The sequence below is a fragment of the Verticiella sediminum genome (genome assembly GCF_007558815.1).
Taxonomy (GTDB): Bacteria; Pseudomonadota; Gammaproteobacteria; order Burkholderiales; family Burkholderiaceae_B; genus Verticiella; species Verticiella sediminum.
Window position 1 is genome coordinate 1 of the sequence record NZ_VLTJ01000012.1, and the last position, 56,256, is coordinate 56,256.

49 protein-coding genes and 2 pseudogenes are annotated in these 56,256 nt (G+C 67.8%); 36 read left to right on the forward strand and 15 right to left on the reverse strand.

Annotated elements, in window-relative coordinates; translation table 11 throughout:
• From FOZ76_RS07600 to FOZ76_RS07620, 5 genes and pseudogenes are all read left to right on the forward strand, one after another.
• Positions 1–615: pseudogene (locus FOZ76_RS07600) on the forward strand (aconitate hydratase); the annotation flags it as partial.
• Positions 612–1,976, forward strand: a complete 1,365-nt coding sequence (locus FOZ76_RS07605; RefSeq protein ID WP_143947548.1) for a dihydroorotase — start codon at positions 612–614, stop codon at positions 1,974–1,976. The pseudogene FOZ76_RS07600 and the gene FOZ76_RS07605, both read left to right, overlap by 4 nt.
• A 23-nt stretch (positions 1,977–1,999) precedes the next feature.
• Positions 2,000–2,725, forward strand: coding sequence for an isochorismatase family protein (locus tag FOZ76_RS07610; RefSeq protein ID WP_143947549.1), 726 nt, complete (start codon positions 2,000–2,002; stop codon positions 2,723–2,725).
• A 6-nt stretch (positions 2,726–2,731) separates the two neighbouring features.
• Entirely contained in the window at positions 2,732–3,727 is a 996-nt protein-coding gene (locus tag FOZ76_RS07615; RefSeq protein WP_143947550.1) for a CobW family GTP-binding protein, read from the forward strand.
• Between the two features lie 51 nt (positions 3,728–3,778).
• Positions 3,779–5,329, forward strand: coding sequence for an aldehyde dehydrogenase (locus FOZ76_RS07620; RefSeq protein ID WP_143947551.1), 1,551 nt, complete (start codon positions 3,779–3,781; stop codon positions 5,327–5,329).
• On the opposite strand, the gene FOZ76_RS28145 is transcribed toward FOZ76_RS07620, so the two are convergent.
• On the reverse strand, positions 5,326–5,454 hold the full coding sequence (locus FOZ76_RS28145) for a hypothetical protein (RefSeq protein WP_281282963.1): 129 nt from the start codon (positions 5,452–5,454) through the stop codon (positions 5,326–5,328). The genes FOZ76_RS07620 and FOZ76_RS28145 overlap by 4 nt on opposite strands.
• Positions 5,455–5,511: 57 nt before the next feature.
• Here FOZ76_RS28145 and FOZ76_RS07625 point away from each other — a divergent pair, with 57 nt between their 5' ends.
• Positions 5,512–6,318 carry a GntR family transcriptional regulator gene (locus tag FOZ76_RS07625; protein ID WP_143947552.1) on the forward strand — a complete coding sequence of 269 codons (807 nt, stop codon included), beginning with the start codon at positions 5,512–5,514 and terminating at the stop codon, positions 6,316–6,318.
• A 16-nt stretch (positions 6,319–6,334) separates the two neighbouring features.
• Here the strand turns inward: FOZ76_RS07625 and FOZ76_RS07630 are convergent, their stop codons facing one another.
• Positions 6,335–6,745, reverse strand: coding sequence for a type II toxin-antitoxin system VapC family toxin (locus tag FOZ76_RS07630; protein WP_342781869.1), 411 nt, complete (start codon positions 6,743–6,745; stop codon positions 6,335–6,337).
• 175 nt (positions 6,746–6,920) lie between these two features.
• Here FOZ76_RS07630 and FOZ76_RS07635 point away from each other — a divergent pair, with 175 nt between their 5' ends.
• From FOZ76_RS07635 to FOZ76_RS07650, 4 genes are all read left to right on the forward strand, one after another.
• Positions 6,921–8,105 (forward strand): FAD-dependent oxidoreductase, encoded by a 1,185-nt coding sequence (locus FOZ76_RS07635; protein ID WP_170235334.1) that lies wholly within the window; start codon positions 6,921–6,923, stop codon positions 8,103–8,105.
• A gap of 19 nt (positions 8,106–8,124) precedes the next feature.
• Positions 8,125–8,868 (forward strand): maleate cis-trans isomerase family protein, encoded by a 744-nt coding sequence (locus FOZ76_RS07640; protein WP_143947555.1) that lies wholly within the window; start codon positions 8,125–8,127, stop codon positions 8,866–8,868.
• A gap of 79 nt (positions 8,869–8,947) precedes the next feature.
• Positions 8,948–9,925, forward strand: a complete 978-nt coding sequence (locus FOZ76_RS07645; protein ID WP_143947556.1) for a Bug family tripartite tricarboxylate transporter substrate binding protein — start codon at positions 8,948–8,950, stop codon at positions 9,923–9,925.
• Positions 9,926–9,938: 13 nt separating this feature from the next.
• Complete coding sequence (locus FOZ76_RS07650) at positions 9,939–10,892, forward strand: aldo/keto reductase (RefSeq protein ID WP_143947557.1); 954 nt, start codon at positions 9,939–9,941, stop codon at positions 10,890–10,892.
• A 6-nt stretch (positions 10,893–10,898) separates the two neighbouring features.
• Here FOZ76_RS07650 and FOZ76_RS07655 read toward each other — a convergent pair whose 3' ends face one another.
• Entirely contained in the window at positions 10,899–11,795 is an 897-nt protein-coding gene (locus FOZ76_RS07655) for a LysR family transcriptional regulator (RefSeq protein ID WP_143947558.1), read from the reverse strand.
• 165 nt (positions 11,796–11,960) lie between these two features.
• Between FOZ76_RS07655 and FOZ76_RS07660 the strand changes: the two genes are divergently transcribed.
• From FOZ76_RS07660 to FOZ76_RS07675, 4 genes are all read left to right on the forward strand, one after another.
• A complete protein-coding gene (locus tag FOZ76_RS07660; protein ID WP_143947559.1) occupies positions 11,961–12,944 on the forward strand; it encodes a Bug family tripartite tricarboxylate transporter substrate binding protein in 984 nt (327 codons plus the stop codon).
• A 104-nt stretch (positions 12,945–13,048) separates the two neighbouring features.
• Complete coding sequence (locus FOZ76_RS07665; RefSeq protein WP_143947560.1) at positions 13,049–14,083, forward strand: NADPH:quinone oxidoreductase family protein; 1,035 nt, start codon at positions 13,049–13,051, stop codon at positions 14,081–14,083.
• Positions 14,084–14,152: 69 nt separating this feature from the next.
• Complete coding sequence (locus FOZ76_RS07670; RefSeq protein WP_143947561.1) at positions 14,153–15,301, forward strand: CaiB/BaiF CoA transferase family protein; 1,149 nt, start codon at positions 14,153–14,155, stop codon at positions 15,299–15,301.
• 153 nt (positions 15,302–15,454) lie between these two features.
• Positions 15,455–15,814: a flagellar protein FlaG gene (locus FOZ76_RS07675; RefSeq protein WP_143947562.1), complete on the forward strand. Its 360-nt coding sequence runs from the start codon at positions 15,455–15,457 to the stop codon at positions 15,812–15,814.
• A gap of 23 nt (positions 15,815–15,837) precedes the next feature.
• On the opposite strand, the gene FOZ76_RS07680 is transcribed toward FOZ76_RS07675, so the two are convergent.
• Complete coding sequence (locus tag FOZ76_RS07680; protein ID WP_143947563.1) at positions 15,838–16,113, reverse strand: hypothetical protein; 276 nt, start codon at positions 16,111–16,113, stop codon at positions 15,838–15,840.
• Between the two features lie 233 nt (positions 16,114–16,346).
• Here FOZ76_RS07680 and FOZ76_RS07685 point away from each other — a divergent pair, with 233 nt between their 5' ends.
• The 5 genes from FOZ76_RS07685 (at position 16,347) to lon (ending at position 23,882) form a co-directional block, all read left to right on the forward strand.
• Complete coding sequence (locus FOZ76_RS07685; RefSeq protein ID WP_143947564.1) at positions 16,347–17,657, forward strand: solute carrier family 23 protein; 1,311 nt, start codon at positions 16,347–16,349, stop codon at positions 17,655–17,657.
• A gap of 363 nt (positions 17,658–18,020) precedes the next feature.
• A complete protein-coding gene (gene tig, locus FOZ76_RS07690) occupies positions 18,021–19,340 on the forward strand; it encodes a trigger factor (RefSeq protein WP_143947565.1) in 1,320 nt (439 codons plus the stop codon).
• 57 nt (positions 19,341–19,397) lie between these two features.
• Positions 19,398–20,054: an ATP-dependent Clp endopeptidase proteolytic subunit ClpP gene (gene clpP / locus FOZ76_RS07695; RefSeq protein ID WP_143947566.1), complete on the forward strand. Its 657-nt coding sequence runs from the start codon at positions 19,398–19,400 to the stop codon at positions 20,052–20,054.
• A gap of 2 nt (positions 20,055–20,056) precedes the next feature.
• On the forward strand, positions 20,057–21,334 hold the full coding sequence (clpX, locus tag FOZ76_RS07700) for an ATP-dependent Clp protease ATP-binding subunit ClpX (protein ID WP_143947567.1): 1,278 nt from the start codon (positions 20,057–20,059) through the stop codon (positions 21,332–21,334).
• 124 nt (positions 21,335–21,458) lie between these two features.
• Entirely contained in the window at positions 21,459–23,882 is a 2,424-nt protein-coding gene (lon, locus tag FOZ76_RS07705; RefSeq protein WP_143947568.1) for an endopeptidase La, read from the forward strand.
• A gap of 118 nt (positions 23,883–24,000) precedes the next feature.
• On the opposite strand, the gene lexA is transcribed toward lon, so the two are convergent.
• Positions 24,001–24,648 (reverse strand): transcriptional repressor LexA, encoded by a 648-nt coding sequence (gene lexA / locus FOZ76_RS07710; RefSeq protein ID WP_246129338.1) that lies wholly within the window; start codon positions 24,646–24,648, stop codon positions 24,001–24,003.
• Between the two features lie 276 nt (positions 24,649–24,924).
• On the opposite strand from lexA, the gene clpS reads away from it, so the two are divergent.
• Together clpS and clpA are read left to right on the forward strand one after the other, a co-directional pair.
• Positions 24,925–25,236, forward strand: coding sequence for an ATP-dependent Clp protease adapter ClpS (gene clpS, locus FOZ76_RS07715; RefSeq protein WP_143947570.1), 312 nt, complete (start codon positions 24,925–24,927; stop codon positions 25,234–25,236).
• Positions 25,233–27,485: pseudogene (clpA, locus tag FOZ76_RS07720) on the forward strand (ATP-dependent Clp protease ATP-binding subunit ClpA); the annotation flags it as partial. The gene clpS and the pseudogene clpA, both read left to right, overlap by 4 nt.
• A gap of 300 nt (positions 27,486–27,785) precedes the next feature.
• On the opposite strand, the gene FOZ76_RS07725 reads toward clpA, so the two are convergent.
• Positions 27,786–28,832 (reverse strand): metal-dependent hydrolase, encoded by a 1,047-nt coding sequence (locus FOZ76_RS07725; RefSeq protein ID WP_143947572.1) that lies wholly within the window; start codon positions 28,830–28,832, stop codon positions 27,786–27,788.
• A 96-nt stretch (positions 28,833–28,928) separates the two neighbouring features.
• Between FOZ76_RS07725 and FOZ76_RS07730 the strand changes: the two genes are divergently transcribed.
• Positions 28,929–29,432, forward strand: coding sequence for an outer membrane lipoprotein (locus FOZ76_RS07730; RefSeq protein ID WP_143947573.1), 504 nt, complete (start codon positions 28,929–28,931; stop codon positions 29,430–29,432).
• A 229-nt stretch (positions 29,433–29,661) separates the two neighbouring features.
• Positions 29,662–31,098, forward strand: coding sequence for a cardiolipin synthase (gene cls / locus FOZ76_RS07735; RefSeq protein WP_143947574.1), 1,437 nt, complete (start codon positions 29,662–29,664; stop codon positions 31,096–31,098).
• 28 nt (positions 31,099–31,126) lie between these two features.
• Here the strand turns inward: cls and FOZ76_RS07740 are convergent, their stop codons facing one another.
• The 4 genes from FOZ76_RS07740 to queF form a co-directional block, all read right to left on the reverse strand.
• Positions 31,127–31,717 (reverse strand): MgtC/SapB family protein, encoded by a 591-nt coding sequence (locus tag FOZ76_RS07740; protein ID WP_143947575.1) that lies wholly within the window; start codon positions 31,715–31,717, stop codon positions 31,127–31,129.
• A 139-nt stretch (positions 31,718–31,856) separates the two neighbouring features.
• Entirely contained in the window at positions 31,857–32,063 is a 207-nt protein-coding gene (locus FOZ76_RS07745; protein WP_143947576.1) for a cold-shock protein, read from the reverse strand.
• 106 nt (positions 32,064–32,169) lie between these two features.
• Positions 32,170–32,775 (reverse strand): DUF2946 family protein, encoded by a 606-nt coding sequence (locus tag FOZ76_RS07750; protein ID WP_143947577.1) that lies wholly within the window; start codon positions 32,773–32,775, stop codon positions 32,170–32,172.
• A gap of 304 nt (positions 32,776–33,079) precedes the next feature.
• Positions 33,080–33,538 carry a preQ(1) synthase gene (gene queF, locus FOZ76_RS07755; RefSeq protein WP_143947578.1) on the reverse strand — a complete coding sequence of 153 codons (459 nt, stop codon included), beginning with the start codon at positions 33,536–33,538 and terminating at the stop codon, positions 33,080–33,082.
• Between the two features lie 131 nt (positions 33,539–33,669).
• On the opposite strand from queF, the gene FOZ76_RS07760 reads away from it, so the two are divergent.
• Together FOZ76_RS07760 and FOZ76_RS07765 are read left to right on the forward strand one after the other, a co-directional pair.
• Positions 33,670–35,334, forward strand: a complete 1,665-nt coding sequence (locus FOZ76_RS07760) for a Na/Pi cotransporter family protein (protein ID WP_143947596.1) — start codon at positions 33,670–33,672, stop codon at positions 35,332–35,334.
• A gap of 323 nt (positions 35,335–35,657) precedes the next feature.
• Positions 35,658–37,358 carry an AMP-binding protein gene (locus FOZ76_RS07765; protein WP_143947579.1) on the forward strand — a complete coding sequence of 567 codons (1,701 nt, stop codon included), beginning with the start codon at positions 35,658–35,660 and terminating at the stop codon, positions 37,356–37,358.
• Positions 37,359–37,422: 64 nt separating this feature from the next.
• Here FOZ76_RS07765 and FOZ76_RS07770 read toward each other — a convergent pair whose 3' ends face one another.
• From FOZ76_RS07770 to FOZ76_RS07780, 3 genes are read right to left on the reverse strand one after another with little or no spacing between them, the layout of a single operon-like run.
• Positions 37,423–38,382, reverse strand: a complete 960-nt coding sequence (locus FOZ76_RS07770; RefSeq protein ID WP_246129339.1) for a Bug family tripartite tricarboxylate transporter substrate binding protein — start codon at positions 38,380–38,382, stop codon at positions 37,423–37,425.
• A 49-nt stretch (positions 38,383–38,431) separates the two neighbouring features.
• Positions 38,432–39,436, reverse strand: coding sequence for a Bug family tripartite tricarboxylate transporter substrate binding protein (locus tag FOZ76_RS07775; protein WP_143947581.1), 1,005 nt, complete (start codon positions 39,434–39,436; stop codon positions 38,432–38,434).
• A 58-nt stretch (positions 39,437–39,494) separates the two neighbouring features.
• A complete protein-coding gene (locus FOZ76_RS07780) occupies positions 39,495–41,072 on the reverse strand; it encodes an acetolactate synthase large subunit (protein ID WP_143947582.1) in 1,578 nt (525 codons plus the stop codon).
• Positions 41,073–41,253: 181 nt separating this feature from the next.
• Between FOZ76_RS07780 and FOZ76_RS07785 the strand changes: the two genes are divergently transcribed.
• The 6 genes from FOZ76_RS07785 to FOZ76_RS07810 all read left to right on the forward strand — a co-directional run bounded on the left by FOZ76_RS07785 (position 41,254) and on the right by FOZ76_RS07810 (position 47,784).
• Complete coding sequence (locus tag FOZ76_RS07785) at positions 41,254–42,306, forward strand: glycoside hydrolase family 88 protein (protein ID WP_143947583.1); 1,053 nt, start codon at positions 41,254–41,256, stop codon at positions 42,304–42,306.
• Positions 42,303–43,484 (forward strand): CaiB/BaiF CoA transferase family protein, encoded by a 1,182-nt coding sequence (locus FOZ76_RS07790; protein WP_143947584.1) that lies wholly within the window; start codon positions 42,303–42,305, stop codon positions 43,482–43,484. Before FOZ76_RS07785 ends, FOZ76_RS07790 begins: the two co-directional genes overlap by 4 nt.
• 129 nt (positions 43,485–43,613) lie before the next feature.
• A complete protein-coding gene (locus FOZ76_RS07795) occupies positions 43,614–44,744 on the forward strand; it encodes an acyl-CoA dehydrogenase family protein (protein ID WP_143947585.1) in 1,131 nt (376 codons plus the stop codon).
• Between the two features lie 13 nt (positions 44,745–44,757).
• Complete coding sequence (locus FOZ76_RS07800; protein WP_143947586.1) at positions 44,758–45,891, forward strand: CaiB/BaiF CoA transferase family protein; 1,134 nt, start codon at positions 44,758–44,760, stop codon at positions 45,889–45,891.
• 87 nt (positions 45,892–45,978) lie between these two features.
• The gene (locus FOZ76_RS07805) at positions 45,979–46,626 is read left to right on the forward strand and encodes a TetR/AcrR family transcriptional regulator (protein ID WP_143947587.1); all 648 of its coding nucleotides are present in this window, start codon (positions 45,979–45,981) and stop codon (positions 46,624–46,626) included.
• A gap of 123 nt (positions 46,627–46,749) precedes the next feature.
• Entirely contained in the window at positions 46,750–47,784 is a 1,035-nt protein-coding gene (locus tag FOZ76_RS07810) for an AraC family transcriptional regulator (RefSeq protein ID WP_143947588.1), read from the forward strand.
• A 16-nt stretch (positions 47,785–47,800) separates the two neighbouring features.
• Here the strand turns inward: FOZ76_RS07810 and FOZ76_RS07815 are convergent, their stop codons facing one another.
• Positions 47,801–48,706, reverse strand: coding sequence for an alpha/beta fold hydrolase (locus FOZ76_RS07815; protein ID WP_143947589.1), 906 nt, complete (start codon positions 48,704–48,706; stop codon positions 47,801–47,803).
• Between the two features lie 647 nt (positions 48,707–49,353).
• Here FOZ76_RS07815 and FOZ76_RS07820 point away from each other — a divergent pair.
• The 5 genes from FOZ76_RS07820 to phaP all read left to right on the forward strand — a co-directional run bounded on the left by FOZ76_RS07820 (position 49,354) and on the right by phaP (position 55,425).
• Positions 49,354–50,094, forward strand: coding sequence for an esterase/lipase family protein (locus FOZ76_RS07820; RefSeq protein ID WP_246129340.1), 741 nt, complete (start codon positions 49,354–49,356; stop codon positions 50,092–50,094).
• Between the two features lie 21 nt (positions 50,095–50,115).
• Positions 50,116–51,831, forward strand: a complete 1,716-nt coding sequence (locus tag FOZ76_RS07825; RefSeq protein ID WP_246129341.1) for a long-chain-fatty-acid--CoA ligase — start codon at positions 50,116–50,118, stop codon at positions 51,829–51,831.
• 89 nt (positions 51,832–51,920) lie between these two features.
• Positions 51,921–53,549, forward strand: coding sequence for a WS/DGAT/MGAT family O-acyltransferase (locus FOZ76_RS07830; protein ID WP_143947591.1), 1,629 nt, complete (start codon positions 51,921–51,923; stop codon positions 53,547–53,549).
• A 43-nt stretch (positions 53,550–53,592) separates the two neighbouring features.
• Entirely contained in the window at positions 53,593–54,933 is a 1,341-nt protein-coding gene (locus tag FOZ76_RS07835) for an MFS transporter (protein WP_143947592.1), read from the forward strand.
• Between the two features lie 39 nt (positions 54,934–54,972).
• Positions 54,973–55,425 (forward strand): phasin family protein, encoded by a 453-nt coding sequence (gene phaP / locus FOZ76_RS07840; RefSeq protein WP_143947593.1) that lies wholly within the window; start codon positions 54,973–54,975, stop codon positions 55,423–55,425.
• Between the two features lie 69 nt (positions 55,426–55,494).
• Here phaP and FOZ76_RS07845 read toward each other — a convergent pair whose 3' ends face one another.
• The gene (locus FOZ76_RS07845; RefSeq protein ID WP_143947594.1) at positions 55,495–55,905 is read right to left on the reverse strand and encodes a (R)-mandelonitrile lyase; all 411 of its coding nucleotides are present in this window, start codon (positions 55,903–55,905) and stop codon (positions 55,495–55,497) included.
• Positions 55,906–56,256 lie beyond the last annotated feature (351 nt).

Here is a 56,256-nt window from a genome sequence, read left to right on the forward strand (position 1 = left end):
GACTTCAATACCTATGTCGCGCGGCGCGGCAACCACGAGGTCATGACGCGCGCCACCTTCGCGAACATCCGCATCAAGAACCTGCTCGTGCCGGGGCGCGAGGGCGGCTACACGCGCCACTTCCCGGATGGGCGCGAGTGCACCATCCACGAGGCCGCCATGCAATACCAGGCCGACGGCGTGGGCGCGCTGATCCTCGCGGGTGCGGAGTACGGCACCGGCAGCAGCCGCGACTGGGCCGCGAAAGGCTCCGCCCTGCTCGGCGTGAAGGCAGTGCTCGCCGAATCCTTCGAGCGCATCCATCGCGCCAATCTGGTCGGCATGGGCGTGCTGCCCCTGGCCTTCCTGCCGGGGCAGGGCTGGCGCCAGCTCGGCCTCACCGGCGAAGAGCAGTACCGCTTCACCGGCGTGCGCGCCGGCGTGCTCGACGCCAGCCCGATCGACGTGGTGGCCGAAGCGGCGGGCCGCACCGTGCAATTCCAGGTTCTCGCCCAGGTGCTCACCCAGGCCGAGCGCCAGCTCATGTGCGAGGGCGGCATTCCCGCCAGCGTACTCAAGTCCTTCCTTGCCGCGGACCAGGACACCGCGGCCGACCCTCAGGAATCCACACCATGACCCTGGATCTCGTTCTCAAGAACGCCCGCATCCTTCTGCCGCAGCGCGGCCTCGTGCCCGGCCGGATCGGCGTGCGTGCGGGGCGCATCGCCGTCATCGCCGACGAGGCCGAGGCGCTGGACGCGCGCGAGACCATCGATTGCGAAGGGCGCGTCGTGCTGCCCGGCGTGATCGATCCGCACGTGCACTTCGGCTTCGGCTCGCCCGAGACCGACTTCGAGACCGAGTCGCGCAACGCGGCGCTGGGCGGCACCACCTCGGTGCTGTCGTTTCACCGTTCCAAGGACATCCGCGATTCGTTCGCCGAGGCCCACGATCGCGCCGTGTCGCAGAGCTGCATCGATTTCGGCTTTCACTTCGGCCTGACCAGCCACCTGCACGTGGAGACGCTGCGCGAGATCTCCGAGAAGTTCGGGGTGTCCTCGTACAAGCTCTACATGATGTACAAGGGCGCCGCCGGCCTGGCCAAGGGCTTCACCGACATCGACGACGGCCTGCTCTACGCGGCCCTGCGCGAAGCCGCGGCGATTCCCGGCGCGGTGCTGGGCGTGCATTGCGAGAACGTCGAAGTCATCCCCTTGCTGCGCGATCCGCTGCGCGCGGCCGGGCGCGACGATCTGAAGGCCTGGAACGAACAGAGCCCCGACTTCCTCGAGGCCGAGAACGTGCACCGAGTGTGCTACTTCGCGGGCAAGACCGGCGCGACCGTCAACATCGTGCACCTGAGCAGCAAGGAAGCGCTGGACGAAGTCCGCCGCCATCGCCGCACCCCGGGGCGCCCGCCGATCCACGTCGAGACCTGCCCGCACTATCTCTTCCTGAACGACGAGAGCCCGGCCGGCCCCTACGCCAAGGTCAATCCGCCCGTACGCGGACAGGCCGACGTGGAGGCGATGTGGGAAGGCGTGCTGGACGGCTCGGTGACGACCATCGGCTCGGACCACGTGCCGCGCAAGCGCAGCACCAAGGACAAGGACATCTGGAGCGCGAGCAACGGCTTTCCGGGCACCGGCATGATCCTGCCGATCCTGCTGCACGAGGGCTATCACCGCCGCGGCGTGCCGCTGGAGCGCCTGATGCAGGTGGCCTCGGGCAACGCGGCGCAGAGCTACAACATGCCGAGCAAGGGCGGCATCGAGGTGGGCAAGGACGCCGACCTGGTCGTCGTCGACCTGGATCTGGAGAAGACGGTCGACGCGGCCGTGCTCGAGTCCTACGCCGACTACTCGCCTTACGAGGGCATGACGTTGAAGGGCTGGCCGGTGCGCACGCTGGTGCGCGGGCGCACCGTTGCCCTGGACGGCAAGATTACCGAAGACGCACGACGCGAGCCGGGCGGCCGCTATCTGCGCCGGCTTTGAATCCAAACTCACACGGGACCATCATGACGACCAAGAAACGCATCTGGGACGATTTCCTCACCGAGCGCGACCAGAAGGTGCTGGCGCAGGCCGGCTACGGCAAGCGCGGCGGCTTCGGCACGCGCCCGGCGCTGTTCATCATCGACGTGCAGTACAACTTCTGCGGCGACAAGCCCGAGGACATCCTCGAAGGCCTGCAGCAGTACCGCACGCACTGCGGCGAGGAGGCCTGGAAGGCGGTCGAGCACATCGTGCCGCTGCTCGAACTGGCCCGCGAGAAGAACCTGCCGGTCTTCTACACCGAGAGCGCGCGCCGTCCCGACCTGCTGGATTCCGGCGTGCAGGTGGGCAAGAACCACCGCGGCGGCGAGAAGACGGTGCTGGCCGAGACGCATGCGACGCAGACCGTGGCGCCGCTGGCCCCGCGCCCGCAGGACATCCGCATCACCAAGCAGAAGCCCTCGTGCTTTTTCGGCACCACGTTCATGAGCCATCTGAACTTCCTGGACGTGGACACGCTGATCCTGGTGGGCTGCACCTCGTCGGGCTGCCTGCGCGCGACCACCGTGGATGCCTATTCCTTCAACTTCAAGGTCGTGATCCCGGAAGAGTGCGCATTCGACCGCTTTCAGTCCAGCCATGCCATGAGCCTGTTCGACCTGAACTGCAAGTACGCGGACGTGATCCCGACCGACGAAGTCGCCACGTATCTGCGCGAACTGCCGGTGCGCCAGGCTGCGCAGGGCTGATCCGCGATGGCCGAGACCACCACGCCGGTCCATCTGCTCACGGGTTTTCTGGGCAGCGGCAAGACCACGCTGCTGTCCTGGCTCGTGCGCTCGCCTGCCTTTGCCGACACCGCGGTCATCATCAACGAGTTCGGTGACGTAGGGCTGGACCATGCCCTCATGGGCAAGGCCGACGAGGACGACGTGGTGATGCTCGACTCGGGCTGCCTGTGCTGCGCGAGCAACAACTCGCTGCAGGAGACGCTGGAGTCGCTGTACTACCGGCGCCTGCGCGGCGAGCTGCCGCCGTTCGCGCGTGTTGTGGTGGAAACTTCGGGCCTGGCCGATCCGGCTCCGCTCATCAACTCGCTCTACGCCGACGCATCCGTCGCGCGCCACTACCGGCTCGCCGGCGTGGTCACCACCGTGGACGTGCAGCACGGCCTGGCCACGCTCGACGAGTTCGAGGCTGCCGCGACCCAGCTCGCGGTGGCCGACCTGGTCATCCTCACCAAGACCGACGAGCTCGAGCCGCAGGCCGCGGATGCGGTCGCGCAGCGCCTCGCCGAACGCCTGCCCCAGGTGCCGCTGTTGCGCGCCGCCCACGGCGAACTGCCCGATCCGTCGGCGTTCTTCGGCGCCGCGCCCGAGCACCACCTGCCCGCCGTGCGCGGGTTGGCGCCCGCCCAGCCCGCCGGCCGCCTGGCGCACGTGCTGCGCTATGGCATCGCCTCGCACGTCATGCGCGTGGACGCGCCCGTGTCATGGGCGCAGTACGCCGCCTGGGTGCGCGGCATGCAGCGCGCAGCGGGCGACCGCCTGCTGCGCGTCAAGGGCATCCTGCCCATCGCGGGCGACGTACCGCACGTCGTGCATGGCGTGCGCCATCTGTTCTCACCGCCCCGGCCGCACGAGGGTGCGGCCCCGGGCGAACTGCTCGGCGTGATCGTGGTGATCGCCCGCGACCTCGACGCCGAGGAATGCGAGGCGCTCATGCAGCCGCTGCGGCCGCCTTGCCCGTAGCCGCGTTCCGCGCGGCTGTTCCTTGTTTTCCGTCACTGCATCAGGCAATCCATGCAACGAATCGAGACCCACGCGTTCATCCAGGAATTTCCCAAGCTTGCCGCGCAGCCCGTGGATGCGGCCGGGCAGCTTGTCTATACGCAGTTCATCGACGGCGAGTTCACACCGGCCGCCGGCGAGCGCCTGCCGACGGTGGATCCGGTATCGGGCGAACAGTGGGCCACGATCGCGCGCGGCACGCGCGATGACGTCGACGCCGCCGTGCGCGCGGCGCAGCGCGCCTTCGAGGGCGGCGAGTGGGCGGCGATGAATCCCAGCCAGCGTGGCGCCGTACTGCGCCGTATCGGCGATCTGGTCACCGAGCACGCGGAATGGCTGGCGCACGTGGAGCAGCGCGACAACGGCAAGCTGTCGGCCGAGCTGTCCATGCAGATGCGCTACATGGCCAACTACTATTACTACTACGGTGGGCTGGCCGACAAGATCGAGGGCACCGTGGTGCCCACCGACAAGGCCGGCGTCTTCAACTACACGGTCTACGAACCGCTCGGCGTGGTGGCGTGCATCACGCCGTGGAACTCGCCGCTGCCGCTGGCCAGCATGAAGATCGCGCCGGGCCTGGCGGCCGGCAACACGGTGGTGCTCAAGCCTTCGGAGTTCACCTCGGCCTCGCTGCTGGAACTCATGAAGCTCTTTCAGCTCGCCGGCGTGCCCAAGGGCGTGGTCAACGTGGTGACCGGCCTGGGCGCCGAGGTCGGCGAGGCCCTGGTCGGCCATCCGCTGGTCGCGCGCATTGCCTTCACGGGCGGCCCCGAGGCCGGCCAGCGCATCAACGAGCAGGCCGCGCGCCACATGAAGCGGGTCACCCTGGAACTGGGCGGCAAGTCGCCGAACATCGTGTTCGAGGATGCCGACCTGGACAACGCGCTCAAGGGCGCGGTCGCCGGCATCTTCGCGGCCTCAGGCCAGACCTGCGTGGCCGGTTCGCGCCTGCTGCTCCAGGAAAGCATCCACGACGAGTTCCTGGCGCGCCTGGTCGAGATCGCGAAGAACGTGCGCTTCGGCCATCCGGCCGATCCGGACACCCAGGTCGCGCCCATCTCGACCGAGCCGCAACTGCGCAAGGTGGAATCCTATGTGGCGATCGCCAAGGAGGACGGCGCGCGCCTGGTCGCGGGCGGGCAGCGCGCCGAGGTGCCGGACTGCCCCAAGGGCCTGTTCTTCCAGCCGACCATCTTCGCCGACGTGAACAACCGCATGCGCATCGCGCAGGAAGAGGTGTTCGGGCCCATCCTGTCGGTGATCAAGTTCAAGGACGAGGCCGAGGCCATCGCGATTGCCAACGACATCGAGTTCGGCCTGGCGGCGGGTGTCTGGACCGAATCCATGCCGCGCGCCCTGCGCATGGCGGGCAAGGTGCGCGCCGGCACCGTCTGGATCAACAACTACCGTTCGACCAGCGTCACCTCGCCCTTCGGCGGTTTCAAGATGAGCGGGGTGGGGCGCGAGTGCGGCATTGCCGGCATGCGCGAATACATGGAGATCAAGAGCGTCTGGCTGTCCATGGAGACGAACATCCCCAACCCGTTCGTGCGTCGCTAGGGGTAGCGGCCTTCGTCCTCCGGCGAGCGAGCCGCCCGGGCGCAGCGCGTGGGCGGCGCTTCAGCCGGAACGCAGGTGCGCGACACGCCAGGCGCGCTGACCAGTCGGTCGAACTTGGCTATCATGGCGGGCTCCAGCAACACTCCCTCGCATCCGGGCCTCGGCGCGGATGCACGCCCGCCGTGATCCCGAGAAGCCGAAGCCACAAGAAGACCAAGCCCTCTGCGCGCCAGATGGCCGACTACGTGCCGCTCTACTACAGGGTCTACCGGCTGTTGCTGCAGCACATCCGCGAGGGCGAGTACGACGAGCACACGCCCCTGCCGACGGAGGCCGAGTTCGCGGCGCGCTTCCAGGTATCCAGGGTCACCTTGCGCAAGGCGCTGGAAATCCTCGAGGCCGATGGCCTGGTGGTACGCCAGCGCGGTCGCGGCACCTTCGCGCGCCGGCCCACCGAAAGGAATCGGCGCACGAGCTTCGGCGGGCTGATCGAGAACATCGCCCATTTCCAGGCGCGCACCAGCACCACGCTGCTGCGTTTCGAGCGCATGCCGCTGCCGGCGGATGCCGCCTTGCAGCTACAGTCGAGCACCGGCGCCGAGGGGCTGTGCATCGTGCGCATCCGGCGCGATGCCACCTCGCCGTTCTCGTTCACGACCTGTTATGTGCCCGAGCCCGAGGCCGGGCTGCTGGATCGCGACACGCTGGGCAATACCCCGGTGTCCACCGCGCTCGAACGGGCAGGGGCGATGGCCACCCAGGCGGAGCAGTGGCTCAGCGCGGCCCCCGCCGAGCTGGAGGTGGCCGAGGCGCTGGACGTCGCGTCCGGCACCGCGCTCATCAGCCTGACGCGCGTCTATCGCAACGCCGAAGGCCGCCCGATCGAACTGCTCAACGAGCTCTACCGGCCCGACCGCTACGAGTACCGGGTGAACCTGTCGCGCACCGACCAGGGCGACGCGCCACGCTGGTCGCAGGTCGAGAGCTGAGGCTCGCTTCGCGCTCTCAAGCAGTCTTGGCGAACAGCGCCACGTCGGGCAGGCCCTCGAAATGGGCATCGCAAGTGAGCAGTTCCGCGCTCTGGCGGCGCGCCGTCGCGTAGACGACAGCGTCGGCGGCGGCCAGCTTGTGCTCGCGGTGCAGGTCCGCGGCGAGCAGTGCGATGGCGGTGTCCAGGGGCACGACGACGCACTTCTGCGTGTAGGCGATCACCTGGTCGGCTTGGCTCTCGCCCACTTCGCGCACCAGCCACTTCGACAATTCGAGCTGCACAATGCTCGGCACGATGCACTGCGGTTTGTCCGGAAACTGCTTGCCCACCTTCTTGCCGAGCACGCTGCCCGCGAGCCATTTTCGTACCTGGAAAGTATCGATGACGATCTGGTAAGAATCTCCCGTTCCACCCTGGGAGGCCAGCCGCTTGCCTCCGGCACCCGTTCCTTGCCGCCGGCCGAAGCCCGCGCGTACCGGCCAAGCGCGGTACTGGCGTCAGCGTGAAAAATTTCGCCGACGACCGATGACCGCTCGAAAAGTATTATGTATCATACCTAATACTTTTCAACGCGGGCCGGCTGCGGCCTGGAAGGCTCATATGCAGAACCATCACGTCATCGTCGCCGGCGCGGGCCCGGTCGGGCTCACGGCGGCATTGCTGCTGGCACGCGCCGGTTTGCGCGTCACCTTGCTGGAGAAGCGGGCCACGCTGAACCAGGCGTCCAAGGCCTCCACCTTCCATGCACCGACATTGGCCGTGCTGGACCACCTGGGCGTGCTGCAGGCCATGCGCGAGCAAGGCCTGCAGGTCGATCACATCCAGTACCGCACCACCGAGCTGGGCATCATTGGCGAGATCGCGCTGCGCGAGCTGGAGGCCGTCACCGACTATCCGTTCCGCCTGCACCTGGAGCAGTCGCGCGTCACGCCCATGCTGCTGGCGCAACTGCAGGCCCTGCCGAACGCGCAGGTCTGCTTCGAGACCGGCTTGGTCGACGCGCGCAACGTGCCGGGCGGGGTCGTGGTCACGGTGCAGGACGCCGCCGGCACGCGCGACATCGCCGCGGACTATCTGCTGGGCACCGACGGGGCGCACAGCCAGGTGCGCCAGGCCGCCGGTATCGCATTCGACGCCCAGCCGTATCCGGGCGCCGTGCTGCGCGTGCTCACCGACGAGAGCCTGGACCGCCTGATACCCGGCCTGCGCCCTATCAGCTATCTCGTCAACGGCGCGGCCTCGGCCAGCTTCCTGCGCATGCCGGACTGCTGGCGCATCATCCTGCGCGTGCCGGCCGAGGTCGCGCTCGAGAGGGCGCAGACGTCCGGGTGGGTGCTCGGCCGGCTGCGCCAACTGGTGCCCGATCTGGCCGGGCTGCCGAACATTCTGGGCATGGACGTGTATTCCGCCAGCCGCTACGCCGCTCCCGCGTTTCGCAATGGCCGCATCTATCTCGCCGGCGACGCCACGCACCTGTCCAACACCCGCGGCGGCATGAACATGAACTGCGGCATCCACGACGCCTATGCCATCGCCGGCGCCATGGTCCGGGCGTTCCGCGAGAACGACCAGACGCTGCTCGACGCGGCCGCCGATGCCCGCCGCGACGTCGCCACGCAGCAACTGCTGCCGCGCACGGACGCCATGGTCAGCGCCCAGGTGAGCTGGCTCGAGAACGTCCAGCGCATCCTGGCCGATCCGCAGGAGCGGCTCGCCTTCCTGCGCCGCACCGCCATGCTCGACATGGCGCCCGAGCTGGCCCGCCGCCTGCCCGCCACCCTCTGACACGCGAGGACACACCCTCATGACCCACCTGCCTAGCCTGGGCCAGCCGCGGCATCGTATCGGCGCTCTCGTGCCGCCGGCCAACCCGACCGTCGAGTTCGAGTATCCGGCCTTGCTGCCGGCCGAAGCGGCGCTGCATTGCATGCGCCTGCCCGTGATCGCGGGCGATCTCGAAGCGCGCAACCGCGCCTATCTCGAGAGCTACGCCCCCAGCCTGAGCGGCTTCGGCTCGCTCAAGCTGGATGGCGTGGCGATCGCGCTCACCGGCTCGCAGTACCGGATCGGCCACGATGCCGACCGCCGCCTGTGCGACAGCCTGTCCGAGGCTTTCGGGGCTCCGGTGGAGACGGCCAGCGTGGCGCTGGCCAACGCGCTGCGCCACCTCGGCATCCGGCGCATCAGCATGGTGTCGCCGTATCCGGACTGGCTGACGCAGCTTGCCGTCGGCTACTGGAAGAGCGCCGGCGTGCAGGTCGATCACATCGAGAAGTTCGCCGACGAGCTGGTCGCCTACCAGTTGACGCCGGAGCAGGTCGCCGAGCGGCTGGTCGCGGTGCACGCCCACCCGGACGGCGCCGTGCTGCTCTCGGGCACGGGCATGCCCACGCTGCAGGCCATCGTGGCCGCGGGCCCGCGCAAGAGCGTTCCCATCCTGTCCTCCAATCTCTGCAGCCTGTGGAGCCTCGCGCACGCGATCGGCGTTGCGCCGCCCGCGTGGCTGGGCGAGGCATTCCCGTGGTTCGCCAACCCGCCTCAAGTCTGATGCTTTCCCGCCGGCGCGGCCGCCGTGGTCCGCGCCGGCGATCTCTCTCTGCGGTCTTCACCTATTTAGGATCGATGCCATGACTTCCTTCCGTATGCTTGCAGTGACCGCCATTCTCGGCGCGGGGATGATTGCGCCCTGGTCTGCCGGCGCCGCCGAATCCGACTATCCCAGCAAGCCGATACGCATGATCGTCCCGTTTCCCGCGGGCGGCACCACCGACGTGGTGGCCCGCCTGATCGGGGCCAAGCTGGGCGAGGCTTGGGGTAGCACCGTGGTCGTGGAGAACATGGGCGGCGCCTCCGGCATGATCGGCACGGCGGCCGGTGTGCGCGCCGCGGCCGACGGCTACACCATCACGATCGGCAACAACCAGACGCACGCCACCAACGCGGCCCTGTTCCCGAAGGCGCAGTTCGATCTGACCAAGGACGTCCAGCCCATCGCGATGCTGACGCGCACCCGGCACGCCATCGTGGTGCCCGCCGATTCGCCGTACGAGACGCTGGACGCCCTGGTGGCCGGCGGCAAGCAGAAGGCCTTGAACTACGCGTCGTCCAGCATGGGCTCCTCGTCCCACCTGGTGAGCGGCACGCTGTGTGCGCAGGAGGGCATGGACTGCACGCACGTTCCCTACCAGGGCGCGGCGGGGGCGATCACCGATCTGCTGGCAGGCCACGTGGACTTCATGACGGCGAGCTACGCCAGTGCGGTCACCTACATGACCGCCGGCAGGCTGCGCGGGCTGGCGATTTCGGGCGAGGAGCGCGAGGTTCAGGCGCCGAACGTCGCGACCCTGGGCGAACTCGGCCGCGAGACGCTGTCGGCCGATAGCTGGATCGGCGTCTTCGCCCCGGCGGGCACGCCGCGCCCGGTCGTGGAAAAGTGGAGCGCCGAGCTGGAGCGGATCATGGCCATGCCCGACGTGAAGAGCCGTCTCGAGGCCGCCGGCTTCGAAGTCTGGTACCAGCCGGTGGCGCAGTTCGAGGATTTCCATCGGCAGGAGATCAAGCGCTGGGCCGACATGGTCGAGGCCAGCGGCGTCGAGCTGCAGTAAGGGGAGGCCGGCCATGCAGACCGCAACGCTGGGTGGCCAGCTCCGGGTGTCCCGGCTTTGCCTCGGCATGATGTCCTTCGGCGCCACGGCGTGGGCACCCTGGGTGCTCGACCTGGCGCAGGCACGCGAGGTCTTCTGCGCGGCGCTGGGTCACGGTGTGAACTTCTTCGACACCTCGAACAGCTATTCGGACGGCGAGAGCGAACGCATGTTGGGCCGGCTCGTGCGCGAGCATGCCGCCCGGGAGAACGTCGTGCTGGCGAGCAAAGTCGGGCTGCCCACGCTGGGCGGCATCGGCCTGGCGCCGGCCGAGATCCGGCGCCAGTTGGAAGGCACGCTGCGCCGTCTCCATACCGACTATCTGGATCTCTACCAGATCCACACCTGGGACGAGCAGGTGCCGATCGCGGACACGCTGGGTGCGCTGGAGGCGCTGCGCGAGCGCGGGCTGATCCGCGCCTACGGCTGCTCGAACCTGGACGCCGCGCAGTTGGCCCAGGCCGCGGCGGCGGGGGGACGGGGCTTTGCCAGCGCGCAACTGCAGATCAACCTGCTGTACCGCGAGGAACTCGTCGAAACGGTGCCCTGGTGCCGGGCGCATGATGTCGGTGTGCTGGCCTACAGCCCGCTCGCCCGCGGGCGGCTGCTCGGGCAGGCGCAGGCGGACAATGCCGTGCGCCTGTCCACCGACGCCAAGGGCGATCGCCTGTACGGCGCGGCGGGTGGGCAGATGCCGGCGCGGCTGGCGGCACTCGCGGCGCAGCTCGGCATGACGCCGGCGCAGCTTGCGCTGGCCTGGGTGCTGGCGCAACCCGGTGTGGACGGCCTCATCGTCGGTGCGATGAGCCCGGCCCAGCTCGCCGAGGCGGCCGAGGCGCTTGCGCGCCTGCCGGACGCGACTGCGCTCGCGGCGCTGGACGAGGGCTACCGGCCGCGCGAGTTCCTGCGCGTGCGGCTGCCGCGCTGACTGGCGTCAGGCGGGCAGCGCGTGCGCCTGCTCCAGCAGCGCATCGCGAAAGTCGCGCGCCATCGGCCCGAGCACGCCGTCGCGCCGCCAGTACACGGCCAGTTCGTGGGACCAGTTCGATCCCGCGAAATCCAGCGCGCTCAGCCCTTGGCCCACGGTCTGGCGCAGGGCGCGCTGCGGCATGATGCCGATCAGTTCGGTCGAGCGCAGCAGCTCGGCGAAGCCGGTGGGCGAGGCCGAGCTCTCGACGGCGACCTGGGGCGGCGGCAGTCCGGCCTGGGCCAGGTGCGTCTCCAGGCGCAAGCGCAGCACCGATGCCGAAGGCACCGCCCAGCGCTCCTCGATCAAGTCGTCCAGGCGAGCCAGGCGGTGCAGTCGAGGATGGCGCGCGCTGGCGACGATCTGGATCACCAGCGGCGGCAGGGCGGCGCAATCGAACCCGTCGACGGTGTTGTCCGGCCGCGCCGCCAGCACCAGATCGACCTCGCCGTTGTCCAGCATGCGCAGCAGGCGCGCGCTCAGGTGGGTCTCGATCGAGAAAGTGGCGAGCGGTCGGCTGCCGAAGAAGCTGGCGAGCAAGGGCGACACCAGGCCGGACATCAGGTGCGGGATGACGCCCAGGCGCACCTGGCCGGCGCGCCCGATCCGCTGCTCGTGCATGTCGCACGCCAGCTCGCGCATGGCGACGGTGACGCGGCGCGCATGCTCGGCCAGACGCAGGCCGGCGGCGGACGGCGCGACGCCGCGCGCCGTCCGTTCGAGGAGGGCGAGGCCGGCCGCCTGCTCCAGGCGCGCCACGGTCTTGGACAGCGCCGACTGGCTGACGCCGCAGACCTGCGCCGCGTGGCCCAGGTTGCCGTGTTCCAGGATGACGAGGAAGGCCTGCAGGTCTTCGGGGCGCATGCGAGACGCTCTATTCCAGATGGGAATGTCTAGCGTAGCGCATGGAATGCCTGGCCGCAGCGCCGGCTCCTACACTGCCTGCACTGGCGCAAGGGCCGGGCATCCGGCCCTGCCGGACGCCACGATCGCAGACAGGCCGGCGCAGATCCGGCCGGAGGAGACACCATGCTGGGTTCCGCTTTCTTCCGCCCGCTGGCGGGGCTGTGCCTGGCCTCGGCGCTGGCGCTGGGCTCGAGCGCCGCGCAGGCCGATTATCCCGAACAGCCGTTGGTCATCGTCGTGCCCACGCCGGCGGGCACCGTCAACGATACGGTCGCCCGCCTGTTCGGCCAGGAGCTCACCGCCGCCTGGGGCCAACCGGTGATCGTCGAGAACCGGCCGGGGGCGAGCAGCAGCATCGGCACGCGTCAGGTCGCGCGCGCCGCGAAGGACGGCTACACGGCGCTGCTCACGTTCACGGTGCATGTGCAGAACCCGCATCTCTATCCCAAGCTGGATTACGACGCGATCGAGGATTTCGCGCCGATCAGCAAGCTCGCGTTCTCCTCGACCATCCTGGCGGTCACGCCCGACTTTCCCGCGCGCACCGTCAAGGAACTGGTCGACAAGGTCCGGGCGGCGCCCGGCACCTACGCCTACGGTTCGTACGGCGCGGGCACCACCGGCCACATCCTGGGCGAGCTGCTGCGCGAGCAGGCCGGCCTCGACATGAGCCACATCGCCTACAACGGCGGCACGGCGCTGGCGACCGACATGCTCGGTGGCCATGTGACGATCGGCATGATCGCGGTCGGCACCGCCATGCCGCACCTCAAGGCCGGCCGCATCGTTCCGCTGGCGATCACCGGCGGGCAGCGTTCCGCGCTGCTGCCGGACGTGCCCACCTTCACCGAGGCCGGCTACCAGGGTTTCGAGCCGGATGCCTGGATGGGCCTGCTGTTCCCGGCCGGCGTGCCGCGGGACCGGGTCCAGGCGCTATCGGCCAAGGTGGCGGAAATCGGCCAGCGGCCGGAGATCCAGCGCAGACTGCTCGATCTGAACCTGGACCCCGTCGTGAGCACGCCCGAAGCGTATGCGCAGACCCTGCGTGAGGACTACGCCAAGTGGGGTGAGATCATCCGGCGCGCGGGCATCCAGGGCCCGCAATGACGAAAACCGTTGAGCACAGAGCGGCCAGGCTCCGGCCGGCGATCCCGCGGGACGATGTCCCGGGGCTGTGCTGAAGGCCCGCGACGACAAGCGATGGAAAGGCAATGAGCAGATTGGCGATTCCCGGGGATGACTTCCAGGCCCTGTGCTGCGAGGCGTACGGCGATTGGCGCGAATTGCGCGTGCGGGGCGTGCGCCGCGCCCCGCTCGGCCCGGGCGAGGTGAGGTTGGCGGTGCGCCACGTCGGCGTGGGCTTCGCCCTCAGCCTGTTCGTGGCCGGCAAGTACCAGCGCAAGCCGCCGCTGCCGTTTTCTCCCGGTACCGAAGTGGCGGGCGAGGTGCTGGAAGTTGCGTCCGATGTGCGTCGCCTCTCGCCGGGGCAGCGGGTGTTCGCGGCGCTGGATTGGGGCGGCTTCGCCGAGGAAGCCGTGGTCCGCGAGGAGACCGTGTATCCCTTGCCCGACGCGCTGCCGCTCGCCGAGGCGGCGGGCATGGCGATCTCCTATCCGACCGCGTGGGCCGCGCTGGCCTGGCGCGCGGCGCCGCAACCCGGCGAGACCTTGCTGGTGCACGGTGCGAGCGGGGCGCTGGGCATGGCCGCCGTGCACTGCGGGCGCGCCATGGGGCTGCGCGTCCTGGCGGTGGCGAGCACGGCGGCCAAGCGCGAGGCGGCGCTGGCGCACGGCGCCGAGGTGGCGCTGGATGCCGACGCGGCGGCCCTGCCTGCGGCCGTGAAGGCGGCCACCGGCGGGCGCGGCGCCGATATCGTGTTCGATCCGGTCGGAGGCGACGTTTTCGACGCTTCCCTGCGCTGCGTGGCCAGCCATGCCCGCGTGCTCGTGATCGGCTTTGCGAGCGGGCGCATCCCGCAGGCGCCGGCCAATCTGCTGCTGGTCAAGAACGTAGCGGTGATCGGTTTCAACTATGGCTATTACATCGGCTGGGGCCTCACCGACGAGCGCGCGCGCTACGCGGCCCAGGTGCAGGGCATGGTCGCCGACATGCTGCAAGCCTGGCGCGACGGGCGTCTCGCCCTGCCCACCGTGCAGCGCTATGCCTTCGACGCGTGGCCGCAGGCGATCGGCGCCGTCATGGGCCGCGCCTCCATCGGCAAGGTCGTCGTCGATCTGCCGGCCTGAACCGGCCCTCGCGCCGCGCCCGACCTTCGATCGGCTTTGCGCCGCGCGCACCCTACTCGAGGAGACAGCATGCAAACCACGGACGCACGGCACGAAGCCCCGCTACTGGAGGGGCTGACCGTGCTCGATCTGTCGCAGGGCATCGCCGGGCCCTGCTGCGCCATGCAGTTGCGCCAGCAGGGCGCGCGCGTGATCAAGGTCGAACCGCCCGAGGGCGACTGGGCACGCCACATGGGCCGCGCGCGTGCAGGCCAGTGCGCGATCTCGCTCGCCTACAACGCGGGCAAGGAAAGCGCGGTGATCGATACGCGCACACCGGCCGGACGCACCGCGTTGCGCAAGCTGGCGCGCGAGGCCGACATCGTGGTGCAGAGCTTCCGGCCCGGCGTCGTCGAGCGGCTGGGCGTGGACTACGCCAGCCTGGCGCAGGACCGGCCCGACCTGATCTACGTGTCGATATCGGGCTGGGGCGGCACCGGCCCCGCGGCCGGCCTGCCCGCCGTGGACACCGTGGTCCAGGCCGAGACCGGGCTCATGGACCTGAACCGCGACGCCTCGGGCAGGCCGCACAAGGTGGGCCTGTTCGTGGTGGACATCGTCACCGGCATGCATGCCGCGCAGGGCGTGTTCATGGCACTGCTGCGCCGGGCGCTGCGCGGCGGCGGGCGGCACATCGAGGTGAGCATGCTGCAGGCCGCCGCGGCTATGCAGGCGTATCCCGTTCTCGATGCGCACCTGCATCCCGAGGGCGCGGCCGCGGTCAATGCGCCGGGCGGCTTGTTCGAGACCCGCGACGGCGCGCATCTCTACACCAGCGTGGCCAACGACGGCATGTTCCGCCGCATGGCCGAGGCGCTCGGCGAAACGCAGTGGCTGGCGGACGCGGGCCTTGCGCACAGCGCGGGGCGCATTGCGCGGGCCCGGGAACTGAACGCCCGGGTGGCCGAACGGCTGCGCGGCGAGGATGCCGCCTACTGGGAGCAGCGGCTGGCCGAGCACGATGTGTTGCGCGGGCGCGTGCGCACGGTTCGGGATCTGCCGCAGCATCCGCAGGCCAGGCACGCGGGGGTATTCGTGTATGCCGAGCAGCCGGGCCTGGGTGCGCTGCCCTGGCCGGTGCCGCCGGGACACGAGGGCGGGGGGGCGTGCGCCCCGGCGCCCGCGCTGGGCCAGCATACCGAGGCCGTCTGGGCCGAGTTCGGCCTGGCATCCGGCTGACGCGCCTGCGGCCTGCGGGCGTGGGGCCCCGCGATTTGCGTATTACGCCAATCGTCACGCACGCGGACACGACAAGTTTTCTTCCGGGCTTCCGTTAACCGGCACAAGGGCGCGCTCTCGAATCGCCGCGCCCGGTACGTCAAGGAAGCCATCATGTCGATCACGCCCGTTGCGCCCCTGAACCCGCTCGCCGCCACCCCGATCACGCCGGCCGCACCGTCCACCGAGGCCGTGTCGACCCGCGCCGTACCGGCGGTCGCCGACGCGGTGAAAACAGGCCTGGGGGACGAGCGCAATCTGCTCGAACAGACCGTGGAAGCGCTGGCCCGCAGCGCACGCGCCTGGGCCACCCACTTGAGTTTTTCGATCGACGACTCGAGCGGTCGCGTCGTGATACGCGTCATCGACAGCGACAGCGGGGAAACCGTGCGCGAGATCCCGCCCGAGGAGGCGCTGCGTCTGGCGCGCGACGGCGGCGCGATCAAGGATCTTGCGTTCCGGACGCAGGGCTAGGGCCTGCCGGCATCCCTCGCGCCTCAGGGGCGCAGGAGCGCAACGACCGGCCCGCCCGAGTCCAGGGCCTTGCGCAGCAGACCGTCGTCCAGGGCGCGGGTGATCGCCAGTTCCAGGAATTCGTCGTCCGGCAGATCCTGCAGCACGTGCGCCAGTTCGTGATCGACCGGGTCCAGTGTCAGCAGCGGCGTCTGAGGGTGGTCGTCACGCGTGATGAGTACGGTGCGCGCTGTCTCGCCTTCGAGTTTGGCGGTGCAGCGGATGCCTGCGCCGGGAACCGTGAACGTCTTCTGCCTCATCGGAGAACTCCTGGAGTGACGGGTTGGCGTGCGCTTGCATGCGGCGTGCCCGGCGGCGGTACGGCGCCTGGGCGCTCGCCCCTGGAGGGCGGCCGGGCCGCCGCGATCCTCGCCCGGCAGCCAGGCGCTTCGAGTGTCGCACGGGCCGATCGTCCTGCGGCGATAATGCGCACCGGCGGTGTCCGCGGACGCCGGCCCGGCCAACGACAACCATAATCCTGATTCAGATCGCCATGTCCGATTCCTTTCTTCCGCGCTGGCAGCGGGTCGAGCCCGTCGCCGGCCGCGTGATCGCGCCCGACGAACGCCCCCCGATGGGGCAGAGCGTCGCCATGGGGGCCCAGCACGTCGTCGCCATGTTCGGCTCCACCGTGCTCGCTCCCTTGCTGATGGGTTTCGATCCCAATGTGGCCGTCCTGATGTCGGGCGTGGGCACGCTGATCTTCTTTCTGTTCGTGCGCGGGCGCGTGCCGAGCTACCTGGGCTCGAGCTTCGCCTTCATCGGGGGCGTGGTCGCCGTGACCGGCTATGCGGGCCAGGGGCCGAATCCCAACATCGGCGTGGCGTTGGGCGCGATCATCGTCTGCGGTCTGGTCTACGCGCTGATCGGCCTGCTGGTCTGGTTCCAGAGCGCGCGCCCCGGCGGCGGGTCGGACTGGATCGACAAGCTCATGCCGCCGGTGGTGACCGGCGCCGTGGTCGCGGTGATCGGGCTGCATCTGGCGCCGATCGCCGTGCGCGGCGCGACCGGCGGCTCCACCTTCGACGCCATGATGGCGATCATGACCATCCTCTGCGTGGGCGGCATGGCGGTGTTCAGCCGCGGCGTGCTGCAGCGGTTGCTGATCCTGGCCGGCCTCGTCCTGGCCTGCATCGTGTACTTCCTGTGCACCAATCTCGCGGGCTGGGGCGTGCCGATCGATTTGGCGCCGATGCGTGCCGCGGCCTGGTTCGGCCTGCCCACCTTCACCGCGCCGGTATTCGACGTGGGTGCCATGGGGCTGATCGTTCCGGTGGTGGTCATTCTCGTGGCCGAGAACCTGGGCCACCTCAAGGCGGTTTCCGCCATGACCGGCAAGGACATGGATCCCTACGTCGGCCGCGCCTTCGTGGGCGACGGCGTGGCCACCATGGTGTCGGGCGCGGTCGGCGGCACGGGCGTGACCACCTACGCCGAGAACATCGGCGTGATGGCCGTGACCCGGATCTACTCCACGCTGATCTTCGTGATCGCCGCCCTGATCGCCATCGTGCTGGGCTTTTCGCCCAAGTTCGGCGCGCTGATCCACGCCATCCCCGGCCCGGTGCTGGGCGGTATGTCGATCGTCGTGTTCGGCCTGATCGCCGTCGCGGGCGCCCGCATCTGGGTGGAGAACCGGGTGGACTTCAGCGACAACCGCAATCTCATCGTCGCCGCCGTCACCCTGGTGCTGGGCGCCGGCGACTTCACGCTCACCTTCGGCGATTTTTCGCTCAACGGCATTGGAACGGCGACATTCGGCGCCATATTGCTCTATGCCTTGCTGCGTCCGCGAGCGGCATGAGGAGCCGCGCCCCTTCCTCGGGGAGGATGCCGCGCCGGCGGTGACCGGCCCGTATTGTCCGCCGTGCCGGTTGCCGGGTTTTCCCCCGGGCCGTGCCCGGCTTGCATGTAGCGCTTGTTTTATACTAGGCGTCAGGTTTCGCGGCAGCGTGTGCGTCGCGCGCAGGGCGCGTGCGACGATGCTGCCGCGTTAGTCGTTGTCCGGCGGCCTTTCGCCCGGCCGGGCCGGTTCGTGTGCCATTCGATCCTCATCGCTGGCTTTCGCGTGCCAGCCCCCAAGGCGAAGGCGTTCGGGCGCCATGCCGTTTCCAATGCCGCGCAGGGCACGCGCGGTTCCATTCCAAACATTCATATAGGTTTTTGCATGCAGCCTGTGGTTGAAACACTGTCCGGCCTGGAGCGCCGTGTTGAACTGGCCGTCACGCTGGCGGATGTCGAAAAGGAAGTCCAGGCGCAACTGAAGAAGGCGCAGCGCAACGCGCGCGCCCCCGGCTTCCGCCCGGGCAAGGTGCCGATGTCCATGCTCGAACGCACGCATGCGCCCGGCATCCGTATGGATGTCATCAACGGCAAGGTCGGTGACGCCTTCGAGAAGGCCGTCAACGACGCCAATCTGCGCGTGGCCGGCATGCCGCGCGTCGAGCCCAAGGACGAAGAGGCCCAGAGCGACGCCATCACGTTCGTCGCCACCTTCGAGGTGTATCCCGAAGTCGAGCTGCCCGACCTGTCGGCGCTGGACGTCGAACGCGCGCATACCGAGGTCGGCGACGCCGAGATCGAGCGCACGGTGGACATCCTGCGCAAGCAGCGCACCCGCTTCGAGCCGCGCGCGGGTCGCGCCGCCGAAGACAACGATCGCGTCACGCTGGATTTCGCCGGCAAGATCGACGGCGTGGCGTTCGAGGGCGGCACCGCCGAAGGCTTCTCGTTCGTGCTCGGCCAGGGCCGCATGCTTCCCGAGTTCGAGGAGGCCACCCGCGGCCTGAAGGCCGGCGAAAGCAAGACCTTCCCGCTCAAGTTCCCGGACGACTACGGCTCGCCCGACGTCGCCGGCAAGACCGCCGAGTTCGAGGTCACGATCAAGGAAGTGGCCGAAGGCGTGCTGCCCGAAGTCGACGCCGAGTTCGCCAAGTCGCTCGGCCAGGCCGAGGGCGACGTCGAGAAACTGCGCGCCGACATCCGCGCCAACCTCGAGCGCGAAATCGCCAACCGCAGCCAGGCGCGCACCAAGGCCAGCGTCATGAACGCTCTGGCCGAAGCCGCCAAGTTCGACGTGCCCAAGGCCCTGGTCGAGAAGGATGCCCAGGACCGCGTGCAGGCCGCGCGCGAAGAGCTGCGCCAGCGTGGCGTGCCCAATGCCGACGACATGCCGATCCCGACCGACGCGTTCGCACCGGAATCCGAGCGCCGCGTGCGCCTGGGGCTGATCGTCTCGGAACTCGTGCGCAAGGAGAACCTGCAGGCCAAGCCCGACCAGGTGCGCGCCAAGATCGAAGAGTTCGCCAAGAACTACGAGCAGCCCGCGGAGGTCGTGCGCTACTACCTGTCCGATCGCAGCCGCCTGGCCGAGGTCGAGGCCGTGGTGCTCGAGGACAACGTGGTCCAGCACGTGCTGGACAAGGCCAAGGTCACCGACAAGGACGTGCCCTTCGACGAACTGATGGGCAACGCCGCCGCTCAGTAAAGCGTCGGTACTCGGCTCGACAAGGCCGTTCGCTACACATAGCAGGGGAATAGCGCGATGCAACGCTTCAATGATTTCTACGCCGCCATGTACGGTGGCGATTCCATGGTCCCGACGGGCCTGGGTTTCATGCCCATGGTCGTCGAGCAGTCCGGCCGGGGAGAACGCGCCTACGACATCTATTCGCGCCTGCTGAAGGAGCGTCTGGTCTTCATGGTGGGGCCGGTCAACGACCAGACGGCCAATCTGGTCGTCGCCCAGCTCCTGTTCCTGGAGTCCGAGAATCCGGACAAGGACATCGCTCTCTACATCAATTCGCCCGGCGGATCGGTGTATGCCGGCATGGCGATCTTCGACACGATGAACTTCGTCAAGCCGGACGTGTCCACCCTGTGCACGGGCATGGCGGCCAGCATGGGCGCCTTCCTGCTGGCCGCGGGCAACAAGGGCAAGCGCTTTGCGCTGCCCAACTCGCGCATCATGATTCACCAGCCCTCGGGCGGCGCCCAGGGCCAGGCCTCCGACATCCAGATCCAGGCGAAGGAAATCCTGGACCTGCGCGAGCGCCTGAACCGTATTTTGGCCGAGCGCACCGGCCAGTCCATGGAGCGCATCGAGGCTGATACCGAACGTGACACCTTCATGTCCGCGACCGATGCGCTATCGTATGGGTTGATCGACCGAGTGATGAGCTCCCGTACCGACGAGGGTTAAGCATGGCGGAAAAGAAAGCCTCCGGCGAAAAGCTGCTCTACTGCTCGTTCTGCAACAAGAGCCAGCACGAGGTCCGCAAGCTGATCGCCGGGCCGTCGGTGTTCATCTGCGATGAGTGCATCGACTTGTGCAACGACATCATCCGCGACGAAATGGCGGCTGAGGAAAAGGGCGGGGCTGCCAAGTCCTCCCTGCCCACGCCGGCCGAGATCCGCGAGATTCTCGACCAGTACGTGATCGGCCAGGACAAGGCCAAGCGCGTGCTGGCGGTGGCGGTGTACAACCACTACAAGCGCCTGCGGCATGCGTCCGGGCGCGCGGACGACATCGAGCTCACCAAGAGCAACATCCTCTTGATCGGGCCCACCGGCTCGGGCAAGACGCTGCTCGCGCAGACCCTTGCGCGGCTGCTGAACGTGCCCTTCGTCATGGCCGACGCGACCACGCTCACCGAGGCGGGCTACGTCGGCGAGGACGTCGAGAACATCATCCAGAAGCTGCTGCAGAACTGCAACTACGAGGTCGAGAAGGCGCAGCGCGGCATCGTCTACATCGACGAGATCGACAAGATCTCGCGCAAGGCCGACAACCCGTCGATCACGCGCGACGTGTCCGGCGAGGGCGTGCAGCAGGCGCTGCTCAAGCTCATCGAAGGCACGGTGGCTTCGGTGCCGCCGCAGGGCGGGCGCAAGCATCCGAACCAGGATTTCGTGCAGATCGACACCACGAACATCCTGTTCATCTGCGGCGGGGCCTTCGACGGCCTGGACAAGGTGATCCGCAACCGCACCGAACGCTCGGGCATCGGTTTCGGCGCCTCGGTCAAGGCGAAGTCCGAAAACAGCATCGGCCAGACGTTCGGCGAGGTCGAGCCGGAGGATCTGATCAAGTTCGGCCTGATCCCCGAACTCGTGGGCCGCTTGCCGGTGGTCGCCACGCTGAGCGAGCTCGACGAGGCTGCCCTGGTGCAGATCCTCACCGAGCCCAAGAACGCGCTGGTCAAGCAGTTTCAGAAACTCTTTGCCATGGAGGGAGCCGATCTGGACGTGCGTCCGGCCGCGTTGTCGGCCATCGCACGCAAGGCGCTCAAGCGCAAGACGGGCGCGCGGGGCCTGCGTTCCATCGTCGAGGCAGCCTTGCTCGACACCATGTATGACCTGCCCTCGGAAGGGGGGGGCGTCAGCCGCGTGGTGCTCGACGAGCAGACGATCGAAGGCGCGGGGCCTCCCTTGCTCATCTATACGGAAGATCCGGCGAAAGCCGCTTCGGGCGGCAAATAGGCGGGAGGGCAGCCGTGCCGGCCACCGTGCCCAGTGCGCGGCGGCACGGCACTCGGGCGGGGGGTTGAACCCCGCCTCTTCATCCCCATAGTGCTTGCATTCACGCTTAAAGGATCCCCATCACATGTCAGCCAGTCAGGTACTTGCCTCTGAGCCGATCGAGCTGCCGCTCCTGCCGCTGCGGGACGTGGTCGTGTTCCCGCACATGGTGATTCCATTGTTCGTGGGTCGCCCGCGCTCGATCAAGGCACTCGAGACCGCCATGGAGAGCGGCAAGAGCGTCATGCTGGTGGCTCAGAAGTCCGCCGCCAAGGATGAACCCTCGGCCGACGACGTCTACGACCTCGGCTGCGTCGCGAGCATCCTGCAGATGCTCAAGCTGCCCGACGGCACCGTCAAGGTGCTGGTCGAAGGGGCCCAGCGCGCGCGCATCACGCGCGTGACCGATGTCGGCACACACTTTTCCTGCGAGCTGGTGCCGGTCGCGCCCGAAGAGGGCCAGAGCGCCGAGAACGAGGCGCTGCGCCGGACCATCGTTTCCCAGTTCGACCAGTACGTCAAACTCAACAAGAAGATCCCGCCCGAGATCCTGACCTCGCTGGCGGGCCTGGACGAGGCCGGCCGGCTCGCGGACACCATCGCCGCGCACCTGCCGCTCAAGCTCGAGCAGAAGCAGAAGATGCTCGAGATCGTGGACGTCAGCGAACGTCTCGAGGCCTTGCTCGCCCAGCTCGAGACCGAGATCGACATTCTCCAGGTCGAGAAGCGCATTCGCGGCCGCGTCAAGAAGCAGATGGAGAAGAGCCAGCGCGAGTACTACCTGAATGAGCAGGTCAAGGCCATTCAGAAGGAACTCGGCGAAGGCGAGGAAGGCGCCGATCTCGAAGAGCTGGAAAAGAAGATCGAAGCCGCCCAGATGCCCAAGGAGGCGCGCAAGAAGGCCGACGCCGAGCTGAAGAAGCTCAAGCTCATGTCGCCCATGTCCGCCGAAGCCACGGTGGTGCGCAACTACATCGACACGCTGATCGGCCTGCCCTGGAAGAAGAAGTCGCGGGTGAACAACTCGATCTCCAACGCCGAGAAGGTGCTGGACGACGACCACTACGGCCTGGAGAAGGTCAAGGAACGCATCGTCGAATACCTCGCGGTGCAGCAGCGCGTGGACAAGGTCAAGGCGCCGATCCTGTGCCTGGTGGGCGCTCCGGGCGTGGGCAAGACCTCGCTGGGCCAGTCGATCGCCAAGGCGACGAACCGCAAGTTCGTGCGCATGGCCCTGGGCGGCGTGCGCGACGAGGCCGAGATCCGCGGCCACCGCCGCACCTATATCGGCTCGATGCCGGGCAAGATCCTGCAAAGCCTGTCCAAGGTGGGCGTGCGCAACCCGCTGTTCCTGCTCGACGAGATCGACAAGCTCGGCATGGATTTCCGCGGCGACCCCGCGTCGGCCCTGCTCGAAGTGCTCGATCCGGAGCAGAACCACACCTTCCAGGATCACTATGTCGAGGTCGACTTCGATCTGTCGGACGTGATGTTCGTCGCGACCAGCAACACGCTGAACATCCCGCCGGCGCTGCTCGACCGCATGGAGGTCATCCGCCTCTCGGGCTATACCGAGGACGAGAAGATCCACATCGCGCGCGAGCACCTGCTGCCCAAGCTGGTCAAGAACAATGGCCTGCGCGAGGGCGAGATCGCGGTGGGCGAGGATGCGCTGCGCGACATCGTGCGCTACTACACCCGGGAAGCGGGCGTGCGTGCGCTCGAACGCGAGGTCAGCAAGATCTGCCGCAAGGTGGTCAAGCGCCTGCTGAGCCAGCCCGAGGTCAAGCATATCGCCGTCAACTCGGAGAACCTGTCCGAGTTCCTGGGCGTGCGCCGCTATACCTTCGGCATGGCCGAGAAGGAGAACCAGATCGGGCAGGTCACCGGGCTGGCCTGGACCGAGGTCGGTGGCGATCTGCTCACGATCGAAGTGGCGGACATGCCCGGCAAGGGCGTGATCCAGCGCACAGGTTCGCTCGGCGACGTGATGAAGGAGTCGGTCGAAGCCGCGCGTTCGGTGGTGCGTTCGCGCGCCCGCCGGCTGGGCCTGAACGACACCCTGTTCGAAAAGCGCGACATGCACGTGCACGTGCCGGAAGGCGCGACGCCGAAGGATGGCCCGTCCGCGGGTATCGCCATCACCACGGCCATGGTCTCGGCCCTGGCGCGCATCCCGGTGCGCGCCGATGTCGCCATGACCGGCGAGATCACGCTGCGCGGCGAGGTGCTCGCGATCGGCGGCCTGAAGGAGAAGCTGCTCGCGGCGCACCGCGGCGGCATCAAGACGGCGCTGATCCCGCACGAGAACGTGAAGGATCTCCAGGACATCCCGGAGAACGTCAAGAGCGAGATCGAGATCGTGCCGGTGCGCTGGATCGACGAGGTGCTGGCGCATGCGCTCGAGCGCATGCCCGAGCCCATGCCTGAAGACGACAAGGCCGAGACGCCCGTCGGTTCGAAGGCCGGGGCCGCCGTCGATGCACAGGAAGGCCTCGTGAAGCATTGATGTATCGATGGCGTGCGTCCGGTTGGGCGCGCCATCGACAACAGCCCCGTGGCTCGCGCCACGGGGCTGTTGTCTTTTGGTATCGGAAGGCCCGTGCGCAGGGGCGCCTGGCCGGACTTCAGTGCAGGCCGCTGGCGCGGATCAACCCCACCGCGACGCCTTCCAGCGCGAAGCCGTCGTCCTCGGTGACGACGATGGGCTCGAAATCGGGGTTCTCCGGCAGCAGCCGGACCTGGCCGTCCTGGCGGCGCAGGCGCTTGACGGTGACTTCGTCGCCCAGGCGGGCCACGACGATCTGACCGTTGCGCGCCTCCGCTGTCTTGCGTACCGCGAGCAGGTCGCCCTCCAGGATGCCGGCGTCGCGCATGCTGAGGCCGCGCACGGTGAGCAGGTAGTCGGGACGTTCGCTGAAGAGGCTGGGATCGACCCCGACCTGGCGAGTGATGTGCTCTGCCGCCAGGATGGGAAAGCCCGCGGCGACCCGGCCCACGAGCGGCAGCAGCAGGCTGCGTGCGGCGGCAGCCGCAGGGGCCGCTGCCTCGGGCGCGATGGCGCCCGCTGCCATGCGAATGCCGCGCGAGGTGCCGGCCGTCAGTTCGATGGCGCCCTTGCGGGCCAGCGCCTTCAGGTGGTCTTCCGCCGCGTTGGGCGACCTGAAACCGAGCGCGCGCGCGATTTCGGCGCGGGTAGGGGGGATGCCGGTCTTCTCGATCGTGCTGCGGATGAGATCGAGGATTTCTTGCTGGCGGACCGTAAGGCGGATCATGAGGCTGGCTGGTGGCGGAGCCCGCGGGCGATGCCCTGCAGGCGGGCCGCATTGGAGTACGATGGCTGTATTTTCATACAGTCCTGGCGAGTGCGCAAGCATTACCCGGGTTTTACGTGGCCCATGTCGGCCGGCGGACGCAGAACAGGCGCTGCAGGCGGCGGGAAGTTTCTGCGGCATATCTCTTGCAAACCGCTGTTGCGCCGCCACATGAAAGCTACGGCCTTCCCGATCGGGCTCGACCCCCGGCGTCTCAAATGTGGATAGAATAGGTGCATGGGTACAGGGCTTGATACGACACCGGACCAGGCGCAGCAAAGCGAGACCGCGGTCAAGGAACCGCCACTATGGCAGGTGGTTCTGCTCAACGACGATTTCACGCCGATGGAATTCGTGGTTATCGTCTTGCAGCGCTTTTTCGGTTTGGGGCATGATCAGGCCGTGCAGGTCATGCTCAAGGTGCATCACGAAGGGCGCGGCGTCTGCGGTGTCTTCACTTACGACATCGCCTCCACCAAAGTGATGCAGGTAAGCCGCTACGCGCGGGAACAGCAACATCCGCTTCAATGCGTTATGGAGGAAGCGTGATTTCCCAGGAATTGGAAGTAACCCTGCACATGGCCTTCGTCGAGGCCCGTCAGGCCCGACACGAATTCATCACGGTCGAGCACCTGCTGCTCGCCCTGTTGGACAACGCCTCCGCTCTCGAGGTGCTGCGCGCCTGCGTCGTCAACGTCGACGAACTGCGCCGCAACCTGCGACAGTTCGTGCATGACAACACACCGGTGATCCCGGGCGGTGCCGAGGCCGACACCCAGCCCACGCTGGGTTTCCAGCGCGTGATCCAGCGCGCCATCATGCACGTGCAGTCCACCGGCGGCGGCAAGAAGGAAGTCTCCGGCGCGAACGTGCTGGTGGCCATCTTCGGCGAGAAGGATTCCCATGCCGTCTACTACCTGCATCAGCAGGGCGTGAGCCGGCTGGACGTCGTGAATTTCATGTCGCATGGCATCACGAAGCAACCGCAGATGGCATCCTCAACTCCCCCCAAGGAACAGGCCGCTCCGCCCGAGGGCGAGGCGCGCCCGTCGCCGCTAGAGCAGTACACCCACAACCTGAACGCCGCTGCGCGCGCGGGCCGGATCGATCCGCTCATCGGCCGCGAGGACGAGGTCGAGCGGGTCATCCAGGTACTGTGCCGCCGGCGCAAGAACAACCCGCTGCTGGTCGGCGAGGCCGGCGTGGGCAAGACCGCGATCGCCGAGGGCCTTGCCTGGCGCATCACCCAGGGCGACGTGCCCGAGGTGCTCGAGGATACGCAGGTGTACGCGCTCGACATGGGCGCCCTGCTCGCCGGCACCAAGTACCGCGGCGACTTCGAGCAGCGCCTGAAGGGCGTGCTCAAGCAGCTCAAGGAAAACGCCAAGGCGGTGCTCTTCATCGATGAGATCCACACGCTGATCGGCGCGGGCGCCGCCTCGGGCGGCACGCTGGATGCCTCGAACCTGCTCAAGCCCGCGCTCTCGTCCGGGCAGCTCAAGTGCATCGGCGCGACCACCTACGCCGAGTACCGCGGCGTGTTCGAGAAAGACCACGCGCTGGCCCGCCGATTCCAGAAGATCGAGGTCAACGAGCCGAGCGTCGAGCAGACGGTGCAGATCCTGCGCGGCCTGAAGACCCGCTTCGAGGATCACCACGGCATCAGGTATTCCGCGGCCGCGCTGACGGCGGCTGCCGAGCTCTCCGCGCGCTACATCAACGACCGGCACCTGCCCGACAAGGCCATCGACGTCATCGACGAGGCGGGCGCTGCACAGCGCATCCTGCCCAAGTCGCGCCAGAAGAAGACCATCGGCAAGAGCGAGATCGAGGACATCGTCTCCAAGATCGCGCGTATCCCGCCGCAGTCGGTGTCCAGCGACGACCGCAACAAGCTCGCCACGCTCGATCGCGACCTGAAGGCCGTGGTGTTCGGTCAGAACGCGGCCATCGACGCGCTCGCCGCGGCGATCAAGATGTCGCGCTCGGGCCTGGGCAAGCCGGACAAGCCCATCGGCGCCTTCCTGTTCTCGGGCCCCACCGGGGTGGGCAAGACCGAGGTCGCGCGCCAGCTCGCCTTCACCCTGGGGATCGAACTGCTGCGCTTCGACATGTCGGAGTACATGGAACGCCATGCGGTGTCGCGCCTGATCGGCGCGCCGCCGGGCTATGTCGGCTTCGACCAGGGCGGCCTGCTGACCGAGGCCATCGCCAAGAAGCCGCACTGCGTGCTCCTGCTCGACGAGATCGAGAAGGCGCATCCGGATGTGTTCAACATCCTGCTGCAGGTGATGGACCACGGTACCCTGACGGACAACAACGGGCGCAGGGCGGATTTCCGCAACGTCATCGTCATCATGACGACCAACGCGGGCGCCGAAGCCCTGAACCGCCGCGCCATCGGCTTCACCAACAGCCGGGAGAAGGGCGACGAGATGGCCGACATCCGCCGCATGTTCACGCCCGAGTTCCGCAATCGCCTGGATGCCATCATCCCGTTCGCCGCGCTGGACGAGCAGATCATCCTGCGCGTGGTCGACAAGTTCCTCATGCAGCTCGAAGAGCAGTTGCACGAGAAGCGCGTCGAAGCGGTGTTCACCGACGCGCTGCGGCAGCATCTGGCCAAGCACGGCTTCGATCCGCTGATGGGCGCGCGGCCCATGCACCGCCTGATCCAGGACACGATCCGGCGGGCGCTGGCCGACGAGCTGCTGTTCGGCAAGCTGGCCGGCGGCGGTCGGGTGACGGTGGACGTGGACGACGCCGGCGAAATCCAGCTCAGCTTCGAATCGCTGGGCGATGGCGGTGGCGGCAACCCGCCGGGCGGCGGCGGGGACGGCGGTGGCAAGTCGCCGCGCACGCGCAAGCCGCGCTCCAGCCGCGCGGGCAAGCCTGAAGACAGCCACGGCGAGAAGTCCGAGTCCGAGCTGGCCGTCTGACAGGGGCGGAGCGGACAACCCTCCTGCCCCTGGGTGGCCGCCCCGACGGCGGCCTGAAGGCCCCGATCCGCAAGGATCGGGGCCTTCGTCGTGTCGGCGTCACGCTTGGCGGGGCAACCGCCGCAGCGGACGGCGGCGAGCTGCGACCGGTCGCTGCGCCTACCAGGGCGATTCCGTCATGTACCGGTCCCAGCGCCCCAGCGGCAGGCGGGCGCCTTCGTCCCAGATGCGTTGCCAGAGCATGCGCAACTCGGGCATGCCGCCACGGCGTCCGGGCCAGTCCATGGGAACGAGCATGTTCCATCGGCCATCCGTCTCGCGCGCCATTGCAAAGCGGAAGAAGTGATGACCGGACATGCCCATGCGCAGGTCGGTGACGACGAGCGTATCGCCGATCACGTCCTGGCGCAGCCAGTTGCCGGTGAACCAGCGCAGGCGGCCATAGTAGGGGGTGTCTACAAGCGGCGCGGCCAGCGCCGTATTCAGGGGCAGGCGGACAAAGTCGGGGGCGCCGCGGTCGAACAGACTGATGAAGCCCTCGTAGTAGTGGTCCTGATCGTCCTTGAGGATCACGCGCCAGAGCAGGGTGTTCAGCGGCGCCGGGGCGGAGAAGACCTCGGTGATCTCGACGTCGTCGTTGGCCAGCGCCTTGGCGGCCGAGTGTTCGACCAGGATCTTGGCCCCGACGGTGAAGGCCAGGTAGGCGAAGCAGAACACCAGCACGCCCTTGATGACCGCATGCATGCGCCTGCCGATGCCAATGGCCAGGCCGGCCAGCACCGCGAGCACCAATGGCGTGGTGAAGACCGGATCGACAATGAAGATGCTCGACCAGGACACCGGCGTGGGCGTGAACGGCCACCAGATCTGCGTGCCGTAGCTGGTGAGAGCATCGAGCAGTACGTGGGTGGTCAGCACCAGCCAGATCGTCAACGCCAGCCTGCCCGCTGTGTAGTCCGGCGCCGGGCGCCAGCGGCGGATCAGCCACGCGAACAGCAGCGAACACACGCTGATGACGATCAGCGAGTGGCTGAAGCCGCGGTGATGCGTCATCGCGGAGACCGGGTCCGCGTAACGAATCATCACATCCAGGTCGGGCAGGGTTCCGAGGAAGGCGCCATAGACCAGGGCTTTGCGTCCCTGGCTGCGGCCCAGCATGGCGCCCTGGATGGCGGCGCCGAAGACCGCTTGAGTGATTGAATCCATGGCGCGGATTGTAGGGGATTGTTAACGCTTGCTCGCCGACGAGAAGGCCCGCAAAAGGTATCATCACGTATTCAGTATCTCCAAGGATCTACTGCCATGGCAGCGCAAAGCGTCTCTCCCAAAACTTCCCGCATCGGCGGGCGCGCGATGGTTGCCGCCGTCGTGCTCGGTGCCGTCACACTGGCCGGCTGCGCGAATCAGAGCGCGTCGGGCAATGTGTACAGTTTCGGGCAGGCCCAGCGCGAACAAGTCTCGCGCGCCGGCACGGTGCTCAATGTGCGGAACATCACGATCCAGCCGGAGCAGTCCACGGGTGCCGGCACGGTCGCCGGCGCTGCGCTGGGCGGCTTGGCGGGCAATCAGATCGGCGGCGGTTCCGGACGCACCATCGCCACGGTGGTCGGCGGTCTGGCGGGTGCCCTGGCCGGCACCCAGGCCGAGCGCGGTCTCGAGAAGCGCGCCGGCTACGAAATCACCGTGCGTCTGGACAACGGCGAAGTGCGCGTGGTCGCGCAAGAGGCCGATGTCCAGTTGTATGCCGGCCAGCGCGTGCAGGTCATCAGCGGCTCCGGCACGACGCGCGTCATTCCCGCTAGCTGAGCGGCGCCTCGGGGCGTCGCGTGTCGGTCGAAATTCAGGCCCGTGGTCAGCCTCGTCCTGTCGGATGTGGCGGCCGCGGGCCGTTTTTTGCCGCCGGGCCACTTCCAAGGCAAAAAAGCACCCCCGCGGGGGGCTGCAAGCCGAAGGCGCCGCGTGGGGGCTCTTTTTTCGGTCGTCGCCCCAGGCGCGCGCAGCGCCCGGCCGGCCTTTGCCCGCGGCATCGGCGGCAATGACGGACATCGCCTGGCAGACCCTGCTCACCTCGGGCTGGGCGCTGTACCTGGTGGGCCTGGCATTCTGGATCATTCTCCAGAAGCGCCCGCCAGCCACCACGGTCGCCTGGATACTCTCCCTCGCGGCCCTGCCCATACTGGGCTATCTCATCTACTACTTCTTCGGTCCCCAGCGCCTCAAGCGCTTTCGCCTGCGCCGGCTGCGCAGCCGGGCGGCGGTCGATCCCGACGACAAGTCGGCGCAGGCCAAGGAGTCTGCGTTCGACGCGCCGGTGCACTTGCGCCAGATGGCCCGACTGGGCTTTGCGTCCTGCGACAACCCCATCGCCACGGCGCAGGAAGCCGATCTGCTGGTCGACGGCGCCCAGACCTTCGATGCGATCTTCACGGCGATCGCCGAGGCGCGCGAGCACGTGCACCTCGAGTACTACATCTTCGCCACCGACCGCATCGGCAAGGCCTTGCGTGACCTGCTGACGCAGAAGGCCGCCGAGGGCGTCAAGGTGCGCCTGCTGATCGACGCGCTGGGCTCGGTCACGGCGGGCCGGCGTTTCTTTGCGCCGCTCACGCGCGCAGGCGGCGAGCTCGCCTTTTTCCACGATACGCGGATCGGGCGCCGTTTTCGTCCGGTGATCAACTTTCGCACGCACCGCAAGATCGTCGTGTGCGACGGCAAGGTCGGTTTCGTGGGCGGCCTGAACGTCACCGACGACCAGGACGAACGGGTCAATCCGCATGCATTCCACGACGTGCATCTGCGCATCACCGGCGGCGCGGTGCGCTGGCTGCAGACTGTATTTCTCGAGGACTGGCTCTATACCGCGGACAAGAGCCGGGGCAAGACACCGCTGGAGAATTTCGAGCGGCTGATGCCCCAGGTTTCCGCCGGGTCCGAGTTCGTGCAGATCCTGCATTCCGGGCCCAACGACGAGCGCGAGGCCATCCACCGGATGCAGATCGCCGCGATCGACAACGCCCGCGAACGCGCCTGGCTGACGACGCCTTATTTCGTGCCGACCGCACCGGCCGTGTTCGCGCTGATCTCGGCCGCCATGCGCGGCGTGGACGTGCGCGTCCTGGTACCCGAGCGCGCCGATTCGCGCATCGTCAGCGCGGCCGCGCGTTCCTACTACAACGAGCTGCTCAATGCCGGCGTCAGGATCTGGGAGTTCAAGGACCGCATGCTGCACTCCAAGACACTGCTGGTCGACGAGGACTGCAGTTTCATCGGCACGGCGAATTTCGACAGCCGCAGCTTCCGGCTGAACTACGAAGTCTGCGCCCTGGTCTACGGCGCACGCATGGCGCAGCGGCTGCACGACCAGTTCGAGGCCGATTTGCACTATGCGCGGCGCATTCCGGCGCAGTTCCGGCAATCGCTGCCCCGGCGATTCATGGACGCCTGCGCGCGCCTGTTCTCTCCGGTGCTGTAGCTGGCCATGTGGCCGGTGCAGGCGGCTTTCAGCTACGGCTTACGCCTTCGTCGTCGGGGTGGTTGGCTTCGATGTCCGTGCGGCTCGGACGGCTCGCGCCCAGCGGCGCGGTTCGATCGCCATTCTGTCGCGCATCGTCTTCCGGTTGGGAGATGTTCAGGCGCTTGAGCGCGGCCAGGATGAAGAGGGCGAAGACGGTGGCGACGACCGCGGTGCCTTCGCGCCCCAGGCCGGCAGCGATGCCCACCGAGGCCGTGAGCCAGATGCCGGCGGCCGTGGTCAGGCCATGCACGCGGCCGTCGCCGGTGAGTTTGAGGATCGCGCCCGCGCCGAGAAAACCGATGCCGGTGATCGCGCCCTGGATGACGCGGCTCGCGTCGTCCAGTGACATGCCGGCCTCGGTGGGCACCAGCACGAACATCGCCGCTCCCAATGCGACCAGCATGTGGGTGCGCAGGCCGGCCGACTTGCCATGCGCCTCACGTTCGTAGCCGAGCAGCCCGCCCAGCAGCATGGCCACCGTCAGGCGCGTGATGATGCGCGTGAGTTCGACTGCACTGGGCAGGTCGGCGAATTCGGATTGAACGGTATGCCAGATTTGTGTGCCCAGTTCTTCCACGATAGGGGTATCCCTGGAGCCGCGACGGGGCCCCGAGCGCGGAGAGCCCGAGCAAGCGACGTGCCGGAATGAGGCGCGTCGGAAAGCGCCGTGAGAGGCGCGCGGCCAGCCCGGACGGGCGCCGGCCGCGGCAAGGGCGTCAGATGGGCTTGATATTGGTGGCTTGCGGCCCCTTCGCGCCCTGTGCCGGTTCGAAGGAGACCTTCTGGTTCTCGGCCAGCGTCTTGTAGCCCTGCACCCCCTGTATCTCGGAGAAATGCGCGAACAAATCCTTGCCGCCGTCATCGGGGGTTATGAAACCGTATCCCTTCTCGGCATTGAACCACTTCACCACACCGGTTGCCATCCTTAGCGTCCTTGGAAAGAGAGGTTGGGTAACAAACTATCGCTGGCTCGGCGCTCGACTGTCAAGGGAGTTGCGTCGTAGATGTGCAACGCGATGGCGGAAAGGCTCAATCCGGTGCCCGCGGCATGCGGGTGAACCCCAGGTGGCCGGCGAGATCTTCGGTGTCCATGCGCAGCAGGGGCGCCGCGGGCAGCGAACCGTCGTTCGGCGCCACGCGCATGCTGGCCGGCGCCGGCGGGTCCGCGGCCAGGACGTCGAGGAGCGCACTGCCGTGCGCCTCGTCGCGCAGCGTCTCCAGCCATGGTGCGAGGTCGCGATCCTCGAGCATCGCCGGGCCCAGGCCGGTTCTGGCGTACAGCCTGCCGTCGGCGCTCAGCAGCCATTCGCTGACCGCCAGAACCGGCTGGCCGGTGTGTGTCTGCAGGCCGATGCCCGCATCGGCGATGCGCAGGATCAGCGGTGCTGCGTCGATGCGCACGTAGACCCGCTGCGGGCCGTTCTGGAAGTACCAGCGGCCATCGCGCTCGTGCGCGTAGTTGCGGTTGATGAAGGCGAGGATCTGCGGGCTGGTGATCGACTCGCCGGGCCCGCCGTCGGCGGCCTTGCCCTCGGGGTGCAGATGCCACTGGCCGCGCGCATCGAGCGAGAGCCAGCCATACACGGCGGGCACATTGGGCCAGCGCTGCATGGCAGCCTTGACCGAGTCGTCCATGATTCCTCCTTGCGGATGAACGTGGTGGAACGGGATATGCTGGAGAGCCCATCCGCGCGGCGACGCTCACCGGCATGCATGTCGATGGAATCCTGCTCACACAGAGGGAACATGGCGTCAACAGGCCCCAGGAGTCGATCATGGCAGATTCCGCTGCGAGCACCAACCCGGCGCCCCCTCGGAGCGACACCGTCGATTGCCGCGTGTGTGACGGCACCGGCCGGCTCGGCGAGCGGTCCTGTCCGGCGTGCGGCGGCACCGGCCGGCTCGAGAGCTCGCCCGCGGCCCCGTCCGCGCGTGCCGCTCAGCCGCGGCCGCGGTAGGCGGCGACGCCGGTATCGGGCAGCCAGATGCCCTTGGGCGGCTCGCCGGTCTGCCAGAAGACATCGATCGGGATGCCGCCGCGCGGATACCAGTAGCCGCCGATGCGCAGCCAGCGCGGCTCGAGCAGGGCTTGCAGGCGCCGGCCGATGCCCACCGTGCAATCCTCATGGAAGGCGCCATGGTTGCGGAACGAAGTCAGATACAGCTTGAGGGATTTCGACTCGACCAGCCACTGGTCGGGCACATAGTCGATGACGAGATGCGCGAAGTCGGGCTGCCCCGTGACGGGACACAGGGACGTGAATTCCGGCGCGGTGAAGCGCGCCACGTAGTCGGTATCGGGGTGGGGGTTGGGCACACGCTCGAGCACGGCGTGTTCCGGGCTCGCGGCCGGCGCAGCGGCCTGCCCGAGCTGGGTGAGGTGGTCGGTCTGGCTCATGGGGAAGTCCTGGGCGCCACGCAGCGCCCGCTGGTGCCTGGGCGGCGCAGGCCGCCCGGCGGATTCGAACGCGCCGATCATACCAAGCCGGCGCCGCCCGCCCGGCCTCGCCCGCCGGCCCGGCCGACATGATGGATCTTCCCCTGACCCTGCTCGATCTGGCCGGGGCGATCGCGTTGCTGCTCTGGGGTGTGCGCATGGTGCAGACCGGCATCCAGCGCGCCTTCGGCGGCCAGCTCAAGATCTGGCTGGCGCGCGCGCTCGGCTCGCGCCTGCGGGCCCTGCTGGCCGGGGTCGGCGTCACGGCCATCCTGCAGAGCAGCACGGCCACCGGGCTGATGGTCACCGGCTTTGCCGCGCGGGGCCTGGTCGGCCTGATTCCGGCGCTGGCCGTCATGCTGGGCGCGAACATCGGCACCACGCTGATCGTCCAAGTGCTGTCGTTCGACGTGGTGCGGGTGGCCCCCGTGCTGATCCTGATCGGCTTTCTGATGTTCCAGCGGGCGAGCGCGGGTCGGCGCGACTTCGGCCGCGTGTTCATCGGGCTCGGGCTGATGCTGATGTCGCTGCACCAGTTGGTCAGCCTGATGCAGCCCTACGAGAACGCTGCCAGCGTGCGCGGTTTCCTCGACGCGGTGGCGACCCAGCCGGTGCTCTATGTGGTGCTGGGCGCTGTGCTGGCCTGGGCCGTGCATTCGAGCGTGGCCATCGTGCTGCTGGCCATGTCCTTCGCCTCGCACGGCGCGATACCGCTGGATACCGCGCTGGCATTCGTCCTGGGTGCCAACCTGGGCACCGCGATCAACCCGGTGCTCGAGGGCGTCGGCGGACGCAACCCCGCTGCCTGGCGAGTCCCGATAGGCAATCTGCTCAACCGGCTGGCGGGCGTGGCGGTCGCGCTCCTCGTGCTGCCGTGGACGGTGGCGCTGCTCACGTGGCTGGAACCGGGGCCCGCGCGGGCGGTGGCGGATTATCACACCGCCTTCAACCTTGTTCTGGCCCTGGTGTTCCTGCCCGCGCTCGGGCCCTACGCTGCCTTGCTGCGGCGCTGGCTTCCGGCGCGCGAGGACCCGAACGACGCGCGCACGCCGCGCTATCTCGATCCGGCCGCGCGCGAGACACCCACGGTGGCGCTGGACAACGCCGCACGGGAAACCGTGCGCATGGCGCAGACGCTGTCGCGGATGCTGCAAGGGTTCTGCACGGCGTTGCTGCATCCGAGCCGGCATCAGATCAGCTTGATACGCCAGGCCGACGACACCATCGACAGCCTGAACGCGGCCATCAAATCGTACGTCGTGTCGCTCGATGCCGATGCCCTCGGCGAGACGGAGCGCGAGCAGGCCGGACGCATACTCGCCTTCGCGACCAACGTCGAACAGGCGGCCGACATCGTCGACCGCAACCTGCTGGGTATGTCTGCGAAGATGCTCAAGCGCGGCATCAGCTTCTCGCCGGAAGGGCGCGCAGAACTGCTCGGCCTGACCGAACGGCTGCTGACCAACGTCGAGCTCGCCATCGAAGTGTTCGGCCAGCCCGAGATGGTCCACGCGCGCCGTCTGGCGCAGGAAAAGCAGGTGTTCCGTGCGCGCGAGCGCCGAGCCACGGCTGCGCATTTCGCGCGCCTGCGCCGCGGTGTCGTCCAGTCCGCGGAGACCAGCGCCATCCATCTGGACGTGCTGCGCGACCTCAAGCAGGTCAATGCCCACCTGGTGGCCGGCGCTGCCTATCCGGTGCTGGAGGCGCATCGTGCGTTGCTGCCGCACCGGGTGGAGGAAGGGGGCGACGAGCTGTGAGCGCAGGGGGGCGCCCATGTCCATCGGACGGCGGGCAGCCGGCTCAAGCCAGAACCGAACGAGACGGGTGCAAGGCCTGGGCCCAGCGCATCCAGCCTGCCCTTTTGTAGGCACTTGCCCGGTATGCGGGGCTAATAGTACATAAAGACAGACTTTATGATGTATCCTCTACGGGCAATGCTGCGGCCGCTTGGCCGCGCCGCGGCGACGTATGCCGTACACCCGATCCGTCGGGCACGTCGGCTCGCTTCGATGCGGTCATCCGCTGTCTGCGCCGCAGCCGGAACGTGAGCGGCAATCATCAAAAAATCATGGAGGAGACGATGGTCGATCGAGACGCCAGAGCAGGCGCGCATCCACGGCAAGGCGACCCTGCCGGACGCCAGTCTGGCGCGGACACGGTGCCCGGGCTTCTTGCCGCCGCGGTGCAGGAGCACGGCGCAAGCCCTTGCCTGCAGATGGTCGGCGCGGCGGCGCTGAGTTATGCCGAGGTTTACGAGCGGGCCGGCGTGGCCGCGGCTCGCCTGGCCGGCGTCGGCGTGGAGCCCGGCCAGCGCGTGCTGATCATGCTGAGGAACAGCCCCGAGGCCGTTTTCGTGTGGCTGGGAGTCAACCTGGCCGGAGCGGTCGAGGTTTCGCTCAACACTGGCTACCTCGGCAAGCCGCTGGAACACGCCATCAACCTGACGCAAGCCGAGCTCATCGTCACCAGCAGCGAGTTCATGCCGCTGATCGAGGCCGCGCTGCCACGGCTCGAGTTCCTGAAGAAGGTGGTGCTCATGGACGCCGAGGCCGGGCGAGCGGGGCACACACCGCCAGGCCTTCTGGTCCATCGCTACGGATCGCTGGCTGACGCTGCGCTCCCGGCGTGCGCGGCGCGTGCCGGCGACTGCGCCTCGGTCATCTTCACGTCCGGTACCAGCGGGCCCGCCAAGGGCGTGCAGATGCCGCACGGTCAGGTCACGAGACTGGCCAGGAACACGGCCCTGCGCACGGGGATAGGGGCGCACGATGTGTTCTTCTGCTTTTATCCGCTGTATCACATGGCGGGCAAGTTCATGTCGGTGCTCGCGACCATGTCGGTCGGCGGGAAAGTCATCCTCGACAACGGCTTCGCGCCCGACACGTGGCTGAACCGCATCCGCGAGTACGGGGCCACGCTCACCGCGGCGCACGGGCCGATGCTGGAAATGGTCTATGCGCTGGAACCCAGCCCCGAGGATCGAAACCACAAATTGAGGACGGTGCGCACAGCGCCGTTCCCCAAGCGCATCGCTGCGCAGTTCGAAGAACGGTTCGGCGTGAAGGGCATGGAAGTCTGGGGCATGACCGAGATCGGCATACCGTGCTGGAGCCCGCTGGACGAGCCGCTGCGCCTCGGTTCGTGCGGCCGGATCGATCAAGATCAGTACGAGCTCAGCGTGGTGGACCCCGAGACCGACATGCCGCTGGGCTGCGGCGACGTGGGCGAACTGGTCGTGCGTCCGCGATTGCCCTGGACGGTCATGCTGGGCTACCTGGGCATGCCCGAAAAGACGGTCGAGGCCTGGCGCAACCTCTGGTTCCACACCGGAGACAGCGGGTATGTCGATGCAGACGGTCATGTGTACTTCGTCGATCGGGTCAAAGAGCGCATTCGGCGCAAGGCGGAGAACATCTCGGCGGGCGACATCGAGGCCGCGGCGCTGGAGCATCCCGCTGTCCGGCAGGCAGGGGCGGTGGGCGTGCCGTCAGGCTTGCAGGGCGACGACGAGATCGCGCTTTTCATCGTGCCGGAACCTGCGGCTGGCATCACACCCGAGGATCTGCTGGGCTTCCTGGTGCACAGGCTGCCGCATTACATGATTCCCCGGTACATCGCCCTGGTGGACGATCTGCCGCGCACGGCGACAGGCAAGCTCCAGCGCGTCATGCTGAAAGAAGCCCGCTTCCGTGAGCAGCTCTGGGACAGGAAGCAGCACGGGATCTCCATCCGCCAGTTGCGCGAAGCCGGATCCGGCGCAGAGACGGGGCAGGGCGCGTGACGCCGCTGCCCCGTCTGGCCGGCGGGCCGATGCAGGCATCGGTCCGCCCACTGCGCCCGGGCGCCTATTGCAGTGTGATGTTCTGCTCCCTGATGATGCGGGCCCAGCGCTCGGTTTCGGCGTCGAGGTGGCGCTGGAAATCTTCCGGCGTGCCGCCTTCGGCGAACACGCCGGCAGCCGCGAATTGCTGCTGCACCTCCGGCAGGTTCAGTGCCCAGGAGATATCCTTCGCGATCTGCTCCACGACGGGCTTGGGCGTGCCGCCCCGGGTGAAGATGCCGAACCAGGCGGCCGCTTCATAGTCCGGAAACCCTTGTTCGGCAACGGTGGGCACCTCAGGTAGCCAGGGCAGGCGGGTGCGCGACGTGACGCCCAGCGGCACGACGCGCCCGGCCTGGATCAGCGGCAGCGCGCCGTTGTCGAAGAGGATGTCGACCCGCCCGCCGATGAGGTCCTGATGCGCCCCGGCGCTCCCCTTGTACGGCACATGCTCCAGCTTCAGGCCCGAGCGATTCGCGAACAGCTCGCCGCTCAGATGGGTGAACGTCAGGTTGCCGGCCGATCCGAACAGCGCGGGCGCTTTGCCATTCTTGTATTTCTCGACGAACTCGGGAAGGCTTTTCACCCCTTGCTCCGTGTTGGTGATGACTACGCCGGGCACCGTCGTGAGCAGGGTCACCGGCGCCAGGTCCTTCTTCGTGTCGTACGGTAGGGAATCCATCACCAGGGGGTTGAGGGCCACGGGCATGGCCGTCAACAAGAGGGTGTGGCCGTCCGGCTCGGCACTGGCGACGGCCGCCGTGGCGATCACCGTATTGCCGCCGGGCCGGTTGTCCACGATGATCGTCTGTCGCCAGCGCTCACTGAGCTTTTGCGCCAGAATGCGCGCCTGGGTGTCGGTCGTTCCGCCGGGCGGGTAGGCGACGACGAGACGCACGGGCTTGCTGGGATAGGCGGCAGGCGCGGACGCGACGGCGCCGGTTCCGATGGCAGTGAGTACGAGCGCTGCGGCAAGCTGGCTCAAGGTGCGGAAGTGGGTCATGGATGATCCTCTCGCTTCTGGATGGCCTTGCTCACTGCGGTTCCACGCCCGTGGCGCGGATGAGATCGCCCCAACCGGCGCGTTGCCGGGTCAGGAATTCCTGCGCCTGCGTTCGGCTCTGAGGCGGCACCACCAGCGATGCCGTGTCTTCGATGCGCTTCTGGAAGCCCTGGTCGGACAGCAGGGCCGCAAGCGACGTCGTGAGTTTCTCGAGGGTCTCCTCCGGGGTGCCCGCCGGCGCGAACAGGCCTTTCCACGACCAGGGAGAGAGCTGGTCGAATTCCGTGTAGCCGAGCTCCGACATCAAGGGCACATCCGGCAGCGCCGGCAAGCGTTGCCCGGCGACCACGGCCAGCGCGTCGGCTTTCCCGCCGTGCACGAGTTGGATGGAACTCATCGCGGGGTCGAACGCGAAATCCACCTGGCCGCTGACCACCGCGGTCAACGCGAGCGCGCTGCCGTTGTACGGGACATGGACCATCGAGTCGAGCCCGGCAGCCTTCTTGAAGACTTCACCGGCGAGGTGGGTCGAGTTGCCCATCCCGGCCGACGAGAAGCTGACCTTCTGCGGATTCTGCCGTGCGTAGTCGACGTACTCCTTCACCGAGCCGAGCTTGCGCCGCTTGTCCACCAGCATGAGAAACGGGAACTCGGAAACGATGCCGATCGGTGTCAGGTCCCGCTCCGGGTCGTAGGGCAGGTTCTCGTACAGGAACTGGCTCGCCACGGTGTCCGACCCGCCGATCAGCAGGGTGTATCCATCGGGAGCACTGCGGGCGACGTGAGCGCTGCCCACCGTGCCCGCCGCGCCGGGCCGGTTCTCGACGATTACGGGAACGCCGAAGTCCTTGTGAAAGTGCTCGGCGACCAGGCGGCCTATCTGGTCGGTCGAGCCGCCCGGTGCGAACGGTACCACCACGACGATGGGCTTCTCGGGATAGGCGGCGGCAGCCGGGGCCGCCACGCCGATGGCCAGGCCCGAAGCCAGCAGGCAGGATGCGGCGCGCTGCAGGGCAGCGTCATAGCGTTTCTTCATGGTGCGGTCTCCTTTCGTTATGAAATGCCTCCCGGCGGGACCGGGAGCGGTACGCTGCTCAGAGCAGGACTTCGATCAGGTGGGGGCCCGGCGTTGCCAGTGCGCGGCCGAGCGCATGGGCGAAGCCCGAGGCGCTGGATACCCGCGTGGCCGGGACGCCGTGCCCGCCCGCGATCTGGACCCAGTCCAGCGCGGGCTGGTCGATCGAGAGCATGCGTTCGGCGTTGGCGGCGGGCGGCGGCCCGCCCATGGCGGCGAGTTCGCCGCGCAATATCTGGTACTTCCGGTTGGCGCAGATGACCACCGTGATGTCGAGTCCCTCGCGCGCCATCGTCCACAGGGACTGCACCGTGTACATCGCGCTGCCGTCGCCGATGATGGCGACGACCTTGCGGTCCGGGCAGGCGGTTGCCGCGCCGACCGCGCAGGGAAGCCCATAACCGATGGCGCCGCCGGTGATCTCCAGCCAGTCGTGAGGCGCGGCGCTGGCGCACGCGCTCTGAAGCTGGCGGCCCGTGGTGATCGCCTCGTCGACGATGATCGCGTGCTCGGGCAGCAGGCCTGCCAGCGCGTGGCCGAGAGACAGCGAGGTGGGCGTGTCGTCGGATGCGCCGTTGCCACCGTGGGCGGAGCGCGCAGCCGGACTCAGGTGGGCGATCTCGTTCGCGCTGCCCTTGACCGCGTCGTTCAACGCCACCAGTGCGGATGTCACGTCCTCGGCCGGGCAGGCCAGCGTGTCGATCCGGCACTCCGGGTGGGTCAGCAAGCGCGGGGTTTCCGGATAGGCAAAGAACGCGACGGGGGCCCGGGCATCCACCAGGACGAGGTAGCGGATGTCCTTGAGCGTATCCAGAGCGGGCCCGATCGGATAGGGAATCTGCGGGATGTTGACGCGCCCGGCCCCGCGTTCGGAGCGGGCATTCTTGGTCTCGGCCAGCAACCGGCACCCTGTGCGTGCAGCGATCTGTCCCGCGAGCCGGGGGGCCTCGCCCCGCATGGCGCGCCCGCCCAGAAGCAGCGCGGTCGACTCTGGCGGATAGCGCCCCGAAAGCAGCAACTCGGCGATGCGCTCGACAATATCGTCCGCCGGTCGAGGCAGCGGCCTCTGGGCTCGGCGCGCAAGGTCTTGTTCCGGGCTATCTCCCCAGGCGACGTCGGCCGGCAGAATGAGGGAGGCGATGCCGGGCTCGGGGTTCGCCGCGACGGCGACGGCGTCAGCGACGTCGGTCGGCGCGGTCGCCGCCGACGCGCAGGTGCGTACCCAGTTCGACATCGGGCGCGCGATGCCCTCGATGTCGGAGGTCAAGGGCGCATCGTTGGCGATGTGATCGTGCGCATGCTGGCCAATGATGTTGACGATGCCCGAGCGCGCGCGCTTGGCGTTGTGCAGATTGGCCAGGCCGTTGCCCAGACCCGGCCCCAGGTGCAGCAGCGTGGCCGCCGGGCGCTGGGCCATGCGGAAGTAGCCGTCGGCCGCCCCGGTTACGACCCCCTCGAACAGGCCGAGCACGCAGCGCATCCGGGGCAGCCTGTCCAGCGCGGAGACGAAGTGCATCTCCGAGGTTCCCGGATTGGCGAAACATACCGATATTTCATGCTGAAGCAAGGTCCTCACCATGGCTTCTGAACCGTTCATTCCTGCACTCCTGTGTCTTCTCTCGTGGTGGCGTTGCGGTGCGATCCGGGCAGAACGCCTGGGAAGCTGCCGGCAGCCGGGGTGCCGCCGTGCTGCCGAATCGCGATCCTTCTTGACGTTCTGCATTTGACCCACTTAACATACTATCCACATAGTATTTATGACGGGGAGGGAAGTCAACATGCATCTGGAGCGACTGGTAGCGTCGGTGAGCAGCTTCATCAAGGCCAATCCGAACGAGCGCGACTGCTGGCAAAAGGCGCCGGCTTTGTCGGGGCTGATGGCCTGGGACGACGAGGCGTACCGCCCGTTGGTCAAGCGCTGGCTGGACCGTGCCGTGGCGACGCAGAAGTCCGACGGCAATCTGAGCTACGGCGACTGGCATACGTCCAGCGGGGGGCACATCCGTTCGTTCACGCCGCTGGCCAGCGAGACCGCGGCGCTCGGCGCGCCGCTCATGGAGTGGCACCAGCGGCATCCCGAGCCGCGCTATCTGGACAGCGCGGCCCGGCAGTACCAGGCGCTTTGCGATGCACCGAGAACCCGGGACGGCGGCATCTGGTCGCGCGGCGAAGGGCCGGAGCTGTGGATCGACTTCACCTATCTGATGTGCCCCTTCATGGCGCGCTACGGAAAGATCGCGTCGCGCGAAGACGCGGTCGACGAAGCCTTCCGGCAGTTCGAAGTGCATGTTCGCCACCTGGTGGATCGGGAGTTCCGTCTGGCGCGCCACGCCTGGTGCGAGAAGCCCAACCATTTCCCGCAGTCGACGTTCTGGGCGCGCGGCAACGGCTGGCTGCTCGCCTGCTGCGCCGAGCTGCTGGACATCGCACCCGAGCATGCGAAAGCGGGTTTCGTGCGGAAGGTCTACGGCGAAGTGCTGGGTGCCATGTCGTCCTGGCAGGACGCATCGGGCTACTTCTTCCATGTTCTGGACGATCCGCTCTCCAATCTGGAAGCGTCCGCCACGCTGATGTATGCCTACGCGGGCGAGCGCGCGGTGCAACTGGGTGTCGAGATCGAGGGCATGCCTCACGAGGCGGTGCGGCAGAGCGCGATACGGGCTTTCACCGTGGTTGCCGGCTCGGTCGAGGACAGCGGCCGGGTGCCCGGCGTCGCCATGGTCCCCGGCGGCCCCGGCGTTCCATTCGGCTGGACCTTGTTCGGTCAAGGGTTCTTCCTGTTGGCCGCGCGCGCCCTGCGGGAGCATTTGGGCAAGGGAGAACTGAGATGACCGTACCGGCAAACGACCCTCAAGCGGCTCGGGGGCGGCGTCCGCTCGAAGGGGTGCGCATCATCGATATGTCGCGTCTCGCGCCGGGGCCGTACTGCACGATGCTGCTCGCCGACCTCGGGGCGGAGGTCATCGTCGTCGGGGGAGGGCGGGCCGGTGAACCCACCTCCACCTTCTCGCGCGGCAAGCGCTTCATCACGCTGGACCTGAAGGCCCCGGAGGGGCAGGAGGCTTTGCACCGCCTTTGCAAAACGGCCGACGTGTTCGTCGAAAGCTTTAGGCCGGGCGTCTGCAGCCGGCTCGGCGCCGGCTACGACACATTGAGCGCGCTCAACCCCGGGCTGGTCTATTGCTCCCTGACGGGCTACGGGCAGGAAGGCGTACTCGCACAGGATGCCGGGCACGACATCGGCTATCTCTCGCTGTCCGGTGTGCTGGGTGCGCTGGGGCCGCGGGACGGCCCGCCGTCCGTTCCGCTCAACCTGCTGGCCGACTTCGCGGCGGGGAGTTTCATTGCCGCACTGGGCATCGTGACCGCGCTGTTCGACCGCACGCGCACGGGCAAGGGCCAGTACATCGACGCCGCGATGATCGACGGCTGCCTTTCGCTCATGGCCATGCACGCGCCGGTATGGCAGACCCCGGTGCTGCCCGGGCGCGGCGAGGGCCTGCTCGGCGGCGGGGCGCCGTACTACCGCTGCTACGAATGCGCCGACGGGCGCTTCATATCGCTCGGCGCACTGGAGCCGCAGTTCTTCGCCAGCCTTTGGCGCACCCTCATGCAGTCCGAGGTGCCCGACCACATGGACGTCACGGCCTGGCCGCAGATGGCGGCCGAGTTCGAAGCGAGGTTCCGGCAGCGTCCGCGCGACGAGTGGTGCCGATTGTTCGCCGGTACGCAAGCCTGCGTGACCCCGGTGCTGGCGCCGGACGAGGCCTGGTCGCACCCGCACATCGCGCAGCGCCATGCGATGTCGTCGGCGAGCCGGGTGCCCGTGATACCGCGCTTCGGCCGCGCGGAGATGAGCGCGCCGGACACGGACACGACGGATCGATCGGACGAGGTGCTCACCCCGCTGGGGTTGAGCGCCGAGCAGATTGCGCTTGCCAGTCCGAGATCCGCGAGAGAGCGGGTGCCCTCCCGGAGCTGGCCGCCCAGGATGACTCGCTCTGATTGACCTCGGGCCCGAGCGCAAGCCCGGCCTGAAGGCCGGGCCGGACAAACCCACCCCGGCCGGGGGCAAGCAAGGTTCCGGTTTCAGGCAGGAACGGCCCACCGGAGGTTCAGAATGTTGTCGGAGACAAGCATGCATGTAACGCACTACGATGAGATGTACAGCGCGTTTCGCGCGCAGATGCGCCGCTTTGCCGTGGAGCGCGTCGCGCCTCACGCTGCCAGGGTCGACGAAGAAGGGCGTCCGCCCATGGAGGCCTACGAAGCCAGCCTGCAGCTCGGCTTGCCCGGGCTGCCGTTCGCCGAGTCGTTCGGCGGGCAGAACGGCGATGTGCTGACCCAGCTCATTGCGGTCGAGGAACTGGCCAGGGTGTGCGCATCCTCGGCCACCACGGTATCGACCTGCTGGATCATGATGCTGCTGCAGCGCTTCGGATCGTTGGCGCAGCAGCAGATGGTGATACCCCCGGTCGTGCGCGGCGAACAGCGCTCGGCCTGGGGGCTGACCGAGCCCAAGGGCGGTTCCGACTTGATGGGCGTGCGCACTTCGGCGCGCCGGACCTCGGAAGGCTGGCTGCTCAACGGGACGAAGCGCTTCATCACCAATGGGGGCTGGGCCGACTGGTACCTCATCTTTGCCCGCACGACGCCCGAGTCCTTCGGCATCTTCCTGGTCAGCAAGAACGACCACGGCGTGTCGTTCGGCGCGCCCGAGCGCAAGATGGGGCTGCGCGGCAGCCCCACTGCCGACGTCATACTGGACGAGTGCCTGATCCCGCACGATCGGCTCGTCGGCGAGCCGGAGAAAGGCGCCGAGTACATACGTGCGGGCCTGCTGGCCTCCCGGCTGAAGTACGCGGCGCACGGGCTGGGCATTGCCCAGGGCGCGCTGGACGAGGCCGTCTCCTACACCCGGCAGCGCGAACAGTTCGGCCGGCCCATCTCGGATTTCCAGATGGTCAAGGCCATGGTCGCCGACATGGGCATGCGGGTGGAGGCCGCGCGGGCGGTGTTGCTGCATGCCGCCACGCTGGTGCTGAACGAAGACCCTGCGGCCAAACGCTATGCCTCGATGGCCAAGGTGCTGTGCACCGACGCGGCCATGTCCGTTGCGACCGACGCGGTCCAGTTGCACGGAGGCTACGGCTATCTCAAGGACTACGCCGTCGAGCGCATGTTCCGCGACGCGAAGGTGACGCAGATCTGGGAAGGGACCAACCAGATTCAGCGCCTGATGATCGCCAAGGAAATCTACGCGGCATGAACGGAGACCAGCCATGAGCGCAGTGTTGGAAGGAATCAAGGTGCTGGAGCTGTGCGAGGTGTTCCAGGGTCCGCTGGCCGGGCAGATCCTCGGCGACTACGGCGCCGACGTCGTCAAGATCGAGCGCCCGGGCCGCGGGGATTCCCTGCGCCACAGCGACACGGTGGCCAACGAGCGCGGCGAGATGGGCAGCTACTTCGCCGCCGTCAATCGCAACAAGCGCTCGATATGCCTGGATCTCAAGGACGATGCCGAGCGCGCGCACTTTCTACGGCTGGTGGCGCAGGCCGATGTCGTGCTGCACAACTATCGTCCCGGCGTGATGGAGAAACTGGGCTGCGGATACGCCGACCTCGCCGCCATCAACCCGCGGCTGGTGTATGCCGCCGCCAGCGGTTTCGGCGCCACCGGCCCGCTTGCGGCCATGGCTGGACAGGATTTCCTCATCCAGTCCATCAGCGGCATCGCCTGGAAGACCACGGCCTGCGCTGGCGAGCCGACCTTCATCAACGTCCCGTTGGCCGACTACACCTCGGGCGTGCTGATGGCGCAGGGCGTTCTGCTGGCGCTGCTGGAGCGCACGCGCTCCGGGCAGGGCCAGCAGGTGTCGATGTCCTTGTTCAGCGCGTTGGTGGCGATGCAGAGCCTCGAGGCGGCGAGCACGCTGAACTACGGCTATGAAACCCGCTGGTTCGAACGCGCCCTGAATTTCACCGCAGAGGCGGCCGACGGATGGCTGACGGTGATCGGCTTCTTTCGGGACAACCCCTTGAAGTTGATTTGCGAAGCCATGGGCCTGGAGGACTTGTCCAGCCGGGCGGCGTGGGCCGGCAAGCACGAACAGGCCACGCACCGCGACGAGATTGCGCAGCTTCTGCGCCCCGCGTTTCGCCGCTATTCGACCGAGGAAGCCGTTCGACGCCTGCAGGCGCATGGCGTGCTGGCCGCCCCCATCCTGCGGTTCGAAGAGACCCTGGCGCATGCGCAGACCGAGGCCAACGGCCTGATCGCCACCGTGCCGGTCGAGGGCCAGCAGGCCATGCGTGTGCTCGCGCATCCTGTGATGCTGTCCAGGACGCCCGCGCAAGTCCGGCGCGGGCCGCCGCACCTCGGTGCGCACCGAGGCGAAATACTCGGCGAACCGTGAAGCCGTATTGCGATATCTGCTACCCTGGCGCCCGATGAGGCCCCGGTCCAGGGGGCCGGCAACCAGAGGAATGACAGGACTGTCGATATGGCAAGACGGGGTCGCGACAGCGAGGGCAGCATCGAGAAGATCGAGAATGCGGCCCTTCGCCTATTCTCCAAACAGGGGTATTCGAACACCAGCCTGGAACAAGTGGCAGATGTGGCCGGGTTCACCAAAGGGGCCGTGTACTACTACTTCAAGACCAAGGAAACGCTGCTGATCCACCTGTTGAGCCGGATCCAGGAGCGTTCCATTCTCAAGACGGCGGAGCATGTCCGTGGACTCCCGGGGGGGACCGTGGACAAGCTGGTGGCGTTCGTGAAACTGCAGACGCAGTGGGCCGCCCGGTATCCCGACGATATCGTGATCCTGCTGCTGACGAGCCTGGAGTTCAGCGACACCGACACGCCTGTGCGAGACATGATCCACCGCTATTACGACGTCATGCGCAGCATGCTGGTCGAGCTGTTCGAAGCCGGCCGTTCAGCCGGCGACGTGCCGGCCGAGCTGGACATCGACTCGGCTGTGCTGACGAACATCGCCCGGCATGACGGCAACATGCTGCTGTGGCATCGCAGCGGGCGGGACCCGGATGTTGGCCGGGTGCTGACTGCGGCTGCGCTCGATGCGGTGAGGCGCTACGGGATCGGGGGCGGTGACGGGGCAATCCCGGTACCGCGCAGGAAAAATTAATGATAGGGTGGACGCAAACGGGACAATGCAGGCAATAACAATGCGCGGAGCTGGCCAGGGGCGGGGAAGGAGCGGGAGCGGGTGGTTCATGTCGGACGTCCTCGCATAGCAGCGGTTCGGGATATGCACCGTACGCCCCCGGATATCGAACCGCGCATTCACACTGCTCAACGGGTGGTGGCCCTCGTAACGACGCTGGCGGAGGATGGGGTCGAGCCTGCGCGGGTATTGGCCGATAGCGGCATCGACCCGCATGCGCTGCGGGCGCCGGAAACCCGGGTCTCGTACCGGCAGATGCTCACCGTCTATCGCAATGCACTGCATCTGGCGCCCGATCCGACCGTCGCATTGCGCGCGGGCGCGCGCATGCATCTGACGTCCTTCGGCATGTACGGCTATGCGCTGCTCAGCAGCCCGACGTTCGCCGAGGCGACGGACTTCATCGTCAAGTACCACACGGTCGCCACACCGGGGCTCAGCCTCGATTTTTCGCGCGAGGGTGCCCTCGCGACCTACCGCTACGAGATCTTGCTGCCTGTCGACCCGGCCGACGAGCTCTATCGCTTCATCCTCGAACTGGCGTTCTCGGCGCACCTGGCCCTGGCGCGCGATCTGCGGGACAGCGCATACAACTTCTCGGAAGTGCACGTGTCGTATGCGCAGCCGGCACACGCCAGTGCGTACCGCATGCTGTTCCACTGCCCGGTGCGGTTCGGGCAGCCGGCCAACGAACTGCGGATCGATGCCGCGGCCGAGCTCGAGGCCCCGGCTCGTCGTCCCGACGCGTCCACGCATGCGATGGCGCGCGAGCTTTGCCAGCAACTGCTGGTGGAAATGGCGCACGCGGGCGGTGCGGCCTCGATGGTGCGTCGCGCCCTGGTCGAACAGATGCCGTGGCGCTTCCCGACCATCGAATCGATGGCCAGGGAACTCTCGATGGAACCGCGCACCCTGCGCCGCAGGCTGGAGGGCCAGGGCACCTCGTACCGGGAAGTCCTGGCCGAGGTGCGGCGAGGTCTGGCGATAGAGTACCTGCGCAAGACCCGCATGACGACCGAAGAGATCGCCGCCCGCCTCGGCTACAGCGATGCGGCGAACTTCAGGCACGCGTTCAAGGGCTGGACGGGCAAGAGCCCCCACGAATACCGGAGCACCTGAGGTTGCCGGCAGCGGTTCAGGCCACGTGCCCGGCGATCGCGTCGATGATGGGCGTCCAGGCGGACTGCGGCAGCGCATGCCCCATGCCCGCGATGTTCACCATGCGTGCGCCGGACACGTGGCGCACGACGTCCCTGCCGCATTCGATCGGCACCAGCGGGTCCGCGTCGCCATGGATCACGAGCGTCGGCGTGCTCACCGAGCCGAGGCGTTCGCGGCGGCTGCCGGAGGCGAGGATCGCCGCCAGTTGGCGCGCGTAGCCGGCCGGGTTGAGCCCGCGCTCGAAGGCGCGCTCCGCGCGCGGCGCGTCCAGCGCCTCCTCGTGGGCGTCGCTGCCGGCGCGCAGCACCTTCATCACCTGCTGATAGCGCGCAACGTAGCCGGCGCGATCGGTGGGCGCGGGCGCCAACAGGACCTGTAGCGCCTCGGGTTGCGGCGGCGGCAGATCGGGCGCGCCGCTGGTGGCCATGATCGACGTCAACGTCCGCATCCGCGCGGGGTGGCGCAAGGCCATTTCCTGTGCGATGGCGCCTCCCATCGAAGCGCCGACGATATGGGCGCTCGGGATGTCCAGCGCGTCGAGCAGGCCCACCGTGTCGTGCGCCATGTCGGCCAGCGTGTAGGGCACGCTGGCTGCGTCGATGGCGAAGCCGGCCAGCGTCCGCGCGAGGAGCTGGCCGATGTCGGGCAGCCCGGCGGCATCGAGATAGGTCGATCGTCCGACGTCGCGGTTGTCGAAGCGGATCACACGGTAGCCGCGCGCGGCCAGTTGCTCGCAGAAGGCCTCGTCCCACGCGATCATCTGCGTGCCCAGCCCCATGATCAGTACCAGCGGCTGCGCGTCGGCGTCGCCGAAGGTGTCGTAGGCCAGCTTCAGGCCGTTCGCGGAAACGAAGCGTGTGGTGGGCGGATGTTGGGGCATGGTGTGTGAGACGTGGTGGAGTGAACGGGAGGAACGAGCAAGTCCGGTGCCTTCTGGCGCGCAGGGTCCCGGCATTCGATCTTGTGCTGTTGCACCGTCGTCCGGGCATCTGCGATGGCGTCCGGCACATCTTTTCGTACCTGCGTCACCGCTGAAAGGTTCATTCAGGCCGCCAGGCTATGAATTCGGGACAAGTCGCTCTGTGCCTCCCGCCTTCCGTATCGCCACGGCGGCTGCGTCTCTCGTACCCTGAGCGCCGGTCCATCGCTCATCTCGCATGACGTTCCAGGCGATGCCGGGCGTCGCGAAGAAGCGTAGGCTATCCATGCGTCCCGGTGTGTCTGTCGCCACTGGAAACCGGGCTGATTCCACCTTTTCCTGATCGGGCGCAAATGGAAAGATGGCTGCAACGATCCTGAATGTCCTGCTGCCTGTCCTGCGCTAGCAGCGGCGCGTTCAGGATGAACAAGAACACATCGAGCTGGAACGCATGCGCGTTACCTGGCTGCAGGTGCAAGGAGACAATGATGGAGATATTGGGTCACAGGCCTCGGCAGGCCGGTGCGCAAGGCGACGGGCAGGATGGGAGCGGGCATTCCGCTGCCGGACCCGTCACGAGCGACACGGCCCCGATGGAGCCGCCCTCCGTGGGTCTGCTCATGCTGGAGGCCCGTGCGGCGGCCGAGCTGTCCTTGTTTCTCGCGACGGTTCCGCTGCTGCGCCTGGCGCCGGCCGGCGACGGCCATCCCGTGCTGGTGCTGCCCGGTCTGTCCGCCGGAGACGCCACCACCTACCCCCTGAGGGCTTTCCTGCGGGATCGCGGCTATCGCCCGCATGGCTGGAAGCTCGGTCCCAACCGCGGGCCCCGGCCAGGCGTGGAGGAGAAGCTGATCCAGCGCCTCACCGACCTGCACGAGCGCTACCAGCGCAAGGTGAGCGTGATCGGCTGGAGCCTGGGCGGGGTGTACGCACGCCTGCTTGCGCACCACATGCCCGAGCGCGTGCGCAGCGTCGTGACGCTGGGCAGCCCGTTCGCCAGCGAGCCGCGCGCCACCAACGCGTGGCGCCTGTACGAACTGCTGAGTGGGCGCACGGTCGACGACTGGGCGGAACGTGCGTGGATGAAGGCGCCCCCGCCGGTGCCGTCGACCGCCATTTTCAGCCGCACCGATGGGGTGGTCGCCTGGCGCGGCTGCATGGAACAGGAGAGCGCCACCTCGGAAAACATCGAGGTCGAGGGCAGCCACTGCGGTCTGGGCCACAACCCTGCGGCGCTCTATGCGATCGCCGACCGCCTGGCGCAACCGGAAGGGGAATGGACGCCGTTCCAGCGTACCGGGCTGCGCCGCCTGGTCTACCGCGATCCCTATCGCACCACGCCTGCCTGACCCTTTGCTTTCCGGAGATCCATGATGAACGACAAGCCCTGGCTGGCTTCCTATCCGCCCGGCGTGCGCTGGGACGCCGAGATCAAGCCGACGACGGTGCAGCAGATCCTGGACGATGCCGTGGCCGATTTTCCAGACCGGCCCGCCATCGATTTCATGGGCAAGCGCTTGAGCTACCGCGAACTCGGCGCACTGGTCGACCGCACCGCCCGCGGCCTGCAGAGCCTGGGCGTCGGCCCCGGCGTGCATGTCGGCCTGTTCCTGCCCAACACGCCGCACTACCTGGTGGCCGTCTTCGGCGTGCTGCAGGCGGGCGGCACGGTGGTCAACTACTCCCCGCTCGACGCGGCCAAGGTGCTCGAGCACAAGATCGAGGACAGCCAGACCGACGTCCTGATCACGCTCGACATGCCCGCGCTGTATCCCCAGATGGCCGCGATGCTGGGCGCGACCCGGCTGAAGAAACTCGTCGTCGGCAGCCTGGCCGAGATGACCGGTGCGCCGGAGCAGGTGGCCGCGCAGGCCAAGGCGAAGGGCGAGACCGTCGACATCCCGGTCGACGACTTTCACGTCCGCTTCGCCGAGCTGATCGACAACGACGGGCAGTACACGCGCCATCCCGTGGGCGACCCGCGCGAGACCATCGCGGTGCTGCAGTACACGGGAGGCACCACCGGCCTGCCCAAGGGCGCCATGCTCACGCACGCCAACCTCTCCGCCGCTTGCGAACAAGTGGTGATCACGCAGTTCGGCACACAGCCGGTGCTGACGATGGGGCAGGAACGGCTGCTGGCGGTGCTGCCGCCCTTTCACATCTACGCGCTGACGGTGAACCTGCTGTTGGGCGTGCGGCTGGGCGCGGAGATCGTGCAGCATGTGCGCTTCGACCCCAAGGCGGCCCTGCGCGACATCACCGAAAAGCAGCTCACCACCTTCTGCGGCGTGCCCACCATGTTCACCGCCGTGATCGGCGACCCGGACGCGTCCCAGTACGATCTGCGCTCGCTCAAGCTGTGCAACTCCGGCGGTGCGCCGCTGCCGATGGAGGTCGGCGAGCGTTTCAAGACGGTGACCGGCACCTGGCTGGCCGAAGGCTGGGGCATGACCGAGACCTCGCCCACCGGCACCTTCTCGCCGGCACACGGCAAGCGCAAGGCGGGCTCGTGCGGCATTCCGCATCCCGGCGTCACCATCAAGATGCTCGACCTGGAAGATCCGACCCGCTACGTCCCGTTGGGCGAGAAGGGCGAGATGTGCATCCAGGGGCCGAACGTCATGAAGGGCTATTGGAAGAAGCCCGACGCCACGGCCGAGAGCACCACCTTCGACGGCTTCTTTCGCACCGGCGACGTGGGCTACATGGACGAGGACGGCTTCGTCTTCATCGTCGATCGCTGCAAGGACATGCTGCTGTGCAGCGGCTACAACGTGTACCCGCGCGTACTGGAGGAGGCCATCTACCAGCATCCGGCCGTGCACGAGGTGGCCGTCATCGGCGTGCCCGATGCGTACCGGGGCCAGTCGCCCAAGGCCTTCGTCACCCTCAAGTCCGGGGCCGAGCCCTTCACCCTGGAGGCGCTGCAGGCCTTTCTCAAGGACAGGCTCGGCAAGCACGAGATGGTGCATGGCCTGGAGATACGCGACGCGCTGCCCAAGACCCCGGTCGGCAAGCTGTCGAAGAAGGACCTGGTCGAGGAGGAGGCCCGCAAGCGCGAGGCCACTGCCAACGCCGCCTGACCGCCGGCGCCAGCGCGCCGCTTCCCGGCCCGCTTGCCCGGCTGCCCGCCGGGTCCGGATCGATCATTGACACAAGAAAGGGCTACGCCATGCACCATCTCAGCGGCCTCGACGCCTCGTTCCTGCACTTCGAAACCCCCGAAACGCCCATGCACGTCGGCAGCCTCGTGCTGCTGGAACTGCCGCCGGGCTACGACGGCGACTACTACGAAGACGTCAAATCCATGGTCGGCGCGCGGCTGCACCTGGCCTCGGTGCTCAACCGCAAGCTGGCGCCGATGCCCTTCGAGCTGGCCGAGCCGGTGTGGATCGATGACGACGACATCGACTTGGACTACCACGTGCGCAGCCTGACATTGCGCCGCCCGGGCACGATGCAGCAGTTGAACCACCTCATCGCGCGGCTGCATTCGAGCCTGCTGGATCGCAGCCGCCCCTTGTGGGAGATGTACGTCATCGAGGGCTTGCAGAACGGCGAGGTGGCCTTCTACACCAAGGCCCATCACAGCGGCGTCGACGGCAAGGCCGGCACCGAGCTGGCCAAGGTCATGTACGACATTTCGCCGAAGATCCGCGAGGTGCCGCCGCCGCGCCGGCGCCGCAACGGTAGTGTCGGCTACCAACTGGGCGTGGCCGAGCTGCTGCAGGCCGCCGTCTCCAACACGGCGCGGCAGTACCGCAAGCTGGCCGAGCTGCTGCCCACGGCGGCGCGCGCCCTGACGGCGGCCGGCGGCGTGCTCGCCAGCCAGCAGACGGCCCAGGGCACGCGCCCGCTGAGCCTGGGGCTCGCGCCCAAGGCGCTCTTCAACGACTCGATCACCAACCAGCGCTCCTACAGCACGATGTCGCTGCCGTTCGACGAGCTAAAAGCGCTGGGCAAGCGCCTGGGCGGCACCGTCAACTCCGTCGTGATGGCCATGTGCAGCGGCGCGCTGCGTCGCTTCATGAAGACGCGCGGCCTGCTGCCCAAGGAGGCGCTCATCGCCGGCGTGCCGGTCAGCCTGCGCTCCGACGGCGACGACGCGATGAACAACCAGGTGTCGATGGTGCGCGTGGACCTGGCAACCGACATCGGCGATCCCGCGGAGCGCTTCCAGGCGATCCATGCCTCCTCGGAGGCGGCCAAGGCCGTCGTGCGCGAGCTTCGGCCCGTGCTCGGCGTGGACGTGCCGGTCACGGGCACGCCCTGGCTGATGACCAGTCTGGCCTCGCTGTACGGCCGTTCCAACCTCGCGCGCCGGCTGCCGCCCGTGGCCAACGTGCTGATCTCCAACGTGCCCGGGCCGACGGTGCCGCTGTACGTGGCCGGCGCCCGGATGAAGCACTTCTATCCGGTGTCCATCCCCTATCACGGCACAGCGCTGAACATCACGGTGCAAAGCTATGACGGCTCGCTGGACTTCGGTTTCACGGCTTGCCGACGCATCCTGTCGGAGGAGGAGTCGTACGAGTTGATCGGCTACATGCACGCGGCGCTCGAAGAGCTTAGGGCGCTGCCGAGCGTGACCGCCGTCGTGCCGGCCGTGGCAGCCGCGAGCGAAGCGCCGGCGCAGGCCCGCGCCCGCAAGGCAGCCCCGGCCAAGAAGTCCGCGCGCAAAGCGGCCCCGGCCAAGAAGTCGGCGCGCAAGCGGTCGGCGGCGCCCGCACGCGCAACCGCCGCGACGCGCCGGCCGGCACAGGACGGCACGAGTGCGGTCCCCGCGCGCAAATCGGCCTGAGCCGCCGGTCCGCGAATAAAACAATAAGACAGGAGACAACATCATGAACCCGGCCCAAGCGCCTGCCAGCGGCCATGCGAACTACAGCGCAGAGGACGAGGCGCTCTTCTCCAAAGTGAGCTGGCGCCTGTTGCCGCTGCTCATCGTCTGCTACGTCGTCGCCTTCATCGATCGCATCAACATCGGCTTCGCGCAGTTGCAGATGAAGCAGACGCTGAGCTTCAGCGACGAGGCCTACGCCCTGGGCGCCGGCATCTTCTTCATCGGCTACTTCCTCTTCGAGGTGCCGAGCAACCTCATGCTGGAGAAGATCGGCGCGCGCAAGACGCTGCTGCGCATCATGTTCTGCTGGGGCCTCGTCGCCTCGGCCATGATGTTCGTGCAGACCACGACGCAGTTCTACATCCTGCGCTTCCTGCTGGGCGCCTTCGAGGCGGGCTTCTTCCCCGGCATCATCCTGTACCTGACCTACTGGTACCCCTCGGCCCGTCGGGGCAAGGTCATCTCCATCTTCATGACGGCGACAGCGATCGGCTACCTCATCGCCGGCCCGCTCTCTGGCGCGATCATGAAGTACATGGATGGGCTGGGCGGCCACTACGGCTGGCAGTGGCTGTTCGTGGTGCAGGGCCTGCCGGCCTCGATCCTGGGCATCGTGGCCTTCTTCTACCTCAAGGACAAGCCGGAGAACGCGAACTGGCTCACGTCCCGCGAAAAGGCGCTGCTGCGCGGACACATCGAGAACGACGCGCATACCGTCGAGGTCGCCTCGCACAGCTCGTTCCGGGCCCTGCTGGCCGACCCTAAAGTGTTCACCATGTGTCTGGTGTACTTCCTGTTCCTGGGCGCCAACTACACGCTGGTGTTCTTCATGCCCACGCTGATCAGGAGCTGGGGCGTCGCGGATGTGTTCACGGTCGGGCTGCTCGCGGCCATCCCCGCCGTCGTCGGCGCCATCGGCATGGTGTTCGTCGGCCGCAGCTCGGATCGCCACCTCGAGCGGCGGCGCCATTTCTTCTGCTGCTCGGTGCTGGCCACCGCGGGGCTCTTGATCGCCGTGCTGGCCGCAGGCAACATGGTGCTGGCGCTCGCCGGCCTGGCCATCATGGCCATCGGCCAGTCGGCCAACACGCCGATCTTCTTCGCCGCGATCAGCGAGTACCTGCCCAAGAACTCGGCGGCTGGCGGCATCGCCCTGATCAGCAGCCTGGGCAACCTGGGTCCGGCGGTGACGCCGGTGTTCACCGCCTGGATCACCACCAGCACCGGTTCCTCCGACAACAGCATGTATCTGACGATGGCGATGTGGCTCTTGTCCGGCCTCATCCTGATGTGGGTCATCCGTCCCGCGACTTCGGCCGTGCCGCGCTTCGCGGCGGCCTGAGTTATCTTGTTTTCTGGTCAATCTTCTAGAGAGTACGTCATGGCAACCAGCAAGAAATCGACTGAGTCCACGCCCCGCAACCCGATGGAGCTGCCCACCCTGGACGAGCTCAAGTCCCTGATCGGGCAGTTCAAGCTGCCGGGCGTCGACGTCAACGCCCTGGCCGAATGGCAGCGCAAGGATCTCGAGGCGCTGGCCGAGGCGAATCGCCAGGCCTACGAGGGCATGAAGGCATTGGCGCAGCGGCGTACGGAGATGCTGCGCGAGGCGCTCACCGAATGGCAGGAGAACCTGAAGGAATCGACCGGCAAGGACGCATTCGCCAAGCAGTCCGAAGCGGCGCAGCGCGGTATGCAGCAGGCGCTCGACAATTTCCGGGAGCTTGCCGAAATGGAGGCGCAAGCGCGCAACGACGCCTGGAAAGTGGTGCAGGAGCGCATCAACGAAAACATGGCCAACTTGCAGAAGCTGCTGCCGACCCGGCGCTCCTGACCACGGGTCAAGGCGCAGGCCTCGCCGTTCACGGCGAGGCGAGGGCGGGCACAGGCCGAGGTGCCTGAATCAGGTCTTGGGCGGGCCTGCGAGATATTGCGCGTCGCTGACGTGCTCCATCCATTCCACGTTTTTGCCGTCCAGCGTCTCCTGGATCGCAATGTGGGTCATGGCCGTGGTCGGCGAGGCGCCGTGCCAGTGCCGATGCGCGGGCGGGTACCAGATGACGTCGCCCGCACGGATCTCGACGATGGGCTCGCCTTCGCACTGCGTCCAGCCGCAGCCGGCGGTGACGATCAGCGTCTGCCCCAGCGGGTGGGTGTGCCAGGCGGTGCGCGCGCCCGGCTCGAAGGTGACGGCGGCGCACGACACGCGGGCCGGCGCGGGTGGGCTGTTCAGCGGGTCGATACGAACCGTGCCGGTGAACCACTCGGCAGGCCCCGGCATCGAGGGCTGAGATCCAACGCGTTTGAGTTCCATGGCTCGTTCCTTTCAGTATTGGGGATGAACGCTGCCCGTCGCATCAATCCTTCCCGGCGGCGAAACTGCTGTATGACCGGCTCGATCGGATGAGAAGGCAACAGCATGCTTTGGCCCCGGCTGCTGCCTCTTCCACCGCGATTGCGAACGCTCCTCGTCCGAAAGCATCGATTCGATCGTCGGCCCTTTGTTCAGGACAGCGGTTGCACGGCCTCTGCCTTCTTTTTCAGCAGCGAGACCGCCTTCTTGTCGAAGGAAACGACGGTTTCGCTACCCAACCATGTGCCTTCGTAGGCGACGATCCCGTCGGCGAAATCACCGCCGGCCTCCAGGGGCGCCAGCCTGGCCTCG

What these genes read in the sequence shown, in the direction of transcription:
- FOZ76_RS07605 (WP_143947548.1), top strand. Translation starts at nt 612, where the DNA reads ATGACCCTGGATCTCGTTCTCAAGAACGCCCGCATCCTTCTGCCGCAG.
- FOZ76_RS07610 (WP_143947549.1), top strand. Translation starts at nt 2,000, where the DNA reads ATGACGACCAAGAAACGCATCTGGGACGATTTCCTCACCGAGCGCGAC.
- FOZ76_RS07615 (WP_143947550.1), top strand. Translation starts at nt 2,732, where the DNA reads ATGGCCGAGACCACCACGCCGGTCCATCTGCTCACGGGTTTTCTGGGC.
- FOZ76_RS07620 (WP_143947551.1), top strand. Translation starts at nt 3,779, where the DNA reads ATGCAACGAATCGAGACCCACGCGTTCATCCAGGAATTTCCCAAGCTT.
- FOZ76_RS28145 (WP_281282963.1), bottom strand. Translation starts at nt 5,454, where the DNA reads ATGATAGCCAAGTTCGACCGACTGGTCAGCGCGCCTGGCGTGTCGCGC.
- FOZ76_RS07635 (WP_170235334.1), top strand. Translation starts at nt 6,921, where the DNA reads ATGCAGAACCATCACGTCATCGTCGCCGGCGCGGGCCCGGTCGGGCTC.
- FOZ76_RS07640 (WP_143947555.1), top strand. Translation starts at nt 8,125, where the DNA reads ATGACCCACCTGCCTAGCCTGGGCCAGCCGCGGCATCGTATCGGCGCT.
- FOZ76_RS07645 (WP_143947556.1), top strand. Translation starts at nt 8,948, where the DNA reads ATGACTTCCTTCCGTATGCTTGCAGTGACCGCCATTCTCGGCGCGGGG.
- FOZ76_RS07650 (WP_143947557.1), top strand. Translation starts at nt 9,939, where the DNA reads ATGCAGACCGCAACGCTGGGTGGCCAGCTCCGGGTGTCCCGGCTTTGC.
- FOZ76_RS07655 (WP_143947558.1), bottom strand. Translation starts at nt 11,795, where the DNA reads ATGCGCCCCGAAGACCTGCAGGCCTTCCTCGTCATCCTGGAACACGGC.
- FOZ76_RS07660 (WP_143947559.1), top strand. Translation starts at nt 11,961, where the DNA reads ATGCTGGGTTCCGCTTTCTTCCGCCCGCTGGCGGGGCTGTGCCTGGCC.
- FOZ76_RS07665 (WP_143947560.1), top strand. Translation starts at nt 13,049, where the DNA reads ATGAGCAGATTGGCGATTCCCGGGGATGACTTCCAGGCCCTGTGCTGC.
- FOZ76_RS07670 (WP_143947561.1), top strand. Translation starts at nt 14,153, where the DNA reads ATGCAAACCACGGACGCACGGCACGAAGCCCCGCTACTGGAGGGGCTG.
- FOZ76_RS07675 (WP_143947562.1), top strand. Translation starts at nt 15,455, where the DNA reads ATGTCGATCACGCCCGTTGCGCCCCTGAACCCGCTCGCCGCCACCCCG.
- FOZ76_RS07680 (WP_143947563.1), bottom strand. Translation starts at nt 16,113, where the DNA reads ATGAGGCAGAAGACGTTCACGGTTCCCGGCGCAGGCATCCGCTGCACC.
- FOZ76_RS07685 (WP_143947564.1), top strand. Translation starts at nt 16,347, where the DNA reads ATGTCCGATTCCTTTCTTCCGCGCTGGCAGCGGGTCGAGCCCGTCGCC.
- tig (WP_143947565.1), top strand. Translation starts at nt 18,021, where the DNA reads ATGCAGCCTGTGGTTGAAACACTGTCCGGCCTGGAGCGCCGTGTTGAA.
- clpP (WP_143947566.1), top strand. Translation starts at nt 19,398, where the DNA reads ATGCAACGCTTCAATGATTTCTACGCCGCCATGTACGGTGGCGATTCC.
- clpX (WP_143947567.1), top strand. Translation starts at nt 20,057, where the DNA reads ATGGCGGAAAAGAAAGCCTCCGGCGAAAAGCTGCTCTACTGCTCGTTC.
- lon (WP_143947568.1), top strand. Translation starts at nt 21,459, where the DNA reads ATGTCAGCCAGTCAGGTACTTGCCTCTGAGCCGATCGAGCTGCCGCTC.
- lexA (WP_246129338.1), bottom strand. Translation starts at nt 24,648, where the DNA reads ATGATCCGCCTTACGGTCCGCCAGCAAGAAATCCTCGATCTCATCCGC.
- clpS (WP_143947570.1), top strand. Translation starts at nt 24,925, where the DNA reads ATGGGTACAGGGCTTGATACGACACCGGACCAGGCGCAGCAAAGCGAG.
- FOZ76_RS07725 (WP_143947572.1), bottom strand. Translation starts at nt 28,832, where the DNA reads ATGGATTCAATCACTCAAGCGGTCTTCGGCGCCGCCATCCAGGGCGCC.
- FOZ76_RS07730 (WP_143947573.1), top strand. Translation starts at nt 28,929, where the DNA reads ATGGCAGCGCAAAGCGTCTCTCCCAAAACTTCCCGCATCGGCGGGCGC.
- cls (WP_143947574.1), top strand. Translation starts at nt 29,662, where the DNA reads ATGACGGACATCGCCTGGCAGACCCTGCTCACCTCGGGCTGGGCGCTG.
- FOZ76_RS07745 (WP_143947576.1), bottom strand. Translation starts at nt 32,063, where the DNA reads ATGGCAACCGGTGTGGTGAAGTGGTTCAATGCCGAGAAGGGATACGGT.
- FOZ76_RS07750 (WP_143947577.1), bottom strand. Translation starts at nt 32,775, where the DNA reads ATGGACGACTCGGTCAAGGCTGCCATGCAGCGCTGGCCCAATGTGCCC.
- queF (WP_143947578.1), bottom strand. Translation starts at nt 33,538, where the DNA reads ATGAGCCAGACCGACCACCTCACCCAGCTCGGGCAGGCCGCTGCGCCG.
- FOZ76_RS07760 (WP_143947596.1), top strand. Translation starts at nt 33,670, where the DNA reads ATGGATCTTCCCCTGACCCTGCTCGATCTGGCCGGGGCGATCGCGTTG.
- FOZ76_RS07765 (WP_143947579.1), top strand. Translation starts at nt 35,658, where the DNA reads ATGGTCGATCGAGACGCCAGAGCAGGCGCGCATCCACGGCAAGGCGAC.
- FOZ76_RS07775 (WP_143947581.1), bottom strand. Translation starts at nt 39,436, where the DNA reads ATGAAGAAACGCTATGACGCTGCCCTGCAGCGCGCCGCATCCTGCCTG.
- FOZ76_RS07780 (WP_143947582.1), bottom strand. Translation starts at nt 41,072, where the DNA reads ATGAACGGTTCAGAAGCCATGGTGAGGACCTTGCTTCAGCATGAAATA.
- FOZ76_RS07785 (WP_143947583.1), top strand. Translation starts at nt 41,254, where the DNA reads ATGCATCTGGAGCGACTGGTAGCGTCGGTGAGCAGCTTCATCAAGGCC.
- FOZ76_RS07790 (WP_143947584.1), top strand. Translation starts at nt 42,303, where the DNA reads ATGACCGTACCGGCAAACGACCCTCAAGCGGCTCGGGGGCGGCGTCCG.
- FOZ76_RS07795 (WP_143947585.1), top strand. Translation starts at nt 43,614, where the DNA reads ATGCATGTAACGCACTACGATGAGATGTACAGCGCGTTTCGCGCGCAG.
- FOZ76_RS07800 (WP_143947586.1), top strand. Translation starts at nt 44,758, where the DNA reads ATGAGCGCAGTGTTGGAAGGAATCAAGGTGCTGGAGCTGTGCGAGGTG.
- FOZ76_RS07805 (WP_143947587.1), top strand. Translation starts at nt 45,979, where the DNA reads ATGGCAAGACGGGGTCGCGACAGCGAGGGCAGCATCGAGAAGATCGAG.
- FOZ76_RS07810 (WP_143947588.1), top strand. Translation starts at nt 46,750, where the DNA reads ATGCACCGTACGCCCCCGGATATCGAACCGCGCATTCACACTGCTCAA.
- FOZ76_RS07815 (WP_143947589.1), bottom strand. Translation starts at nt 48,706, where the DNA reads ATGCCCCAACATCCGCCCACCACACGCTTCGTTTCCGCGAACGGCCTG.
- FOZ76_RS07825 (WP_246129341.1), top strand. Translation starts at nt 50,116, where the DNA reads ATGATGAACGACAAGCCCTGGCTGGCTTCCTATCCGCCCGGCGTGCGC.
- FOZ76_RS07830 (WP_143947591.1), top strand. Translation starts at nt 51,921, where the DNA reads ATGCACCATCTCAGCGGCCTCGACGCCTCGTTCCTGCACTTCGAAACC.
- FOZ76_RS07835 (WP_143947592.1), top strand. Translation starts at nt 53,593, where the DNA reads ATGAACCCGGCCCAAGCGCCTGCCAGCGGCCATGCGAACTACAGCGCA.
- phaP (WP_143947593.1), top strand. Translation starts at nt 54,973, where the DNA reads ATGGCAACCAGCAAGAAATCGACTGAGTCCACGCCCCGCAACCCGATG.
- FOZ76_RS07845 (WP_143947594.1), bottom strand. Translation starts at nt 55,905, where the DNA reads ATGGAACTCAAACGCGTTGGATCTCAGCCCTCGATGCCGGGGCCTGCC.